This is a genomic window from Paraburkholderia sp. RL17-373-BIF-A (genome assembly GCF_046030175.1).
Lineage (GTDB): Bacteria > Pseudomonadota > Gammaproteobacteria > Burkholderiales > Burkholderiaceae > Paraburkholderia.
In genome coordinates this window covers 402410-460080 of the sequence record NZ_JARESO010000001.1, presented here as the reverse complement: position 1 = coordinate 460080, position 57671 = coordinate 402410, and the positions used below count along the sequence as shown (strand labels likewise).

Annotated in this window: 50 protein-coding genes and 3 tRNA genes (2 of these 53 running past the window's edge); 27 read left to right on the top strand and 26 right to left on the bottom strand. The window is 61.7% G+C overall.

What is annotated here, in order from left to right; translation table 11 throughout:
* Window positions 1-270 carry the 5' portion of a heme-degrading domain-containing protein gene (locus tag P0D80_RS01990; protein ID WP_408280645.1) on the bottom strand. 228 nt of this gene lie to the left of the window's left edge, so the window shows 270 of its 498 coding nt (coding positions 1-270); the start codon lies at window positions 268-270; its stop codon lies beyond the left edge, outside the window.
* 238 nt (window positions 271-508) lie between these two features.
* Here P0D80_RS01990 and P0D80_RS01985 point away from each other — a divergent pair.
* From P0D80_RS01985 to P0D80_RS01955, 7 genes are all read left to right on the top strand, one after another.
* Window positions 509-585: transfer RNA gene (locus tag P0D80_RS01985), tRNA-Met, on the top strand.
* 376 nt (window positions 586-961) lie between these two features.
* Entirely contained in the window at window positions 962-1507 is a 546-nt protein-coding gene (locus P0D80_RS01980) for an NUDIX hydrolase (RefSeq protein WP_132374874.1), read from the top strand.
* 9 nt (window positions 1508-1516) lie between these two features.
* Entirely contained in the window at window positions 1517-2254 is a 738-nt protein-coding gene (gene aat / locus P0D80_RS01975) for a leucyl/phenylalanyl-tRNA--protein transferase (RefSeq protein ID WP_408280642.1), read from the top strand.
* A 116-nt stretch (window positions 2255-2370) separates the two neighbouring features.
* Window positions 2371-3192: an arginyltransferase gene (locus tag P0D80_RS01970; RefSeq protein WP_408280640.1), complete on the top strand. Its 822-nt coding sequence runs from the start codon at window positions 2371-2373 to the stop codon at window positions 3190-3192.
* A 96-nt stretch (window positions 3193-3288) separates the two neighbouring features.
* The gene (locus P0D80_RS01965) at window positions 3289-4350 is read left to right on the top strand and encodes a quinone-dependent dihydroorotate dehydrogenase (RefSeq protein ID WP_408175648.1); all 1062 of its coding nucleotides are present in this window, start codon (window positions 3289-3291) and stop codon (window positions 4348-4350) included.
* A 132-nt stretch (window positions 4351-4482) separates the two neighbouring features.
* Complete coding sequence (locus P0D80_RS01960) at window positions 4483-5277, top strand: cystine ABC transporter substrate-binding protein (protein ID WP_134456289.1); 795 nt, start codon at window positions 4483-4485, stop codon at window positions 5275-5277.
* Between the two features lie 107 nt (window positions 5278-5384).
* Window positions 5385-6044: an amino acid ABC transporter permease gene (locus P0D80_RS01955; RefSeq protein WP_408175651.1), complete on the top strand. Its 660-nt coding sequence runs from the start codon at window positions 5385-5387 to the stop codon at window positions 6042-6044.
* 18 nt (window positions 6045-6062) lie between these two features.
* On the opposite strand, the gene lepB is transcribed toward P0D80_RS01955, so the two are convergent.
* The 7 genes from lepB to P0D80_RS01920 form a co-directional block, all read right to left on the bottom strand.
* Window positions 6063-6761 (bottom strand): signal peptidase I, encoded by a 699-nt coding sequence (gene lepB, locus P0D80_RS01950; protein ID WP_408175652.1) that lies wholly within the window; start codon window positions 6759-6761, stop codon window positions 6063-6065.
* Between the two features lie 195 nt (window positions 6762-6956).
* Window positions 6957-7955, bottom strand: a complete 999-nt coding sequence (locus P0D80_RS01945) for a Gfo/Idh/MocA family protein (protein ID WP_408175654.1) — start codon at window positions 7953-7955, stop codon at window positions 6957-6959.
* 145 nt (window positions 7956-8100) lie between these two features.
* Window positions 8101-8820 carry a FadR/GntR family transcriptional regulator gene (locus P0D80_RS01940; RefSeq protein WP_132374882.1) on the bottom strand — a complete coding sequence of 240 codons (720 nt, stop codon included), beginning with the start codon at window positions 8818-8820 and terminating at the stop codon, window positions 8101-8103.
* Between the two features lie 332 nt (window positions 8821-9152).
* Window positions 9153-9770 (bottom strand): flavin reductase family protein, encoded by a 618-nt coding sequence (locus P0D80_RS01935; RefSeq protein ID WP_408280634.1) that lies wholly within the window; start codon window positions 9768-9770, stop codon window positions 9153-9155.
* Window positions 9745-10959, bottom strand: a complete 1215-nt coding sequence (locus tag P0D80_RS01930; RefSeq protein WP_408280632.1) for a sugar phosphate nucleotidyltransferase — start codon at window positions 10957-10959, stop codon at window positions 9745-9747. Before P0D80_RS01930 ends, P0D80_RS01935 begins: the two co-directional genes overlap by 26 nt.
* 95 nt (window positions 10960-11054) lie before the next feature.
* Complete coding sequence (locus P0D80_RS01925; protein WP_408175659.1) at window positions 11055-11888, bottom strand: methyltransferase domain-containing protein; 834 nt, start codon at window positions 11886-11888, stop codon at window positions 11055-11057.
* 461 nt (window positions 11889-12349) lie between these two features.
* Entirely contained in the window at window positions 12350-12883 is a 534-nt protein-coding gene (locus tag P0D80_RS01920; RefSeq protein ID WP_408280630.1) for a GNAT family N-acetyltransferase, read from the bottom strand.
* Between the two features lie 348 nt (window positions 12884-13231).
* On the opposite strand from P0D80_RS01920, the gene P0D80_RS01915 reads away from it, so the two are divergent.
* From P0D80_RS01915 to P0D80_RS01880, 8 genes are all read left to right on the top strand, one after another.
* Complete coding sequence (locus P0D80_RS01915; protein WP_132374887.1) at window positions 13232-13483, top strand: acyl carrier protein; 252 nt, start codon at window positions 13232-13234, stop codon at window positions 13481-13483.
* Window positions 13480-14766 (top strand): acyl-CoA dehydrogenase family protein, encoded by a 1287-nt coding sequence (locus P0D80_RS01910; RefSeq protein WP_408280627.1) that lies wholly within the window; start codon window positions 13480-13482, stop codon window positions 14764-14766. Before P0D80_RS01915 ends, P0D80_RS01910 begins: the two co-directional genes overlap by 4 nt.
* 1 nt (window position 14767) lies before the next feature.
* A complete protein-coding gene (locus P0D80_RS01905; protein ID WP_408280624.1) occupies window positions 14768-15832 on the top strand; it encodes an amino acid--[acyl-carrier-protein] ligase in 1065 nt (354 codons plus the stop codon).
* The gene (locus tag P0D80_RS01900; RefSeq protein WP_132374890.1) at window positions 15829-16896 is read left to right on the top strand and encodes a DUF1839 family protein; all 1068 of its coding nucleotides are present in this window, start codon (window positions 15829-15831) and stop codon (window positions 16894-16896) included. Before P0D80_RS01905 ends, P0D80_RS01900 begins: the two co-directional genes overlap by 4 nt.
* A 40-nt stretch (window positions 16897-16936) precedes the next feature.
* Window positions 16937-19561 carry a glycosyl hydrolase 2 galactose-binding domain-containing protein gene (locus P0D80_RS01895; protein ID WP_408280621.1) on the top strand — a complete coding sequence of 875 codons (2625 nt, stop codon included), beginning with the start codon at window positions 16937-16939 and terminating at the stop codon, window positions 19559-19561.
* Window positions 19562-20189: 628 nt separating this feature from the next.
* The gene (locus P0D80_RS01890) at window positions 20190-20924 is read left to right on the top strand and encodes a Crp/Fnr family transcriptional regulator (protein WP_408280618.1); all 735 of its coding nucleotides are present in this window, start codon (window positions 20190-20192) and stop codon (window positions 20922-20924) included.
* Window positions 20925-20960: 36 nt separating this feature from the next.
* Window positions 20961-22346, top strand: coding sequence for an undecaprenyl-phosphate glucose phosphotransferase (locus tag P0D80_RS01885; protein WP_408280615.1), 1386 nt, complete (start codon window positions 20961-20963; stop codon window positions 22344-22346).
* A gap of 2 nt (window positions 22347-22348) precedes the next feature.
* Window positions 22349-23302 carry a glycosyltransferase family 2 protein gene (locus P0D80_RS01880; RefSeq protein ID WP_408280613.1) on the top strand — a complete coding sequence of 318 codons (954 nt, stop codon included), beginning with the start codon at window positions 22349-22351 and terminating at the stop codon, window positions 23300-23302.
* A 246-nt stretch (window positions 23303-23548) separates the two neighbouring features.
* Here the strand turns inward: P0D80_RS01880 and P0D80_RS01875 are convergent, their stop codons facing one another.
* The 3 genes from P0D80_RS01875 to P0D80_RS01865 all read right to left on the bottom strand — a co-directional run bounded on the left by P0D80_RS01875 (window position 23549) and on the right by P0D80_RS01865 (window position 25738).
* Window positions 23549-23971: a helix-turn-helix domain-containing protein gene (locus tag P0D80_RS01875; RefSeq protein ID WP_408280610.1), complete on the bottom strand. Its 423-nt coding sequence runs from the start codon at window positions 23969-23971 to the stop codon at window positions 23549-23551.
* Window positions 23968-24117, bottom strand: a complete 150-nt coding sequence (locus P0D80_RS01870) for a type II toxin-antitoxin system HigB family toxin (RefSeq protein WP_408280608.1) — start codon at window positions 24115-24117, stop codon at window positions 23968-23970. The genes P0D80_RS01875 and P0D80_RS01870 overlap by 4 nt, the downstream gene beginning before the upstream one ends.
* A gap of 412 nt (window positions 24118-24529) precedes the next feature.
* Window positions 24530-25738, bottom strand: a complete 1209-nt coding sequence (locus P0D80_RS01865; RefSeq protein WP_408280606.1) for a glycosyltransferase family 4 protein — start codon at window positions 25736-25738, stop codon at window positions 24530-24532.
* 245 nt (window positions 25739-25983) lie between these two features.
* Between P0D80_RS01865 and P0D80_RS01860 the strand changes: the two genes are divergently transcribed.
* Window positions 25984-26190, top strand: a complete 207-nt coding sequence (locus P0D80_RS01860; RefSeq protein ID WP_408280603.1) for a hypothetical protein — start codon at window positions 25984-25986, stop codon at window positions 26188-26190.
* A gap of 34 nt (window positions 26191-26224) precedes the next feature.
* Here P0D80_RS01860 and rpiA read toward each other — a convergent pair whose 3' ends face one another.
* From rpiA to rnr, 3 genes are all read right to left on the bottom strand, one after another.
* Window positions 26225-26920: a ribose-5-phosphate isomerase RpiA gene (gene rpiA / locus P0D80_RS01855; RefSeq protein ID WP_132374897.1), complete on the bottom strand. Its 696-nt coding sequence runs from the start codon at window positions 26918-26920 to the stop codon at window positions 26225-26227.
* 65 nt (window positions 26921-26985) lie between these two features.
* Window positions 26986-27729 (bottom strand): 23S rRNA (guanosine(2251)-2'-O)-methyltransferase RlmB, encoded by a 744-nt coding sequence (gene rlmB, locus P0D80_RS01850; RefSeq protein WP_007182197.1) that lies wholly within the window; start codon window positions 27727-27729, stop codon window positions 26986-26988.
* A 195-nt stretch (window positions 27730-27924) separates the two neighbouring features.
* Window positions 27925-30426 carry a ribonuclease R gene (gene rnr, locus P0D80_RS01845; protein ID WP_132374898.1) on the bottom strand — a complete coding sequence of 834 codons (2502 nt, stop codon included), beginning with the start codon at window positions 30424-30426 and terminating at the stop codon, window positions 27925-27927.
* Window positions 30427-30764: 338 nt separating this feature from the next.
* Between rnr and P0D80_RS01840 the strand changes: the two genes are divergently transcribed.
* Window positions 30765-30851 (top strand) — tRNA-Leu (locus P0D80_RS01840).
* A 241-nt stretch (window positions 30852-31092) separates the two neighbouring features.
* Window positions 31093-31179: transfer RNA gene (locus P0D80_RS01835), tRNA-Leu, on the top strand.
* Window positions 31180-31599: 420 nt separating this feature from the next.
* Here the strand turns inward: P0D80_RS01835 and P0D80_RS01830 are convergent.
* Complete coding sequence (locus P0D80_RS01830; protein WP_408175799.1) at window positions 31600-32541, bottom strand: LysR family transcriptional regulator; 942 nt, start codon at window positions 32539-32541, stop codon at window positions 31600-31602.
* A 486-nt stretch (window positions 32542-33027) separates the two neighbouring features.
* On the opposite strand from P0D80_RS01830, the gene P0D80_RS01825 reads away from it, so the two are divergent.
* The gene (locus P0D80_RS01825; protein WP_408280598.1) at window positions 33028-34989 is read left to right on the top strand and encodes an alpha-galactosidase; all 1962 of its coding nucleotides are present in this window, start codon (window positions 33028-33030) and stop codon (window positions 34987-34989) included.
* 45 nt (window positions 34990-35034) lie between these two features.
* Here the strand turns inward: P0D80_RS01825 and P0D80_RS01820 are convergent, their stop codons facing one another.
* Entirely contained in the window at window positions 35035-36999 is a 1965-nt protein-coding gene (locus P0D80_RS01820) for a beta-galactosidase (protein WP_408280595.1), read from the bottom strand.
* Between the two features lie 656 nt (window positions 37000-37655).
* Window positions 37656-38630, bottom strand: coding sequence for a LysR family transcriptional regulator (locus P0D80_RS01815; protein ID WP_408280592.1), 975 nt, complete (start codon window positions 38628-38630; stop codon window positions 37656-37658).
* Window positions 38631-38822: 192 nt separating this feature from the next.
* Between P0D80_RS01815 and P0D80_RS01810 the strand changes: the two genes are divergently transcribed.
* From P0D80_RS01810 to P0D80_RS01800, 3 genes are all read left to right on the top strand, one after another.
* Window positions 38823-40142: an MFS transporter gene (locus P0D80_RS01810; RefSeq protein WP_408280589.1), complete on the top strand. Its 1320-nt coding sequence runs from the start codon at window positions 38823-38825 to the stop codon at window positions 40140-40142.
* 32 nt (window positions 40143-40174) lie between these two features.
* Window positions 40175-41488 carry an NAD(P)/FAD-dependent oxidoreductase gene (locus P0D80_RS01805; protein ID WP_408280586.1) on the top strand — a complete coding sequence of 438 codons (1314 nt, stop codon included), beginning with the start codon at window positions 40175-40177 and terminating at the stop codon, window positions 41486-41488.
* 92 nt (window positions 41489-41580) lie between these two features.
* Window positions 41581-41985, top strand: coding sequence for a RidA family protein (locus P0D80_RS01800; protein WP_408280585.1), 405 nt, complete (start codon window positions 41581-41583; stop codon window positions 41983-41985).
* A gap of 75 nt (window positions 41986-42060) precedes the next feature.
* On the opposite strand, the gene P0D80_RS01795 is transcribed toward P0D80_RS01800, so the two are convergent.
* The 4 genes from P0D80_RS01795 to P0D80_RS01780 all read right to left on the bottom strand — a co-directional run bounded on the left by P0D80_RS01795 (window position 42061) and on the right by P0D80_RS01780 (window position 46068).
* Window positions 42061-42444 carry a nuclear transport factor 2 family protein gene (locus P0D80_RS01795; RefSeq protein ID WP_408175702.1) on the bottom strand — a complete coding sequence of 128 codons (384 nt, stop codon included), beginning with the start codon at window positions 42442-42444 and terminating at the stop codon, window positions 42061-42063.
* A 30-nt stretch (window positions 42445-42474) separates the two neighbouring features.
* On the bottom strand, window positions 42475-43416 hold the full coding sequence (locus P0D80_RS01790) for an aldo/keto reductase (protein ID WP_408280581.1): 942 nt from the start codon (window positions 43414-43416) through the stop codon (window positions 42475-42477).
* An 801-nt stretch (window positions 43417-44217) separates the two neighbouring features.
* Window positions 44218-44418: a copper chaperone gene (locus tag P0D80_RS01785; RefSeq protein WP_408280578.1), complete on the bottom strand. Its 201-nt coding sequence runs from the start codon at window positions 44416-44418 to the stop codon at window positions 44218-44220.
* A 324-nt stretch (window positions 44419-44742) separates the two neighbouring features.
* The gene (locus tag P0D80_RS01780) at window positions 44743-46068 is read right to left on the bottom strand and encodes an epoxide hydrolase family protein (RefSeq protein ID WP_408280575.1); all 1326 of its coding nucleotides are present in this window, start codon (window positions 46066-46068) and stop codon (window positions 44743-44745) included.
* A 517-nt stretch (window positions 46069-46585) separates the two neighbouring features.
* On the opposite strand from P0D80_RS01780, the gene P0D80_RS01775 reads away from it, so the two are divergent.
* Entirely contained in the window at window positions 46586-47542 is a 957-nt protein-coding gene (locus tag P0D80_RS01775; RefSeq protein WP_408280573.1) for an enoyl-CoA hydratase/isomerase family protein, read from the top strand.
* Between the two features lie 41 nt (window positions 47543-47583).
* On the opposite strand, the gene P0D80_RS01770 is transcribed toward P0D80_RS01775, so the two are convergent.
* Entirely contained in the window at window positions 47584-48258 is a 675-nt protein-coding gene (locus P0D80_RS01770; protein ID WP_408280570.1) for a VOC family protein, read from the bottom strand.
* Between the two features lie 479 nt (window positions 48259-48737).
* On the opposite strand from P0D80_RS01770, the gene P0D80_RS01765 reads away from it, so the two are divergent.
* On the top strand, window positions 48738-49448 hold the full coding sequence (locus P0D80_RS01765; protein WP_408175711.1) for an SDR family NAD(P)-dependent oxidoreductase: 711 nt from the start codon (window positions 48738-48740) through the stop codon (window positions 49446-49448).
* 208 nt (window positions 49449-49656) lie between these two features.
* On the opposite strand, the gene P0D80_RS01760 is transcribed toward P0D80_RS01765, so the two are convergent.
* From P0D80_RS01760 to P0D80_RS01750, 3 genes are all read right to left on the bottom strand, one after another.
* On the bottom strand, window positions 49657-50679 hold the full coding sequence (locus P0D80_RS01760; RefSeq protein WP_408175712.1) for a LysR family transcriptional regulator: 1023 nt from the start codon (window positions 50677-50679) through the stop codon (window positions 49657-49659).
* Window positions 50680-51015: 336 nt separating this feature from the next.
* The gene (locus P0D80_RS01755) at window positions 51016-51309 is read right to left on the bottom strand and encodes a DUF3331 domain-containing protein (RefSeq protein WP_408175713.1); all 294 of its coding nucleotides are present in this window, start codon (window positions 51307-51309) and stop codon (window positions 51016-51018) included.
* Between the two features lie 503 nt (window positions 51310-51812).
* The gene (locus tag P0D80_RS01750) at window positions 51813-52445 is read right to left on the bottom strand and encodes a DsbA family protein (protein WP_408175715.1); all 633 of its coding nucleotides are present in this window, start codon (window positions 52443-52445) and stop codon (window positions 51813-51815) included.
* Window positions 52446-52819: 374 nt separating this feature from the next.
* Here P0D80_RS01750 and P0D80_RS01745 point away from each other — a divergent pair, with 374 nt between their 5' ends.
* From P0D80_RS01745 to P0D80_RS01735, 3 genes are all read left to right on the top strand, one after another.
* Entirely contained in the window at window positions 52820-53278 is a 459-nt protein-coding gene (locus P0D80_RS01745) for a hypothetical protein (protein WP_408280564.1), read from the top strand.
* A 271-nt stretch (window positions 53279-53549) separates the two neighbouring features.
* Window positions 53550-54197 carry a response regulator transcription factor gene (locus tag P0D80_RS01740; RefSeq protein WP_132374911.1) on the top strand — a complete coding sequence of 216 codons (648 nt, stop codon included), beginning with the start codon at window positions 53550-53552 and terminating at the stop codon, window positions 54195-54197.
* A 220-nt stretch (window positions 54198-54417) separates the two neighbouring features.
* Window positions 54418-54759, top strand: coding sequence for a response regulator (locus P0D80_RS01735; protein WP_408175717.1), 342 nt, complete (start codon window positions 54418-54420; stop codon window positions 54757-54759).
* Window positions 54760-54803: 44 nt separating this feature from the next.
* Here P0D80_RS01735 and P0D80_RS01730 read toward each other — a convergent pair whose 3' ends face one another.
* Window positions 54804-57671: the 3' portion of a trifunctional serine/threonine-protein kinase/ATP-binding protein/sensor histidine kinase gene (locus P0D80_RS01730; protein ID WP_408280562.1), read on the bottom strand. The gene runs 2643 nt beyond the window's last position; only the last 2868 of its 5511 coding nucleotides appear in the window; its start codon lies off the right edge, out of view — the gene reads right to left on this strand; its stop codon occupies window positions 54804-54806.

The following is a 57671-nucleotide window of genomic DNA, read 5'->3' as shown; positions in this document are numbered from 1 at the left end:
GCCGATCGCGTACGAGCTGCGGCGGAAATGCGCAACCGTGTTGCTCTTGCGGCGCACCCAATCGACGTTGTCCGGCGTCGCGCCGTCGAGCAGACTGAAGAAGAGCGGCTGACCGAAGGTGCGCAGGTCGATCGCAACGGGGATACCGCGCGCCTTGGCGACCTCGTGCAGATAGGCGCCGACTTGCCACGCGCGGTCGGCATCGAATTGTGGGAACACCAGCGCGTGTTCCTGAGCGGCAATCACCTGCAGATCGTGAGCGATATCCATGGAGTTCAGAGCAAGGTAAGGGGTGGAGCGTGCGCCGCCGTGCGTGCATGGCGGCGTCGCGAGAGGAATCTGAATTCTAGCGCAGCGCCTTACGCAGGCCTTCCGGCATGCGACGTGAGCGATGCGTGCGGCGACCTTCAGAGCCCGCGCGCAGATTCATGGCCCGCGGATTGAAGCCGGTTCTTAAATAGCTATTGCACAGCTATCGGCTTTGTTCTATAATCTTTTCTTCGACGGACGCGGGGTGGAGCAGTCTGGCAGCTCGTCGGGCTCATAACCCGAAGGTCGTAGGTTCAAATCCTACCCCCGCAACCAAGTGCACCAAGCTGGTTGACTACGTCGAAAACAACATTGAAGGCTTGCCCAACCGGCAGGCCTTTTTTGTTTTCTTTCCAAATATTTCATAGCGCGTTGCGCATTCCCGGCTTTTCTCGTTTCCCCAGTCTGATTCCGGCAGCGGTTCTGACGGCAAATCGCCCCGCCCACGACGTCATCCACGCCCTCGGATCAAGCCTCGCGCGCAAGATACTCCGGATTCCGAACAAAATGATTGCGCCATTTGCGAGCAGTTTGGACGCCCCCCTCGGCACCGACTTCACTGGCCGCGGAATCCCGCGCGACGCTATTTTGCGGCCTGAGAAAAACCTCGTGCCAGTGATAAACTCCTATCACCCTTTCTCGTCCCCTTCCTATGAAATTCTGTTCTGTCTGCGGCCAGGGCGTCAGCCTGAGCATTCCGCCTGGCGACAACCGCGAGCGCTTCGTATGCGGCAGTTGCGGCACGGTGCACTATCAGAATCCGCGCAACGTGGTCGGCACCGTCCCGGTGTGGGACGAGAAAGTGCTGCTGTGCCGTCGCGCAATCGAACCGCGCTACGGCTACTGGACGCTGCCCGCCGGCTTCATGGAAATGGGCGAGACGACCGCCGAAGCGGCATCGCGCGAAACGCTGGAAGAAGCCGGCGCGCGCGTCGAAGTGCAAAACCTCTTCTCGCTGCTGAACGTGCCGCACGTGCATCAGGTGCATCTGTTCTATATGGCGCGCCTGCTCGACCTCGACATTGCAGCCGGCGAAGAAAGCCTCGAAGTGAAGCTCTTCGAAGAACACGAAATCCCCTGGGACGAGATTGCCTTTCCCACCGTCGGCCAGACCCTGCGTTTCTTTTTCGCCGACCGTGCCGCCGGCAGCTTCGGCCTGCACACGGGCGACATCTTCCGCTCGCTGCGCGAAGGTTGAGCGGCGCGCATGGTTCCCTGGCTCGGACCTGACGATCCGTTCCCGCCCGTCGAGCGCGCCCTCGGCGCGACCAGCGGCGCGCCGGGCCTGCTCGCGGCCAGCGGCGACCTGCTGCCGTCGCGGCTGATCGACGCCTACCGGCACGGCATCTTTCCGTGGTATTCGGACGGCCAGCCGGTGTTGTGGTGGAGCCCCGACCCGCGCATGGTCCTGCGCCCCGCCGACTTCAAAGTGGCGCCGTCGCTACGCAAAACGCTCAGGCGCGTGCTGCGCGAAGACGCGTGGGAAATCCGCGTCGACCATGATTTCGCCGCGGTGATGCGCGCCTGCGCGCAGGCGCCGCGACGTGGACAGCGCGGCACATGGATCACCGCGGATGTCGTCGAAGCGTACTCGTCGCTGCATCGTGTGGGCGACGCGCACAGCATCGAAACCTGGTTCGAAGGCAAGCGCGTGGGCGGTTTGTACGGCGTGTCGTTCGGCAAAATGTTCTTCGGCGAATCCATGTTCGCGGACGTCACGGATGCGTCGAAAATGGCGCTGGCTGCGCTTGTCGGACACTTACGCCGTCACGAAATAGAAATGATAGACTGCCAGCAGAACACGTCGCATCTGGCGTCGCTAGGCGGTCGCGAGATAGCGCGCAAGGCGTTCATCGCGCATGTTCGCGCGTCGGTCGAGGCGCCGCCGATTCCCTGGCGCTTCGACAAGACCGCGTTGCTCGAGGTCGTTGCGCCAGCGGCGTAGGAAGAATCAGGCCGAATCCGGATCCGCCGCCTACCGAGCCGCGGGTCACGAGCCGCGGGTCGTCCACCGCAAGGCGCCGGGTTTGCATTACCAGAGATGCTTCGAGAGCTGCCAACGTGACTCATCCCAACGAGCTGCCTCTTTCCCCGCTTTCGGCGCTGCAATTTTATGCAACAGCGCCCTATCCCTGCAGTTACCTGGACGGGCGCATCGCGCGCTCGCAAGTCGCCACCCCGAGTCACCTGATCAACTCCGACGTCTACACCGACCTCGTCAAGGCCGGCTTCCGGCGCTCGGGCGTGTTCACGTACCGGCCATATTGCGACGGCTGCCGCGCCTGTGTGCCGGTGCGCGTGCCGGTCGACCAGTTCGAGCCGAACCGCACGCAGCGCCGCGTCTGGAAGAAACACGGCGAACTGATCGCGACCGTCGCGCCGCTCCACTACGACGAAGAGCACTACGCGCTCTACATGCGCTATCAATCGGCGCGGCATGCGGGCGGCGGCATGGATCGCGACAGCCGCGACCAATATGAACAGTTCCTGTTGCAGAGCCGGATCAACTCGCGGCTGGTCGAATTCCGCGAGCCGCTGCGGGACCGGCCCGATGCGCCGGGCATTCTGCGCATGATCAGCATGATCGACATCCTCGGCGACGGGCTCTCCTCGGTGTACACGTTTTTCGAGCCGGGGCTGCCGAACACGAGCTTCGGCACCTACAACATCTATTGGCAGATCGAGCAGGCACGCAGCCTCAAGCTGCCCTACGTGTATCTCGGCTACTGGATTCGCGAGAGTCCGAAGATGGCGTACAAGGCGAATTTCCGGCCGCTCGAGGGTTTGATCGACGGCGCTTGGCGCGTGCTCGATCCCACGGGCGTGGACCTGCCGCCGGTCGACCCGGCGATGCAGGGCAAGCGCGCGCCGTTCAAGCCGTAGCAAAGCCATACATAGCAAGGCAGTAGCAGCAGCGGCCCGCTCGGGCCGCGACTCGATCCCGCCAGTCGGTCTCATTGAAGCCTCAAAGCCGGTAAAATGGCGGGTTCCCATTTTCCGGCCGCCCGGCTTCGTCCCGTGTTCAGTTCCCTCTACCCGCTTGTACGCGCCCAACTCTTTCGCATGGACGCGGAAGACGCTCACCACCTCACCTTGCGCATGCTCGGCGCCGCCGGCCGCACCGGCCTCGCCGGCGCGCTCGCGCCGCGCGTGCCGGATGCGCCGCGCACCGTGATGGGGCTGACGTTCCGCAACCCGGTGGGACTCGCCGCGGGCCTGGACAAGGACGGCGCCTGCATCGACGGCCTCGCCGCGCTCGGCTTCGGTTTCATCGAAGTGGGCACGGTCACACCGCGCGCGCAACCGGGCAATCCGCGGCCGCGCATGTTCCGCCTGCCGCAGGCGAACGCCGTGATCAACCGGATGGGCTTTAACAACGCGGGCGTCGACCAGTTCGTGAAGAACGTGCAGGCCGCGCGCTATCGCGGCATTCTCGGCCTGAATATCGGCAAGAACGCCGACACGCCGATCGAACGCGCCGCCGAAGACTATCTGTACTGTCTCGAGCGCGTGTACCCGTTCGCCAGCTACGTGACGGTCAATATCTCGTCGCCGAATACGAAGAATTTGCGCCAGTTGCAAGGCGCCGGCGAACTCGACGCGCTGCTCGCGGCGCTCAAAGAGAAGCAGCAGCGCTTGGCCGACATGCACGGCAAGCTCGTGCCGCTCGCGCTGAAGATCGCGCCGGACCTCGACGACGAACAGATCAAGTCGATCGCCGACACGCTGTTGCGCCATCAGTTCGAAGGCGTGATCGCCACCAACACCACGCTCTCGCGCACGGCCGTCGCCGGCATGCAATACGGCGACGAAGCTGGCGGCCTGTCGGGCAAGCCGGTGTTCGACGCGTCGAATGAAGTGATCCGCAAGCTGCGCGCGGAAGTCGGCGAAGCGGTGCCGATCATCGGCGTCGGCGGGATTTTTTCCGGCGACGACGCGCGCGCCAAGATCGCGGCCGGCGCGTCGCTGGTGCAGCTCTATACCGGCTTCATCTACCGCGGACCGGCGCTGATCGCCGAATGCGCTCAAGCGCTTCGCTAAGCGCGGGCTCAGTAAACGCGGCACGCTGAGCCGCGCCGGTATATAGACATAAACAAACGGTATTTTGGTTTCGATAGTCTGTTTTGTTATGCTTTCGTCTGTTAAAACGCCAGACGAACAAAAAGGAACTCGATGAAATTTGGCTTGCTGAAAAAGATTCTCGTCGCCGGTCTGATCGGCGCTTCGTTCACCGCCGTCGCCGCCCACGCCGACGACCTGCTCGATCAGGTCAAACAGCGCGGCACGCTGCGCATCGGCCTCGAAGGCACCTTCCCGCCGTTCAATTCGAAAGCGCCGTCGGGCGAACTGGTCGGCTACGACGTCGACATCGCCAAGGCCGTGGCCGCCAAGCTCGGCGTGAAGCCGGAATTCGTCACGACCGAATGGAGCGGCATCATCGCCGGTTTGCAGGCGAACAAGTTCGACGTAATCGTCAACCAGGTCGGCATCACCGACGCGCGCAAGCAGGCGCTGGACTTCTCGCCGGCCTACACGTATTCGGCCGCGCAACTGATCCAGCGTAAGGACGACACGCGCCAGTTCAAGTCGCTCGACGACCTGAAGGGCAAGAAGCTCGGCGTCGGTCTGGGCACGAACTACATGGACATGGCCAAGTCGGTGCCGGGCATCGACGTGAAGACGTATCCGGGCGCGCCTGAGTATCTGCGCGATCTGGCCGCCGGCCGTCTGGACGCGGCGCTCAACGACCGCCTGATGCTCGCGTACCTGATGAAGAACTCGCAGTTGCCGCTGCGCACCGGCGCCAACGTCGGCGCGGGCACGCCGTCTGGCATTCCGTTCAGAAAGGGCAATCCGAAGTTCGCCAAGGCGATCGACGACGCGATGACCCAGCTCGAAGCGGACGGCACGTTCTCGAAGATCTCGGACAAGTGGTTCGGCATCGACGTCAGCAAGCCGATCAAGTAAAGACGCGCTGACTGAAACGAAGGGCGGCATCGTCAGCGATGCCGCCCTTCGCGCTTTTGCAGCAAAGTTTATGATGTGCGCTTTTGCGCGCCAACCGACCACCGCTCATGTCCACCACTTCCCTGCTCGTCCAATCGCTTCCTGTGCTCGCGCAGGGCGCCGTCCTGACGGTCAAGTTCGCGGTTCTGTCGATGATCTTCGGCCTGCTTGCCGGCGCCGTGCTCGCGTTGATGGGCGTCAGCCACAACCGCGTGCTGAACTGGATCGCGCGCATTTACGTGAGCGTGATGCGCGGCACGCCGCTGCTGGTGCAGATTTTCGTGATCTATTACGGCTTGCCGAGTTTCGGCATTTCACTCGATCCGACGCCGGCCGGCGTGATCGCCTTGTCGGCGAATGTGGCGGCCTACCTGTCGGAGAGCATGCGCGGCGCGATCCTGGGCATCCACAAGGGCCAGTGGCTCGCCGCCTATAGTCTCGGACTCTCGCGCCGCCAGACGCTGCGCTACGTGATCGCGCCGCAAGCCTTGCGCATTGCCGTGCCGAGTCTGTCGAACAGCCTGATCAGCCTGATCAAGGACACCTCGCTGGTGTCGGTGATCACCGTGACCGAACTGCTGCGCAGCGCGCAGGAAATCATCGCCTCGACCTATCAGCCGCTGCCGCTGTATCTCGCCGCGGCCGCGATCTACTGGGTGCTGTGCCAGGTGCTCGAAAGCGTGCAACGCTGGTACGAACGGCGCCTTGCGCTGCCGTCGCGCCACTGAGACCCTGGGGCATCTGACTTAACGGCTGGCGACAGACGACGCCGCATCCAGCGGCGCGCCGAAGCGCTCGAAGCGCGGCGTGTAGTAATGATCCGGGTCGAGCGAAAACGCGACGTGACGCGTGCGGCCCATCAATTCCTTGCGCGGAAAGAAGCCGAAGTAACGCGAATCGGCGCTGTCGTCGCGATTGTCGCCGAGCATCAGATACTCGCCGGGCGGCACGATCACCGGCCCAAACGAGTCGCGCGGGCTCGGCGCTTGCGGCGCGAGCCGCACGGTATGCGCGACGCCGTCGAAGCGTTCGGTCAGATAATCGCCGGGCGACGCGGCGTCGCCGGGCAGCGGTTTGAACTTCAGCGGCTGGTAATCGGCGCGCACGCCGTTTACGTACAGCACGTTCTCGCGCATCGCCACGCTGTCGCCGGGCAGGCCGATCAGACGCTTGACCATCAACTCATGCGCCGCCGACGAATCGATCGTCACGATATCGCCGCGCTGCGGATCGTGCAAATGCGCGATCGCGATGTGCGTGAGCGGCACGCGCAGATCGTAGGCCATCTTGTCCACGAAGATGCGGTCGCCCTCGCGGATGGTCGGCAGCATCGAGCCGCTCGGCACGACGTTCCAGTCGGCCACGGCGCTGCGAAACAGCACCATCAAGAAGAGAAACGCGACGAGGCTCTTGTTGTCGCGCCACAGTTTTCCGAGCATGCGCATGGCAGGCGGCTCCATTGGAAGGAATTCGAAAGCAGCGGGCACGTGGAGTGTTTTTCTTTCCGCATGCCCGCGCAAATCCTACCACCGCTGCTGGGTGCAACGCGGCAACAGTGGCGGCGGAGCGCGATAGCGGGATCGCAAGATGGCATGGCGGCGGCACGGGCTCGCGCGCCTCGACGCACGCTCAATGCGCCCTCATTCGCCCGCGAACTTCAACCCGAGCGCCGCGCGCGCCGCGTCGGCCATCGCGATCATCTGCAGCGACTTGCTGTGCGGCATCACCGGGCTTTCCAGTTGCCCCATCCTGATCAGTTCGCAGAAGTGCGCGGTCTCGTAGTTCAGCCCGCCGCCTTCGAACGGCTCGTCGAGTTCGACCACGCGTCCATCGGCATAACGGATGGTCGCGCGCGACGGATTCCACCACGGCTCGTGAATCGTGACGTGACCCCCTTTGGCCATCAGCAGCGCATCACCCTTGCCGTGCAGATCGAGCCCGCAAAACAACTGGGCGATGCCGCCCTCGTGCTGGCTGTTCAGGCTCGCGAACGTATCGACGCCGGTCGCCCCGAGCCGCCCGAGCGTTTGCACCTCACGAGGCGCGCCCAGCCAGTCGACGGCGAGAAACATCTCGTAGATGCCGATGTCGAGCAGCGCGCCGCCCGCATGCTCGAACGACAGCGACGGGTGATCGTCCGGCACGCCCGGCACCGAGCAGCCGGCTCGCACCAGACCGACCGCGCCGATCGGATCGGCGTCTAGATGCGCGCGCAACTTTCTGTAGAGCGGATAAAAGGGCGGCTTCATGGCCTCCATGAACAGCCGTTGCGCGGCGCGCGCGGCATCGAGCACGCGCTCGAGCTGCGGCTGATTGATGGTGGCGGGTTTTTCGCACAGTACGTGCAGACCGGCTTGCAGCGCGGCGATTGCGTAGTCGGCGTGACTGTCCTGGACGGTGGCGATATAGAGCGCGTCGATCCCGCTGGCGAGCAGCGCGTCGAAACTCGCGCGGACTTCGCCGCCGAATTCACCGGCGAAAGCCGTGACCGGTTCCGCGCGGCGTGACCACAGCGCGGTCAGTTGCGCGTGCGGCACATGAGCGAGACCTTGTGCGAAGCGACGGGCAATGCGGCCCGTCCCGACGATTCCCCAACGGATCGTGCCGCCCGAGGGGATTTCCTGCGTTGCGATTGTCATCGTTCCTTCGAGTCCATGCAGTTCAGAACAGGCGCTATTGTCGCGCATGCCGCACGCTCTCGCGTGGACGTGAACTCGCGCCCTCTGCCACACAGTCTCACAAGGAAAATACCAAAGACCCAGCGTGCCGCCGCGGCGGCGACGCTCAGCCGAGTGCTGGCGGTTCCGCTGAAAAGTGGCCGCTGACTTCTTCCGCGGTGTAGTCGATCATGGCGAGCGAAGCGATCTCCGCTTCCTTCGGATCGCGCCGTTCAATCGCTTCGACCACGCGTTGATGGGAATTCACTGCGGTTTCCCACAGTCCGTCCCTGTCGGTGACGATGGGATTGACCGTCGATAGCGCGCCGCGAATGATCGCCGCCATCTGCTTGAAGAACTGATTGCCGCTCGCCACCACGATGCGGGTGTGGAACAGTTCGTCCGCTTCCTGATAGCCCGGCTCGCCCGGCCGGATCGTGCGGAACGCCTCGAACGCCTCGCGAATCGCGGCAATATCCGCCGCGCTGCCGCGCGCGGCCGCCTGCGCCGAAGCGCGCGGCTCGATCAGGATGCGAAACTCGATCACGTCGCGCAGAAACAGCGGATCGGGTTTCGCGCGAAAACGCCAGTTCACGACGTCTTCGTCGATCATGCGCCAATCGCTCATCGACCGGATGCGCGTGCCGATTTTCGGCCGCACGTCCAGCATGTCGCGCGCGAGCAGCATCGACAGCGCCTCGCGCATGACGGTGCGGCTGACGTCGAACTCCTTCGACAGCACATCCTGCGGTGGCAGTATGGCGCCGTATTTCTCTTCGACGATCCCCGTGACCAGTCCATCCATGACTTTGCTCACGAGCGATCGATCTTTGTTTGCCTGTTCCATGACACTCTCCCCGAAGCGGTGTTTGCCCCCGCGTAGCCTGTTGATCAAGCGGCCCTTATACGTCGTTCTATTGATGTCACTTAGTTCTTCTACGATACGTTGCTAGCTTCAAAACGGTTGCGCCAGTTGGGAAACTTCCTGACAGGGTTATCCCTCTGAAGAATTGTTTCTTCCTTGTAACGCCGCATATTTTGACGGGCCATAAGCTTGCATCTCAAGCGTGCCTGCATTGCAGAATTTGCATAGTGCGAAGACGCACGTTGCGAGACGATTTGTCTGATCCACGATGCCTCGGCGGATAGGCTGGCGGGAAACGACGAATGACGTGCGCATCAGCGGGTGCTCACGGCAATCGCTGGCGAGTCCTGCGTCGAAGCCGCCGTCGAACGCTGAATGGAACTCTGAGTGCAACCCGGCGCCGTCACCGACCCCGCCGTCACCGACCCATAGCGCCCGCCGAAAAAAATCAGGGGCGCGTGTTCATCGAGCGAGAACACCAGCACCTCGCCGACGAAGAGCGTATGGTCGCCGCACGGATGCCGGTCCACCACGCGCGCCGCGAAACGCGCCGCCGCGTGTTCGAGCAGCTCCACGTCGGGCAGCCCTTCGACCGCCGCGAAACGCGGCGCGAGCAAGCTCTGCGGTTCGCCGGCGAAGTGGCGGCTATGCGGCTCCTGCGCCTCGGACAACACGCTCACGCCGAACAGCGCGCTGTCCATCAGACGCTCGTGCATGCGCGCCCGGTGCCCGACCGAGACGACGATCAGCGGCGGCTTGAGCGAACCCGACATGAAGGCGTTGGCGGTCATCGCGTGCAAATTGTCGCCGCTGCCGGTCGAGATCACCACGACGCCGGTCGCGAAGCGTCCCAACGCGTGGCGAAAGCGCCGCTCGTCGAAAGCCGCCTGCGAGGCGCGCGGCGCCTCAGCGTGAAGTACCCTTGCCTGCATGGCTGGCCTCCTGTTCGCGACCGTACTGGTCGTCAAAGCGCACGATGTCGTCTTCGCCGAGATAGCGGCCTGATTGCACCTCGATCCTTTCAAGCGGCGTCCTGCCGGGATTCTCGAACCGGTTCGCGACGCCGAGCGGAATGCCCGTCGACTGGTTCTCCGTGAGCAGGAAGCATTCCTCGCCGCGCGTGACGTGGGCCGTGCCACGTGCCGCCGAATCCCAGGCGCCCACCTCCGACCAGCCCGCGGAGAACGGCACCGCGACGCCGACCAGCCGCGCGTCGGTGCCGACGCGCTCCATCACCGCGTAGTCGATCGAATCGGACGGACACAGGGCGAAGGCATCGCGCGCGAGATGCAGCGCGCCGCCGCCGTCGACCGTGGCACGCTCGAACGCAGCCGCGCAGGCCTCGGCAATCGCCGGCTGGCAGAGCTTGATCGCCGTGAGCCACACGGACGCGCGCACCACGAACATGCCGCTGTTCCACCAGTAATTGCCGCAAGCGAGATAGCGCTCGGCCAGTTCCGGATCGGGCTTCTCGACGAACCGTTCGATGGCGCGCGCGCCCCGCGTGCCGAGCGCCCCACCCGTGCGGATATAGCCGTAGCCGGTATCCGCGCGCTTCGGCGGCACGCCGAGCGTGACAATGGCGCCGCGTGCCGCGTGTTCGAGCGCCTCGGCGAGCGCCGAGCCGAACGCAATGTGATCGGCAATCAGGTGGTCCGCCGGCAACGCCACGACGAGCGGATCGTCGCCTTGCACAACCGACGCGCGCGCGGCGAGCGCGGCGACGGTCAACGTGGGCGCGGTATTGCGCGACATCGGTTCGAGCACCATGCGCACCGGCCGGGCCGATCGTTCGAGCCGCTCCAGACGCTCGAGCGTTTGTGGGTGCCGATCTTCGCACCGGACCACCAGCGGTGCTGCAATGGAATGCGTGCCGGATGCCGGCGTAGTGCGTTGCGCTGCGGCGAAAGACGCGTCGAGGCGGCTCAGCATGGTTTCGAGCAGCGACTCGTCGCCCACCAGGCCGATCGACTGCTTAGGACTGCGCTCGCGCGACAACGGCCGCAATCGCGTGCCCGAGCCGCCGGCGAGAATCACCGGCTGCACGCATAGACGCGTGGCTGTTTCGCCGACGCCCCCGGCCGAGGCAAGCGGATTGCCTGGTTCTACGATGCGATTCATGTGCAAGTCCCCTATCCGGTCAAACTGGTCCGGCGCATTGTTCTATTTGTCCTGCGTGCTACGTGTCAAGCCATGCCTTCGTTCAGTGGCCGCCGTCAGTCGAAGCGGCAAGCAGCGAGCGGTTTGTGCGCGATGAAGTGAAACCACCAGGCGTCGCTCGGTTCCACATCGTCGGTAATGAGATTGCCCACGGAACTGTCGAACACCGCGTCGCATTGCAAGCCGACCTGCGCCAGTTGCCGGCGCTGCTCGCGCAGCGTCGTGTAGACGATCACAATGCCGAAGTTGTGGGCCGCCGCGGTGTTGACCGCATAGCCGCCGTAGTCGTGATTCAACTTGGCGTTGCGCACATAGTTCAGCGTGCCGAGCTGGAAACGCCGCGCCGAGCGCAGCGTGCGCCAGCCGAGTTTGAGCGGATTGAACGTGAATTTCGGCAGCAGTTGCCAGATGTTTTCGCCGTAGCCGGGGCCACCGCGATTGTGCGACGAAAACAGCACATAGCCGCCGGGCCGCACCACGCGATACATCTCTTCGAGAATCTTCACGCGATCGTCGTAGTCGACGCAGTCGATGCCGTTCCAGCTGAATTGCGTGAGCCCGTAATGATCCGAAGGCAGCGCGGACATGTCACGCGCGTCCATGTGCCGAAGGTCGCGATCAGGAAAGCGTGCCTTCGCGAGATCGAGCAGCTTTTGTGTGTAGTCGACGCCGGTGTAGTCGTCGGAGATCGCCGTCATCAACGGAATCGTGCGGCCGGTGCCGATTCCGATGTCGAGCAAGGGCTCACCCGCGCAACGCTGTGCGAGCCAGGCAAAGGCAGCCCGTTCGCCGGGATCGGAATAGGTCTTGTCGAGCATGAAAACGCGCTCGGCGTCCGACGAATTCCATGCAACTCGGTTGATGCGGTCCAACTCGGATTGACTGTTCACTACGCGCTCCCCGTAAGCGTCTGTGCGCTGGACAATCCGTGCGCATGCATAACGCTTCCCCGAATAGACGGAACCCGCGCGCACGCTTTAAAAGCCATCGCGTGGCCTTTGGCTCGCCGGATGCCACCAGCCGAACCGGCCATCGAACACCACTGGCCTCACGCCACGCTCCTCACCAGGTCCCCGCTCTCAATCCATTACAACAAACGTTGCATGATTGATATGTACGTCCAGCCACATTGTCTTGGAGTCCGATTCAAGGGCGAATGCATGTCGTACGCGTCATTAGAAACAGACAGCGTAGTCCGTCGCCATGCGACGCGCGCAGCACGAACGTCGAGCGCGTGGCGAGCAGCACCTGATAGGAGAAGCGCGCGCGGCCGAGGCCACATCGCTCTCGCGTGGCGTCAGCTTCGCAAGTGCAACTTGTGCACTGGAAGGCGTGACGAGCACCCGCCCCATCACAACAACTCGAACGTGTTCACGAGCACCGCGCTGTCGCGCTCACGGCGCCGCCCGCCGAAAAGCGGCTGGCTGCCGCGCACCTGGCGCGTAAGGCCAATGAAGGGCACGCCGTGTTCGAGATAGGGCCCTTCCGTCTTGCGAAAGCCGAATTGTTCGTAGAAGCCGCGCAAACCGAGCGGCGCGCTGACACGCGCGGCATGGCCCGGCCAACGGCCGACGATCGCCTGCAGCACGCGTTCGATCAATAGTTCGGCGGTGCCGTCGCCGCGTCGCTGCGGGCTCGTCAGCACCCTGTCGATGGTGATCTCCGGATCTTCCGCGTCGCCGGGTTGCAGGCGCGCGTAGGCGAGGATCGGCATCGACCGCGCCATGTCCTCCACGGCGAACACATGCAACGCGTGTTCGTCGCGGCCATCCGCGTCAAGACAAACATGCGATTGTTCGACCACGAACACCGCGCTGCGCGCGCGCAAGATCAGATACAACTCGCGAGCCGAAAGCTGATCGAATTCCAGCGTTTTCCAGTTCATCACGTACCCCAGCGGTCAGTAAGTTCAATGAGGCCGGCATCGCGCGCCGGCTTCTACGACCTGGCTGTATAGGCCGGCCCGTTCTGATGACTACACGGTACGTCCACGAAACTCGTGTTTCCGTGCGCCATCGCACTGACGCTGGGCGTTGACAATTCTTAAATACGCAGACATCGGGGCGCGGCTTGCAGAAAACCGCCCGAAAGCGCACGCAGTCAATGTGAACGCGGCGCATGCCGGCATAGGGACTCCGCCGGCATGCGCCGTGGCAACGAACAGAAATAGCGATCACGTGCGCTGGATCGATGTCCGCAAATTCAAGACTGTTCAACAACAGGGGACCACACCATGAAAAACGCATTGCGACGCATCCTTTCCGAATCGGCTCGCCTGGATGTCCCGGCGGACACTCTGGCCGATGACGCCGACCTGTACGCCGCGGGCCTCTCCTCGCTCGCGACCGTGCATCTGATGCTGGCAATCGAAGATGAATTCGGGATTGAAATTCCGGACCGTCTGTTGACACGGCGCCTGTTCTCCAGCATCGATTCGATGGCCGCCGCAATCACCGAGCTGCAACAGGCGAAGGCGGCAGCATGAACGCCCCGCTGCTGGACGCGGCGGCGGCCGCCGCCGCTACGCAGGCGCACAATGCGGCCGAAAGCGCCGACGCGTCGGTCGTGCTGACCGCCGTCGAAACCGAACCCGGCTGGCGCGCGGCCGCGCAACGCTGTGCGGCGGTAGCCGCGCAGTTCGCCGACTCGGTGGATCGCGAGGCGCGCTTCCCGAGCGAAGCGTTCGACGCGCTCAAGCGCGAATGCCTGCTCTCGGCGATGGTGCCGGCCGCGTTCGGCGGCGCGGGCCTGTCGCTCGCGGACGTCGGCGCGATCTGCGAAACGCTCGCGCAAGGCTGCGCCTCCACCGCGATGGTGTATGCGATGCACCAGATCCAGGTGGCATGTATCGAGGCCCATGGCAGCGACGCGGCATGGCATCGACAGTTGCTCGTGCAACTGGTCAAGCAGCAGTGGCTGCTGGCATCGGCCACTTCCGAGGAAACCATCGGCGGCAATATGCGCACCAGCGCCTGCTCGGTCGAACTCGACGCTGCGCGCTTTCGCATCGAAAAGCTCGCACCGACGATTTCGTACGGCGCGCACGCCGACGGCATTCTCGTCACCGCGCGCCGCACCGCCGAGTCGGCAGCCGCCGACCAGGTGCTGATCGTCGCGTTGCGTGCCGACACGCAACTGGAAAAGCGCGGCGGCTGGGATTCGATGGGCATGCGCGGAACCTGCAGCGAGGGCTTCCGGCTCGTCGCCACGGGTCTGGCCGAACAGATTCTGCCGACGCCATTCGCCGAGATCGCCGATCAAACCATGCTGCCGGTCTCGCACACGCTGTGGGCCTCGGTTTGGACCGGCGTGGCCACCGACGCCGTGAATCGCGCGAAAGCGTTCTTCCGTGCACAGGCGCGTGCGAAGCCAGGTGTGGTGCCACCGGCCGGTTTGCGCCTCGCTGAAGCGGTCGGTCTGCTGCAGATGATGCAGGCGCGCCTCGCGGTCGCGCTGGAGGCGGCACGCGCCGCTCACCAGGCGCGCCACGGGGGCTCGCAAGCCGATGCGCCGCTCGCGGCCATGCTCGGATTCGCGTCCGACATGAACACGCTGAAGACGAGCATCTCCACCACCGCGCTGCAGGTCGTGCACGAAGTGCTGATGATCTGCGGCATGGCGGGCTACAAGAACGGCACACCGTACAGCGTCGGGCGCCATTTGCGCGACCTGCACTCCGCGCCGCTGATGATCAATAACGACCGTATTGCGCAGAACACCGCGAGCCTCTTGCTCGCGCAACGTCCTGCCGCCCCGGGGAGAGCCTGATATGAATACGATGACCGATACCGTCGCTCTTGCCGCAGCCGCGCAAGCAGCCGAAGCGCCGAGCTTTCGTGACGAACTGCTGGCCGCGGGCCTGTTGATCGACACCGGCGAAAACGGCCTGTATGGCCGCAGCCAGGTTTTCGAAGACGTGGTGGACCGCCTGAACGTAGCGATCACGCATCTGGGCGCGGACCAGCAGCCGGAAGTGCTGCGCTTTCCGCCCGCCATGCGCCGCACCGACTTCGAAGACAGCGAGTATCTGAAGAGCTTCCCGAATCTGGCGGGTACGATCCACTCGTTCTGCGGCAACGACATGGGCCACCGGCGCCTGTTGCACGCGCTCGACGACGCCATGACGGAAAGCGACGACGATCGCAGCGACGAGTGGATGGCGCAGCAGAAGCCGACCCGCGTGGTGCTCACGCCGGCTGCCTGCTATCCGATCTATCCGGTGATGGCGCGGCGCGGTCCGTTGCCCGCCGACGGCCGCACGATCGACGTGCTGTCGTATTGCTTCCGTCACGAACCGTCGCTCGATCCCGGCCGCATGCAGATGTTCCGCCAGCGCGAATACGTGCGTCTCGGCAGCGCCGAACAGGTGATGGCATTCCGGCAGATGTGGATCGAACGCGGCTCGCTGCTGGTCAATCTGCTGCAATTGCCGGTCGAAGTGGATCTCGCCAACGATCCGTTCTTCGGCCGCGGCGGCAAGATCGTCGCCGATAGCCAGCGTGCCCAGGCGCTCAAGTTCGAACTGCTGATTCCGGTGGCCGATCCGCGCGGCAAGACGGCTTGCCTGTCGTTCAACTATCACATGGAACACTTCGGCGCGATCTGGAAGATCGCGTGCGAAGACGGCGCGGTCGCGCATACGGGTTGTGTCGGTTTCGGCATGGAACGCATCACACTCGCGCTATTCCGTCATCATGGGCTCGACGTGAACGCGTGGCCGGACGATGTGCGCGCGCTGCTGTGGGGCGATGCCGAAGCGCGCGTGGCGCATGGGCTCGCAACCATGCAAGCGTCGTCCGCCGAAACGGCGCAAGGCACCGGAGAGTGCGTATGAATCCGTCGCTGACACCTGTACCGAACGGCGCGAACGGCGCTTTCCTGCTGACCCGGCGCGTCGATCTGCCCGCGGCGGGCGGCGTTGCCGCACCGGCGCCCGCCGCGCGTTTGCGCGAGCATGCGCCGCATGCGCTGCATCAGGGCGAGCGCGTATGGCAGGAGACCAACTGCTACGTCGATCTGTGGATCGAACTGCTGCACGGCTTCGGGCTCGATCCGCGCGCCGCGCTCGGCTTTACCGTCACGCAGGATTTCGAAGGCGACCAGTTCACGTTCTTCAAGTTTCCGCTCGAAGACCTCGACCGGCTCTACGGCACCCAGGTGCAGGAACTGGCCATCTACGATTCGCTCGAAACGCGCGTGCTCGCGCAGACCTTGCGCGGCCATACCGTGCTGGTGGAAGTGGACGGCTATTACCTGCCGAACACGCGCGCCACGTCGTACCGGCGTGAGCATCCGAAAACCACGGTGGGCATCGACTTCATCGATCCGGACGCGCGCCGTCTCGGCTATTTCCACAACACCGGCTATCACCTGCTCGACGGTGAAGACTACGACGGCGTGTTTCGCAAGCTGCCGCAGTTCCAGCAGCAGCCCGATCTGCTGTTTCCGTATGTGGAGTTCGCCAAGCAGGCGCGGCCCGCGCTCGAAGGCACCGCGCTGGCCGAAGCGTCGGCGGAACTGCTGTGCGCGCACCTTGGGCGCCGGCCGCTGACGAATCCCATTTCGCAATGGCGTGCCGCGTTTCCCGCGCATCTCGAGACGCTCTTCGAACGTGGCGAAAAGTTCTTCCACCCGTACTCGTTCAACCTGATGCGGCAGCTCGGCGCGAACTTCGAGTTTCTTTCGAAGTATCTGTTGTGGCTTTCCGCGCAAGGCTTCGAGGTGCCGGCAGCGATTCCGGCAGCGGCGCAGAGCATCGCGTCGGAGTCGATGGTGATGCAGTTCCGGCTCGTGCGGGCGATTGCCCGCGGCCGGCGCGATCTGTGCGAAGACTGCTTCGACGTGCTCGAAAGCGCTTACGAAAAGACGCTGCCACCGCTCGCCGCTCTGGTGCTGTGACGCGCCGTGCGCGGCTTCGCGGACTTCTCGGGGATTTGCCGTGGATGCACTGACGATAGGGCTGCTGCCCGATGAAGGCGGCGCGGGCGGCGTGCTCGCGCCCGCTCCTGACGAAGCCGCGCATGTCGATGTCGATGCGACTTCGGCGCAAGCATCGCAGACGCTCTGGCCGCGTCGCCTCGACATCGGCTGGCAGTGTGTGAGCACGCCCGCGGGCGCGTGCGCGACGCCCGCCGATTTACCCGCGCACGGCTGGCTGGCCGCGCAAGTGCCCGGCACGGTCGCGAGCGCGCGCCGTGCCGCAGGTCTCCTAAACATTGCGCATCCACCACCGCTTGCCTTCGACGACCACTGGTATCGCCTCGAACTCGAAGGCACCGGCCAACGCCGCTTGCGTCTGCATGGTCTCGCCACCATCGTCGAAGTCTGGCTCGACGGCGTCAAGCAACTCGACTCCGATTCGATGTTCGTCGCGCACGATCTCGATATCGAACTGAGCGGCAGCGCGACGCTCGCGCTGTGCTTCCGCTCTCTCGCTCCGGCGTTGACGGCGAAACGTTCGCGCGCGCGCTGGCGTCCACGGCTCGTGTCGCCACCCACCTTGCGCAACGTGCGCACCACCCTGCTCGGTCATATGCCCGGCTGGTGTCCTTCTGTGCAAGCGGTCGGTCCGTGGCGTCCGGTTGAACTTCTGAGCGACGCGCCCCATGCATTCGACACCGTCGACGTGTCGAGCCGACTCGATCACGACGACGGCCTTGTATCGCTCACGCTACGTTTCGTTCATCCGCACGATCACGCGACCTGCCGCGCCTCGCTTAAATGCGGGGATGCTGTTTCGTCTTTGCAATGGAGCGATGCATATACACTGACCGGCCGCGTACGCGTGCCGGGTGCCGAGCGCTGGTGGCCACACACCCACGGCGAGCCCACTTTATATCCATTGACGTTGCAGCTTGATGACGGGCACGCGACGTCGCATTCATTGGGTTCGGTCGGTTTCCGCAGTATTGAAGTGGACCACGGCGCGGACGGCATGGGCTTCGCGTTGCGCGTCAATGGCCTGCCGGTGTTCTGTCGCGGCGCGTGCTGGACCAGCGCGGACCTCGTCACGCTTGCGGGCAGCGAGGCGCAGTTGCGTCACGCTTTCACGCTGGCCCGCGATGCGGGCATGAACATGCTGCGCGTGGGCGGCACGATGCTGTACGAGTCCGACGCGTTTTATGCACTCGCCGACGAATACGGCCTGCTGATCTGGCAAGACTTCGCATTGGCGAATTTCGACTATCCGAACGATGCCGCATTCAGCGCTTCGATCGAGCGCGAAGCCACGCAGTTTCTGACGCGCACACGACGCTTCGCTTCGCTCGCGGTGCTGTGCGGCGGCAGCGAGGTCGACCAGCAGGCGGCCATGTTCGGCCTGCCGCCTTCGATGCGCGCGCAACCACTCTTTACGGAACAGTTGCCCGCCATCGTCGCGCGTGAACGGTCCGACGTGCCGTATGTCAGCAACTCGCCCTCGGGAGGCGCGTGGCCGTTTTCAACTAATGAGGGCATCACTCACTACTACGGCGTAGGCGCCTATCAGCGTCCGCTCGACGACGTGCGCCGATCGCAGGTGCGCTTCGCCGCCGAATGCCTCGCCTTCGCCAACGTGCCCGACGACGCCACCCTGCACGACGCGCTCGGCACGATTCATCTGCACGATCCGCGCTGGAAAGCGGCCGTGCCGCGCGACCCCGGCGCGGGCTGGGATTTCGACGACGTGCGCGACCACTATCTCCAGACGTTATATGGTGTCGATCCCGCGCGCTTGCGCTATGAAGACCCCGAGCGTTATCTGGACCTGTCGCGCGCGGTGGTCGCCGAACTGATGGGCGACGTGTTCGCCGAATGGCGCCGCGCCGGTTCCACCTGCGGCGGCGCGCTGGTCTGGCAGCTTCAGGATTTGCGCCCCGGCGCCGGCTGGGGCCTGATCGATGCCACAGGCCGGCCTAAAAGCGCCCTGCACGGCCTCGCGCAAGCACTGCAACCCATTCAGGTGGTCATGACCGACGAGGGCCTCAACGGCCTCGATATTCATCTGCTGAACGAACGTGCGCAGCCGTTGCGCGCGCAACTGGAACTGGTCTGCCTGCGTGACGGTAGCGTCAAGATCGCCTCCGCAAGCCGCGAGGTGGAACTGGCGCCGCACAGCGCGCAACGTCTCAGTGCGGCCGCGTGCCTTGGCCAGTTCTTCGATTTCACCCACGCGTACCGCTTCGGCCCGCGCGCGCACGACGTGACGATCGCCACACTGCGCGACCAGGCGAGCGGCCAGGTCGTTGCGGAAGCGTTTCATCTGCCGGAGCGGCGCGTGAGCGAGCGCCACGACCTGGGCTTGACGGTCACGGCCGAGCGCAACGGCGCCGGCTGGCAGCTCGTGATCGAAGCGAAGCGTTTTGTGCGCTTCGTTCATATCGTTGACACACACTACAGGGCCGCGCGCGACTGGTTTCATCTGCCGCCGAACCGGCCTTGCGTCGTGCCGCTCATCCCGCTCACGCCGCAGGAAAGATTCGTTGCTCACGCATCGAATGCCGTGTTTAAAGCTGATGCAACATACGCGGCGCCCGCGGGTGAAGTTCGCGCGGTCAATGCGATATCCGCCATCTTCTACGGCTGAAGGTCTCCTTGATCTAATCACCCTTTCGCAAGGCGCGTAAAACCTCGCGCCGCGCGTATCCACCTGTCTGGTCTGCGGAATCACTGTTGGTTTTTCTCAGACTTTTGGCTCGCCAAAAACATCATCCGTACGGCACCGAACCAAGCGTGTTGAACACATCTGAATCATTTCCGGCACATCCCGGACGCGGCGTGACAACGTGCATGGAAGGGCTGATTCAACGTTGAGACAAGTACGGTCAAGCCCCTCCCAGCACCCGCCAACCCAATTCCATCAAGGATTTGAGCCGAACAGGATGCGCCTGGCGGGCGAGCGCCGGTCGTCAGGACGTTGTGCAGATTTGAAACAAAAAGTCACGTTTGTCTTCGCGCGGCGCTAAGCCTTGGTGCGTTACCCCGCACCAGCGCTCGCTTTCCCTGCCGCTGGCACGCTCCTCGCTAATAGAAGAGCGCAACACCGCGTCACCGCAGAGACATCGACAACAACGGCGGCGGCGCATCAGGCCAATACGGGGCCGGTCCTGTTCATCCTTCGCTGCTCACCAGGCAGCACGTCGTTAAAAGGGATGCAGGCATCGGATCAAAAACAGAAAGTCACGCAGAGCGCGACTTTCACGCGAGGACCGATCATGTTGACACTTCAATCCGATCTGCACGGAAACCATTTGCTCGGCGCATTGCCGTCCCATGAATGGCAGGCGCTGGCTCCCTATCTCGAACTGGTTCATCTGCGCACCGAGCAATTGCTGTGCGACTCCGGTCAGCGCATTCATCACGTCTACTTCCCGACCACCGCGATCATCTCGATGCTCTCGACGATGGAAGACGGCAGCTCGGTCGAAATCGCCGCGGTCGGCCGCGAAGGCATGACCGGCGTGCCAGTGCTCACGGGCGGCGAAACCATGCCGAACCGCGTGCAAGTGCAATGCGCCGGCTTCGCTTACCGCATGAGCGCACAGGCACTCAAGCAACAGTTTGCCCGCTCCGACTTCCTGCGCCGCCTGATGCTGTTGTATATGCACGCCCTGCTCACGCAAGTCGCGCAAACCGCTGCCTGCAACCGCCACCACGCGCTGAACAAGCAACTGTGCCGCTGGCTGCTGATCGAAGTGGACCGCGTGGCGTCGAACGATCTGACCGTGACCCAGCAACTGATCGCCGACATGCTCGGCGTGCGCCGCGAAGGCATTACGGAAGCGGCCGGCAAGTTGCACGACGAAGGCCTGATCCATCATAGCCGCGGCCACATCAAGGTGCTCGATCGTAAAGGACTCGAAGCACGCGCCTGCGAATGCTATGGCCTCGTCAAGCGCGAATTCGACCGCCTTCTGCCGCGTCTGCGCCAGGCTGAAACCGTCGAGTAAAGCGCTGGTTTGTCTGACTAATGAATAGAGTCAAATATGTTCAGGAATACTGCGCGATTCCTCGACGTACTCTTCGTGATTGCGGGAGGGCTGCTCGCTCATTCGATGCGGTTCTCGACGCCGATTGCATTGTCGGACACCGAACGTCTTCTGATCGCGTTTAACTGCGTGCTCCTCCTGTTGCTGTTTCCCGGCTTCGGGGTCTATGAAACCTGGCGCGGCAAACCGCTGCCCTCCATGCTGGCGAGGGTTGCCGCCGCGTGGATGGTCGTGGTGTTCACCGCGCTCGTGCTGGCGTTCACGCTGCATCGCATGGATGCGGTGTCGCGCTTGTGGTTCGGTTACTCGACGCTGATCTCCGGCGCGCTGATCATCGTCACCAAGTGCCTCGTGCATGTGGCGCTGCGCATCGTGCGGAGCCGCGGGATGAACTACCGCACCGTCGCGATCGTCGGCGCACCGGGTTTCGCGCGCACGCTGCTCGCCCATCTCGAACATGCGCCGCAAGCCGGCTTCAAACCGGTCTGCGTATTCGATACGAGCATTGAAGCGGCCGAGACGTACGGCGCGCGTCTGAACCGCCTGCCGGTCCTGACCGATCTGGACGCATTCGCCGCCAAGGTGCGCGAGGACCACGTGAACGAAGTGTGGCTCGCGTTGCCGCTTTCCGAAGAACATACGATCTACCGGTTCACGCGCATGTTCCGGCATGACTTCGTAAATCTGCGCTTCATCCCCGATGTACGCAGCCTCTCTCTATTCAATCAAGCGCTGGTCGATGTCGTCGGCTTACCGACGCTCAATCTCAGCGCGACGCCCTTCTCGTCGCCGCAGATGTGGCCCAAGCTGATCTTCGACCGCCTGTTCGCGGCGGCCGCGCTGCTCGCGCTCGCGCCGGTGTTCGCGGTGCTCGCGATCGGCATCAAGCTCGGCTCGCCGGGTCCGGTGTTCTTTCGCCAGACGCGCAAGGGCGTGGACGGGCAGCCGTTCGCGATCTACAAGTTCCGCTCGATGACCGTGCATCACGAAGCCCAGGGCCAGCTCACCCAGGCCTCGCGCAACGACGCCCGTGTCACGAAGCTCGGCGGCTTCATGCGCCGCACCAGTCTCGACGAACTGCCGCAATTTCTCAACGTGCTGCTCGGCCAGATGTCGGTGGTCGGCCCGCGTCCGCATGCGGTCGAACACGACGATCTCTACAAGGATCAGGTGTACGGCTACATGCACCGCTACCGGATCAAGCCCGGCATCACCGGCTGGGCGCAAGTCAACGGCTATCGCGGCGCCACCACCAAGGTGGAAAAGATGGAAGCGCGCGTCAAGTTCGATCTCTTCTACATCCATAACTGGTCGTTCTGGTTCGACATGAAGATCGTGTTCATTACGATCTTCAAGGGCTTTGTCAACCGCAACGCATTCTGACCATGCCAATTCGGAAACCGTTCGTGAAAGTCTCCGTGATCGTGCCAACCTACCGACGCACCGCCGATCTGGCGCGCTGCCTCGCGGCACTCGATTCGCAGGAGCGCCGCGCCGACGAAGTGATCGTGATCGCGCGTCACGACGATTACGCCACGCTCGACTGGCTGCGCACCCGCGAGGCCAACCGGCCCGACCCGCGCCGCGCGGTCGTGCTGGTGCGCAAACCCGGCGTGGTCGCCGCATACAACCTCGGCATCGAGAGCGCGAGCGGCGACGTGCTGTGCTTCACCGACGATGACGCCGCGCCGCATTCCGACTGGGTCGGGCGGATCGCGCGCGCCTTCGAACGCGATGCGACGCTCGGCGGCCTCGGCGGACGCGACATCGTGCATGAACGCAACGGCATCCTGCAGGGGCAGAAGCCGCGCGTGGGCATCGTGCGCTGGTATGGGCGAAGCATCGGCAATCACCATGTCGGCCACGGCAAGGCGCGCGAAGTCCAGGTGCTCAAGGGCGTGAACATGTCGTTTCGCCGCGAGGCGATCGGCGCGCTGCGCTTCGACGGCCGCTTGCGCGGCACCGGCGAGCAAGTTCACTGCGAGATGGCCTTCAGTCTCGACGTGCAACGGCGTGGCTGGAAGCTGATCTACGACCCGGCGCTGCTGGTGGAGCACTTCCCCGCCCTGCGCAGCGATGAAGACCAGCGTTTCACTTTCAACGACGCGGCGTTCTATAACGCGTCATTCAATCTCCGGCTCATCATGTGCGAATACCTGACGCCGCCTGGCCGATGGGCGTTCGTCATCTATTCGACGCTGATCGGCGATCGCGCGGACCCTGGGTTCCTGCGCGCCTTGTCGTTGGCATTCGAGCGCGGCGGCGTAGCACTTGCGCTTCGCAAATGGCGAGTCGGTTTACGCGCAATGCGCGGGGCATGGCAGGAAGCGATGCGCTGACCGATCGACGCACCGGTCTGCTCCGCCGACGCGCTGCCGCAGGTCGACGCGCAAAGCAAGAACGCGCGAACTTCGAACGCGTGATTCGAGCGGCAGAAACAGGAGCGACGCCAAAGCGGCAAGCACCGACGCCGACGGCTTGGAACATGCCGTCGGCGCGGTATGGAAAGGACGAGGTAAGCGACGAGAAAACTTGTCGGTCAGCACAACGGCACGGCGCGGCCCGAGGCCGGCGCCGCGCGGCTGTTATAGAAACGCGCTGACGTCCGTATGAAAACGCACGGCTAGCGCCTTGGCCACCTTCTTACTGATGGCGCGGCGGCCCGCGAGAATATCGCTCACCACGGTAGGCGACGCGATACCTATCAGGTCCTTCTGCCTGAGTCCATGCGTTTCCAGCAGATGCCGCAACACCTCTCGCGGCTCCGCTTTTGGAATCGTCACGTTATGCGCTTCCCAGCTTTCGATCAGATCGGTCACGATCGCGAACAGATCGGAGAGCGGATCTTCCTCGTTGCCGTTCAGATGATCGGCGAGCGAGCTAGCGAGCCGTACCATGGTCTGGTAGTCCTGCTCGTTGCGAATCGGCGTGATCGGCAACTGCGTTTGCAGCGCGGCCCAGGTTTGAGCGATGTCGGGAAAAGCTCCCGGAAGGCGATCGGCATTCATGAGTTTAAATTCTTCCTCGTCCAAAGGTCGTATTCCGCATGCGTCAGTACATGACGAACGAATAACGACTGCCTGTTGTAGTGAATCGCCGCAACGATCCGGAACCGGTTGCCGCCTACATCGAAAACGATGGATTGAGGCGGCACCTAGTCCACGCCGGCGAACGTCTGCTTCAGGTCGTTATGGCCATACGCGAGGCATGCCTGCGCCAGTGAATACCACGCCAATAGCGCACTGCGCGCCCCCGGATGTCTCTTTATAAAGTCCAGCAACGCTTTCTTTGAAACGACCCGCATCGGATGTCCTCGCGCATGTTCGCGCGCTGAACACGCGCGCTTCCTCTGCAAGGCTAAACGGAGCGAATCGACACCGGTAGCCGGCCGGACGGCATAGTCCGAACAGCTATTTACAGCCTACTGCGGTACGACGACACCATTTTGTTCGCGTATTGCGAAGTCCCCGATACGCGAACAATAAGACGACTTGCCGCTTTCCTGCGACGTCGCGCCAACCCACGCAGGCCGGCTGACGTCATCACGTTCGAGCACGTCAGCGGCCTCAACTGCTCTTCTGCGCCGGCTCGCCGGGCCAGCGGAAATCCGGTTTGGCGAGATCCGGTTCGATCCGCCCCACTGTTTCAATCCGATTACGCCGTCCCGCCGCCGCGATCGTCCGCGTGACTTCGGCCATGAACGCGCGCCGGAATACCGCCGCCGAAAAACGTTCCGCGTTCGCGCGGCATGCCGCCGGCGTGATCCGATCGCGCTGACGCTCGAAGCAATCGATCGCGTCGAGTATCGACACCACGCTCTGGCGGCTGAAATACACGCCGGTGGGGTGCGCCTCGCCGATCGGCACCACGGTTTCGAGCGCGCCGCCCTTGCCGAACGCAATCACCGGCGTGCCGCATGCCTGCGCTTGCAGCGCGACGATGCCGAAGTCCTCTTCGGCGGCGGACACGAAAGCTCGCGCGCGTTGCAGATGGTCCTTCAACACCTCGAACGGCTGATCGCCGAGGATCGTCACATTCGGACGGGCCTTGGCGCGAAGCGCCGTCATCTGCGGCCCGTCGCCGATCACGACCAATTTGCGGTGCGGCGTGGCATTGAAGGTTTCGACAATCAGATCGATGCGCTTGTACGGCACCATCCGCGAAGCAGTCAAATAAAAATCTTCCTTGCGCGTGCACAGTTCGAATTCATGCACGTCGACGGGCGGCGGAATCACGGCCGCATCGCGCCGGTAGGTTTTCATCACGTGACGTGCAACGAAATGCGAGTTCGCGATCAAACGGTCGACGCCGTTCGCCGAGTGCGAATCCCTGCCGCGCAGATAGTGGAGCAAGGCGCGCGCCGCCCACGACTTCGGGCCACGCGTCAGATTCGCTTCGCGTAAGTACTGATGTTGCAGATCCCACGCGAAGCGCATCGGCGAATGCACATAGCTCACATGCGTCTGATCTGGTCCGACCAATACGCCCTTGGCCAGCGCATGAGAACTCGTAATAATGAGGTCGTAGCCCGACAGATCGAATTGCCCGACGGCAAGCGGCATCAACGGCAAATAAGCTCGATAGCGGCGTCGCGCGAATGGCAGGCGCTGAATGAATGAAGTCGTCACGGGCTTGCCGCCTGGCGGCTGACGGTCTTCGAGGAAATCGACAAGACTGAAAAGATCGGCGTCGGGAAAGCATTCGAAGATCTGCTCGAGCACCTTCTCCGCTCCGCCCGGCGCGACCAGCCAGTCGTGCACGATCGCCACTTTCATGATCCCCTCGTTTTTTAATTGACGCCTCTTAGGCTTAGGATCGAGTGTATGTGGCGCTTCGTCTGCTGTGCGTGCGCGTGCCCACATTCGACGCGCGACAGCTCGCGAATAATTAAACGTCGCGGTTCGCCTAGTGCGAACCCGAGCGTCCCATTACGTCGCCTTTCGATCGCCCGACTATGTGATCGGGATCGTGCGGCACGGGCGCAACGGCTGGCTGGTGAAACCGGGGGATGTCACGGGCATTGGCTGACGCGATCGGCACGTTGCGTGCCGATCCGCTATTGGCGCAGCGTCTCACAAAACAGGCGCTGGCCGATGCACAAACGGAATTATCAGTGGAGCGGTATTTGCAGCGGATGACGCAGGAGATCAGGCAAACCGCGCGCCAATTATGGCGGTGCGGCATGTCGATGCGAACTCCGCGTTCGATGCCCGCGCGAGCCGGTTGACCCAAACTCGCGCGCGATGCGTGGCCGGCGTTGCTCAGCCCTTGCTGTATTCGATCGTCTCGACGCCGGTGTCCGTGCCGAGCAGGCACAGATTCGCGCCACGGCCGGCGAACAGGCCCACCGTCACCACGCCCGGCCATGCGTTGATGTGCATTTCCAGCGTGCGTGGGTCACTGATACGCAAGCCCTTGACGTCGATGATTTCGTTACCGTTGTCGGTAATGAACGGCACGCCTTCTTTCGTGACGCGTACCACCGGCACGCCGCCGAGCGCCGTGACGCGGCGGCCGATCGCGGTACGCGCCATCGGCACCACTTCGATCGGCAGCGGGAAATTGCCGAGCGTCTCGACCAGCTTGCTGGCGTCCGCGATACACACGAACACGTCCGACACCGACGCGACGATCTTCTCGCGCGTCAGCGCGCCGCCGCCGCCTTTGATCATCGCGCCGCTGTGGTCGATCTCGTCGGCGCCGTCCACGTACACGGGCAGTGAATCGATTTCGTTGAGGTCGAGCACCTTGAAGCCGTGCGATTGCAGCCGCGCGGTGGTGGCAAGCGAACTCGACACCGCGCCGCGATAGCGCGCCTTGTTGGCGGCGAGCGCGTCGATGAAACAGTTCGCGGTGGAGCCGGTGCCGACGCCGATCACCAGGCCTTCGGGCACGGTGGCGTTCACGTAGTCGGCGGCGGCCTGGCCGACCAGTTGCTTGAGTTCGTCTTGAGTCATGGGAAAGGCAGGCGAGCAGTAAAAAAAGCTAGTTTACCGGAGTGACGGGCTGGCGCCGGGCGGGATTACTTCTTCACCGCCCGTTGACGCACCGCTTCGAACAGACACACGCCGCTCGCCACCGAAACGTTCAGGCTTTCCACCGTGCCCGCCATCGGAATCTGCATGACCACGTCGCAGGTGTCGCGCGTGAGACGGCGCATGCCCTCGCCTTCGGCGCCCATTACCAGCGCCACCGGACCGTCCAGCTCCGTGTCGTAGAGGCTCTTGGTGGCCTCGCCGGCCGTGCCGACGACCCACACCCCCGCGTCCTTCAGCTCACGCAGCGCGCGCGCCAGATTCGTCACGGTGATGTACGGCACGGTGTCGGCCGCGCCGCTCGCTACCTTCGCGGCCGTCGCGTTCAAACCCACCGCGCGGTCGCGCGGCGCGATCACCGCGTGCGCGCCGGCGGCATCGGCCACGCGCAAGCAAGCGCCGAGATTGTGCGGATCGGTCACGCCGTCGAGCACGAGAATCAGCGGCGAACCGTTGATGCCGTCGAGCAGCTCGGCCAGGTTCTGGGCGAGCGGCATGTCGCCCGCGCGCGCCACCACGCCCTGGTGACGCTCGGTGTGCGCGAGGCCCCACAGACGCGTTTCGTCGGCGGCGATCAGACGCACGCCGGCTTCTTTCGCCGCGTGCAGGAATTCGGTCATGCGACGGTCTTTGCGCGTCGCGTCGTAGTAGACATCTTCGACTGTCGACGCATCGTGCCGGATACGCGCGGTCACTGCGTGGAAACCGTATAAAACCTTAAGACGTGCCATGACTGATACAACCTTTGATTGAGCGCGCGTTCGACGCGCGCTGCTGTGATGAATACGAACCTGCGTGCTTTGCGTGCTTATATGTCAGCACTGCGGCTGCTGTGTTCGAATGCTTGATGACGATGAAACGCAGACCGCGCGCAACCGGCACGTTGGTACGTGCCCGATGCGCGCGGTTTAAACAGGCAGGCGGCTTCAGCGCTTCTTGCGTGCCTGCGGTTTCGACACCGATTTGGTCGCGGCGCCGTGCTTCTTCGCCGCGCCACGCGCGGCGCGTGCTTCCTTGACCGCCGCGGTTTGCGCGGGCGCAGCCTTCTTGCGACGCGCGCCCGGCGCTGCCGCGCCGCCTTCCACCGGCGGCAACACGCGCACGCGTGCCCCACCGTTTTCACCGGACGACTTGTCGGCCGACGGCCCGCGCACCAGAGGCGGCTTGATCGGCGTGTCGCGCACGAGCCGGAAGTCGATCTTGCGCGCATCGAGATCGACGCGGCTCACCTGCACCCGCACGCGATCCGACAGACGATAACGAATGCCGGTGCGCTCGCCGCGCAGTTCGTTCTTGATCTCGTCGTACTGGAAGTAGTCCGAGCCGAGTTCGGTGACGTGCACGAGGCCTTCGATAAAGAGCGAATCGAGCTGCACGAAAATCCCGAACGACGTCACGCCGTTGACCATGCCGCCGTACTCTTCGCCGAGCTTGTCGCGCATGAAGTAGCACTTCAGCCAGGCTTCGACGTCGCGCGAGGCTTCGTCGGCGCGGCGTTCGTTGGCCGAGCAATGCAGGCCGAGCTCTTCCCAGATCGCCACGTTGTTCGAGCGTTGACGGCCGCGCTTTTCGTCGTCGGCCTGCTGCATGGCGCGAGCGCGCGGCGAGAGCGCCGTATTCAGCTCGACGCCTTGCGGCGGCTCGGGCTGATACTTGCGGCCTTGCAAAATCGCGTAGATCGCGCGGTGCGTGAGCAGGTCGGGATAACGGCGAATCGGGCTCGTGAAGTGCGCATACGCTTCATACGCGAGACCGAAGTGGCCGATGTTGTCCGGGCTGTAGACCGCCTGCTGCATCGAGCGCAACAGCATGGTTTGCAGCATCTGCGCGTCGGGCCGGTCGCGGATCTGCGCCATCAAGGCGGCGTAGTCGCTCGCGTGCGGTTTGTCGCCGCCGGCCAGCGTGAGGCCCATGCCGCGCAGGAAGGTGCGCAGATTCTCGAGCTTTTCGGCGGTCGGTCCGGCGTGCACGCGGAACAGCCCCGGATGTTTGTTGCGCTTGAGGAAGTCGGCCGCGCAGACGTTCGCGGCCAGCATGCATTCCTCGATCAGCTTGTGCGCGTCGTTGCGGGTGCGCGGAATGATCTGTTCGATCTTGCCCTGCGCATTGCAGACGATATACGTCTCGGTCGTATCGAAGTCGATCGCGCCGCGTTTCTGGCGCGCGGCGAACAGCGACTTGTACACGCCGTACAGATTCTGCAGTTGCGGCAGCAAGGCGGCGCGGCGCGTGGCCTCCGGACCCTTGGTGTTCTTCAGGACCGCGGCGACTTCCGTATAGGTCAGACGCGCGGCCGAGTGCATCACGCCGGGATAGAACTGATACGCCTTCACTTCGCCGCGCGCGGTGACGATCATGTCGCACACCAGCACGCATCGGTCGACGTGCGGGTTCAGCGAGCACAAACCGTTCGACAGCTTCTCCGGCAGCATGGGGATCACGCGGCGCGGGAAATACACCGAGGTGCTGCGCTCGATCGCGTCGGCGTCGAGCCCGCTCTTCGGATGCACATAGTGCGAGACGTCCGCGATCGCGACGATCAGGCGGAAGCCCTCGCCACGGCCAACCTGAACCGGCTCGCAGTACACGGCGTCGTCGAAGTCGCGGGCGTCTTCGCCGTCGATCGTGACGAGCGGCACGTCGCGCAGATCGATGCGATGACGCGCGTCGACCGGGCGCACTTCGTCGGGCAGGCGCGAGGCTTCGTCGAGCGCGGCCTGGCTGAATTCGTGCGGCACGCCGTACTTGCGCACCGCGATTTCGATTTCCATGCCGGGGTCGTCGATATCGCCGAGCACTTCCACCACGCGGCCGAGCGGCTGCGAATGACGGCTGGGGAAATCGGTCAGCTCGACCACCACCACCTGGCCGACCTTGGCCTTCTTGGTGTTCTGCTGGATCAGAATATCGTGGCCGATGCGCTTGTCTTCAGGTGCAACGATCAGCGCACCGTTCTCATTGAGCAGGCGACCGATCACGCGCTTGTTGGCGCGATCCGTGACCTCGACGATATGCCCTTCCGGACGGCCGCGCCGGTCATAGCCGACGATGCGCGCGAGCACGCGGTCGTTGTGCATGACTTTCTGCATTTCCGCGGTGGGCAGGAACAGATCGTCCTGGCCGTCGTCGCGAATCAGGAAGCCGAAGCCGTCACGATGGCCTTGCACACGGCCCGCGACGAAGTTCGACGGATGAGTCAGTTGGTAGAGATTGCGCTGATCGAGCCGGATCTGGCCGTCGCGCTCCATCGCGCCGAGGCGCTTGAAAAAACCTTCGCGCTCCTGGCGTTTGATCGACAGGGCTTCGGCGATGTCGTTCGCTGCAAGCGGCGCTTCACTCGTGCGCAGGACGCCCAGAATTTCTTCGCGGCTTGGAATCGGATACGGAAATTTGCTCAAGGGCTTGTCGATGATTTTTTCTCGTTGCATGGACGTCGGTCGGCGATGTGGCTCGGCTTAGGAAGCGTTTGCTTAGCGCTTCAGTTACGCTTCAGTTGCGCTTGAATTGCACCTGCAAATGCACAGAAAAGACTGCTCGGGTCCGGCTCGTTCAAGGCTGAGTCCGACGGGCGTGTGCACCGTGCCAACGAACTACTGCGAGGCATTCTAACACCCGTCTTGCGCGCCAAGCGGCCCGTCAAGAGTCGCTGCGCGGTTGCCCGTGACGCACGCGCACGCTCGTCGACGCGATGTTTAAGCGAGTTTTGAGAAACGCTTGACAGGTTCTAATCTGTCGCTATAATGGCGTTCTTTGCTGTTCATCACCTGCCCAGGTGGCGAAATTGGTAGACGCACTAGGTTCAGGTCCTAGCGGTGGCAACACTGTGGAGGTTCGAGTCCTCTCTTGGGCACCAGATTCAAAAGTAAAGCCGCTTACGAGCGGCTTTACTTTTTGTGTGAAGCCGGGTGATCCGATTCTGTTTATCAGCGTGGATTACGTGGCGCAATGAGTAGTTGGCAGGACGGCTGTCGAGCGGTGAAGCATCCCTTCATTGCACGCGATATCCGGGCGGTTGGTTGGAGCGAAGTTAGTTTGCATGTGGGGATTGACACGCTACATCATCACGCTAAAATAGCGGTCTAGCTTGAAGACGTGCCCAGGTGGCGGAATTGGTAGACGCACTAGGTTCAGGTCCTAGCGGTGGCAACACCGTGGAGGTTCGAGTCCTCTCCTGGGCACCAACGGTTGTTCCGGCGTAAGCCGAAGAAGTTCGAGAAACCCCGTAAGATCAAAGTCTTACGGGGTTTTTTGTTGTCTGCGGATCCCTTGCGTTCCGCGGACGTCGACGGTTTTTGCGTTTACCGGATTCGCGGGCAACCCTAGCCCAGACACGGCGAACCGAAGGCGGAACCAGTGTTCCGCGCCGCCAAAGCGTGCGGCCCCGTCCCCACCTTCTTGCGGACGGAAACGGGTTCGCATGGACTCATTGCAGCCGAGGACGCTCCCCGTCTGCTACGCCATCAAGAGGAATGCGTGTGCCCTATATCAGCAGGCCGGCACGATGTCGCGTCGAAGGACTGCTGGCACATTTTTGTGGGCCTTGAAGGTGTTGTCGCCGTTGGTGAACGCGTGCGGATATGAAAAGCCAAAAGAGGCACGACTCACGTTTGGACACGCGCTGATAGTGCCGACAGGTCGGCCTCTAGAGCCCGCGAAACGAATTCCCGGAGGAACTCGACGAAGGTTCTAATCTTCGCGTCGAGGTACTGCCTCGACGCGTACAGCACGTAGGCGGTTAGCTTCTGCAACTGATATTCGGGCAGCACGCGAATCAGCGCGCCGCTGCGCAGCGCCGGCAACGCGCTCGCGATGGGAAGCGCCCCGATTCCGATGCCGTCTCGCAATGCAACGCTCAGTGCTTCGATGACATTCACCCTGAAATCCGCCGGTGGTAGTTCGAACGTTTCCAGCCCGTTGGGGCCATCCAGATGCCAGCGGTCACGCGGAAAAACCGACGAGACGATTTGCAGGCAAGCATGCCCGTTGAGCTCTTCTACGGTAAGCGGCATACCGTGTTCCTTCAGATAAGCGGGTGCGGCGCATAGCACGCTGTGGACATCGCCAAGCCGATGCGAGACGAGGCCTGAATCGGGCAGGTGCGTCATACTCAACTGAAGCGAAACGTCGTACCCCTCATCGAGCAGATCGGGGACGTGCTGCGACAACGTCAGATCCACAGCGACCGAAGGATTCTGTTCCCGATAGCGCAACACGGCCGGCAAGACGTACGTCTGACCGAAGGCTGATGTCGCGTGTACCTGCAATTTTCCAGACGGCTTGACCTGAGCGTCCGCAGCTTCGGCCTCGGCTTCGTCGACGTAGGCGAGAATCCGCTCGCACCGCTCCAGATAGCGTTGACCGGCCTCAGTCAGCGCGACGCGGCGCGTGCTGCGATTGAGCAGGCGCGTCCGCAGATGTGCCTCGAGTTGCGCAATAGAACGTGAAGCATTGGCATTGGTGATATTCAGGCGCTGGGCTGCCTCCGTGAAGCTGCCCTCCTCTGCGATGCGAACGAATATCCGCATCATATGTAGCGTGTCCATTATCTTTTTCCCACTGGTGAGGTTACCCCTCAACTCGTTACGTGCCCGATTTACCTCATCCCCTGGCGAGACGACAGGAAAACAAACTGCGAAAGCTTTGCGAGTGCTGGCAACCGATGGCACGAGGATTTTCTCGTCGCTACCCGGGCGAGCAGCCCCGTGCCTGCGCCTATTTTCAACCAGGGTTCGGCAGAAAGTCTAACGACGCCCCAATTTTCCAGGTCGACCGGTTTCGCGTCGGAAAAACGCAGAACTGTTTGTAGCACGCCGCCGGCACCAACGATCACCAAGCCTGCGGACCTCGCCCCGCTCGTTCTCGCTATCGATCCCCACAAGTCGCTCATTGCCCGTGCCGGCTTCAGCCTCACCATGGTGACCGCCCTTCGACTCGGCGTGGTTGCCGCCGTGCGGTGGGACGAGAGCACCCGCTGAGTCCGCCCGAAGTATTCTATGGATCAGGCACCCACCTCATCCTGGGCTTCTTCCATGCACGCCAAAGAAACCGTGTCCACGCATCCGGGCATGCCCGCGTCCCAGACGGACGGCGACTGTCATTCCTTCGGTAACGCGGCGATCGCCTTGAACTGGACCGTCAGGCACCAGCATCTGGCCGAATTCGCCCTGACCGACCGCCTGCACGAGCGCACGCTGCCGGTCACCGCGCCGTTCGCGCTATCGCTGGCCGACGGTCGCACGCTGGGCATGGCCGACCTGAAGCTGCTTGCGCCACTGCGCGAAGAAATGCTGACGGCAAATCCCAAGGCGTCTCGACTGGCCGAACGAATCGCGGGTAGACGCGTGCGTGCCATCCTCGGTGACGAACAGGATCGCCTGCGGGTGGAGTGGAGCGTGGAGCAACGCGAAGACTCGCAGTACTTGCGCTTGCAAGTGGCAATTACCGCGATCGGCAAGGACGAGCACGTTGCCACCGTTTCGCTGCTGGAGACGCGGACGTCCGGTGCGCAAACCAGCGGTGAGTTCAAGGGAACCCCTGTGATCGCGGGCGACGTCTACCTCGGATTCGAGCTTCCGTTGTCGGAAAGCCAGGTTCGCGACGACACCGTCAGGTTCATCCTGCCGCGGGCCTTGCCGCTGGAAAAGGGCAAGACCTGGGTCTTCTCGGCGGTGGCGGGTGTGGCTCGAGACGGCCAGCTACGCCGCGATTTCGCAGCCTATCTCGAACGCGAACGAGCCCATCCATACCGCCCGTTCCTACACTACAACTGCTGGTACGACATCGGGTACCTCACGCCGTACACGCAGCAGCAAGCGCTCGAACGCATCGGCGACATCGGCCGCGAGTTGCACGACAGGCGCGGCGTACGACTCGACTCCTTCCTGTTCGATGACGGCTGGGACGACTACAGCGGCAGCTGGCATTTCGGCAAGGATTTTCCGCATGGATTCGTGCCGCTGCGCGACGCCGCCGCCCGGTACGGCGCGGCGCCGGGCGTGTGGCTGTCGCCGTGGGGTGGCTACGGCTCGACGCGGCAGGAACGCGTGACACGAGGCCAAGCCGCCGGCTACGAGATCATCGATGACCGCTTCGTGCTGTCCGGACCGAAATACTATCGACGCTTCCATGAGGCCGTGATGGAGCTGCTCACGCGGCACGGCATCAATCAATTCAAGTTTGACGGCACCGGCAATGCTGACACGGTGGTCCCCGGCAGCCGCTTCAGCAGCGACTGGGACGCGGCGATCCAGCTAATCGAGGACATCCGCGAGGCCAGCCCCGAAGCCTTCATCAACCTCACCGTCGGCACCTATCCATCGCCGTTCTGGCTACGCTACGCTGATTCGATCTGGCGCGGCGGCAAGGATGACGACCTGGCCGGCGTAGGTAGCAATCGCGAACGCTGGATTACCTACCGCGACGCACAGACCTACCGCAACGTCGTAGTCAGAAGTCCGCTGTTTCCGCTTAACTCACTGATGCTCCACGGCATCATCTACGCGCAGTTCAACGATCGGTTGAATACCGCTCAAGGCCAGGCCTTCGCAAACGAAGTGCATTCGTACTTCGGCAGCGGTGCACAACTGCAGGAGTTGTACATCACGCCGTCGCTGCTGAGCGACGGCGACTGGGACGTTCTCGCCGAGTCCGCCCGATGGGCCCGAGCAAATGCCGAGGTGCTGCGCGACAGCCACTGGATTGGCGGCGCGCCTGATGAGCGCGAGGTGTACGGCTGGGCTGCATGGTCGCCGGTCAAGGCGATCATCACCCTGCGCAATCCCGACAGCGGGGCGAACAGCTTCCTGCTCGAACTGCGGCGGCAATTGGAGTTGCCGGCCGGCGCGGCGGGACGATTCCTGACGCGCAGTGTGTGGCGCGGCCATGCCTCGGATATTCCGCCGGTGCTGGATGCGGACCGGCCGCACGATATCTCGCTCGCGCCTTTCGAAGTACTCACTTTGGAACTGGTATCGGCCGGCGGCGAAGGGTAATGGAGGTGGTCGCGAATTTCCCGGTGTGCGCTTCCAGAGACCCCCTTACGATAGCGTGCGCGCCAATTCAACCGGTCTCGCTTCAATCTGATGCAGATCGAAGATGATGATCTCGTTGTCACCCTGTCTCAGCGAGGGAGCAGGACAATACAGCCGCTCTTGCGGACCGATATTCCAGTAGCGCCCCAGATTGTGCCCGTTGACCCAGACCATACCTTTGGTCCAGTTACGCATGTCGAGATACGTATCGCCGACTGTATCCAGCGGCAGAATCGCCTTGAAAAACAGTCCGGCCTTACGAGGGTTCGCACAGACGGCGCGCAAGTTCGCGATAAACGCGGTATCCATCGGCAACAGGAAGACTTCCCAGCCGGTGAGCGTGGCGCTCGAGCCTCCCGCATCCTGCAGCGTGACCGGTTCGAGAATGCCTTTGCGGTCGATCATCGCGTGGCCATAGTTGACGCGCCCCATGCCTTCGACGAGGATATCCAATGATACGTCGCTGCCCGGCGACGACGACACAAACGGAACCGTAAGCGGCGCGTGCTGCGTGACATTCCACTGCCGCGCGCGGTGCTCCGGCATGACAGTTCTCGACACGCCGCCTACGTATTGCTCGCCGACGAAAACGGTCGCGTAATCGTGAACATCCTTGAGATCCAGCACACCGCCGCGGTAACCCTGCAGCTTCTTGCGATACAGCGCGAAACCGAACGCCTGGCCGTACACCTCGAACGGCCCTGGGTGGACAGTTTGTGCCGCCGGGAGCGCGGCAGGCAGATTGTCCCAAATGGAAGCGTAAAGTTCCGGCATCAAGGCCTGACCTCCTTTGCGGCTGATAGTCGGAACGGGTTCGGGTATATCGGGCAGCGGCGTCGAGAGATAGCGGGCGATCACGCCGCGGTACTTCATGTACTTCGACGTCGCCAGGCCTTGCTCGCTGATGGGTGCGGCGTAATCGTAGCTGGTAATGTCGGGTTGATATTCGCCTGAATCGGCATCCACGTTTGCGCCGGCATAGAAGCCGAAGCTGGTGCCGCCGTGGATGACATAGAGGTTGAACGACAGCTTCCGTTGCATGAGCGCGTCTAGCGTGCCGGAGATATCGACGGCCGTACCTTTGAGCGTCTCATCGCCCCAATGGGTGAGCCACCCTGGATACACTTCGCCGGCCATCGCCGGAACGGCCGGAAATTCCCGCCGGACGGCCGCGATTTGCTCCGCATCGCCATTGCTCAACGCAATCGCGCCGCCGGCGACGTTCGTGCGATTCTGTTCAAGCTGCCTGATGCCATCTTCGGTATAGAACGGTCCCTGTATCCCTTCCTGAAGCCAGAGCTGCCGTATCTCTTCGAGGTAAGCCGGGTTGCTGGCGTACGAGCCGAATTCATTCTCGATCTGAATCATCAGGATCGGTCCACCGTTACTCACCAGTAGTGGTTCGATGCGCTGGCTCAACTCCCTGATGTAGCGGGCCACCGCCGACATGTAGCGAGGATCGTTAGCGGAGTCGGTCCTAAGCAGGATGTCCGGATGACTCAGCAGATACGACGGAATACCGCCCAGATCCCACTCGCCGCAGATATAGGGACCCGGCCGCAGCAACACCCACATCTCCTCCTGCTGGCACAGTCGAATAAATGCTTCGACGTTGTGGTTGCCTGTGCGGAAATCGAAAACGCCTGGACTCGTTTCGTGGTAATTCCACATGACGTAGAGGGCGATGCAGTTCATCCCCATCGCCTTGGCCATCAGGATGCGATGCTGCCAGTATTCGGCGGGGATGCGGGCGGGATGCATCTCCCCGCTGCGGATCTGGAAAGGCTCGCCGTCGAGCAGGAAGCTTTCGCCGTCCTGGCTGAAAGAAAAAGTATGTCCGCTTCTGACCGTTGGGGTTGGGATGTCGACTGCGGAAGGTCCGGTTCGACTGCTGTTCGGGTCATGGCCAATATCGTGCGCCAACCTGATTGGTAGGAGCGCGGTGAATGCTGAGGATTCTCTCGTGTCCATTGATTGCATTTCCCAGGATGCTATCGAGACGTGGCACAGCGGAATGCGCGAACGACGGCGAAGCACGGGTCGCCCACGGTGGTCCGTCCGTGACGGAAACAACTGTAGCCTCCGTTCGCCGTCATGTCGACGACCAGTTTGTCATGCTATGCCGACGCCAACGCCAGCGGCCCGGCACGCCCGGACGTTGCAGGCTCGGCACATCGTTGATCGCAAGTCTGGCGATAAAACGATCGTGCCGCCAATTTCCGCAGATGGGCGACGCTCGTTTTACCTGCTCACACAGCGGAACAGCGCGCAGCCGATGATCCGAACCCGCACTAACTTGACGGCATGGCCCCCTTCGGCGAGCGGGATTTCGCCGAACTGCCGCTTCCCGATCAACTGCACGCGGACGGGCCCACGCATCAGCGAGCGGTTCGCGAGTTTCGTCTTTTCCCGCGATCGCCTTTTTTCCTGTCGAGCGCTCAAGACGATGCGAATCTGGTGCACTTCGTACTTGAGTCAGTGCAAGCGACAGACGCTCTAGCTGTCCAGGCCCCAGGTCGTCGACCGGCCGCTCCTTCCCCAGATGGATAGACACCGCCCTCCCTTCATCGCGGCCATTGACAGCAGCAAATTCAAGCGCTTCAGCGCAATGAGCGATCCAGCCCTCGTCAGGATCCACGTCGAGCTGACGGAGTGGCCGAAGCGCGGGGGCGGCCGGCGGTCTTCTCGTCGGCCATCGTGGCCTGCAGTGCGTCGGCCACGATCTGACTGGCGGGCGACAGGGTGCGTCCTGCCAGTTTGACGATGCCCCAATCGCCGTAGACTTGGGCCAGATTGAGAATCGGCAAGCGTACGAGCGTGCCCTTGGCGACCTCGTCGCGCACCAGCCGATCAGCGCAGGTCAACACGATATCTGTATCGGGGATCAATTGCTTGAGCAGCGTGATGTCGTCGCATTCGACATGCACCGGCAGAACGGCCCCGTCCGGCAATCCAAGCGACGCGGCAAGCTCATGCCTCGCGATTGGGGGGATGCGCACCGATGCCAGCGGATAGGCCAGCAGCGCGTCCGTCGACACCATCGCGCGGCGCCGGCTACGGGGCGGCTGCAGCAGCGGGTGATGGCGGCAGCAAAAGAAACCGATTGGCAGAGCGCCGAGCGACGTGACATCGATATGCTCATCGGGCGGCAGCGCACGGGTATCGGCGATGAAGAAATCGATCTGCTCTTCGTTCAACATCCGCAGCAATTGCAGCCAGTTGTTGACCTCCACGCGGATGGCGATCTTCGGGTAGCGGTTATGGAACGCGCGCAGCACGGGCGCGACGATCGCGGCAGCGGAAAACGGCCCGGCACCGAAGATCACTTCACCCAATTCGGCATCCCGCAAGAGCTTGAGGTCATGGGACAGACTGCGCGCATCCAGCAATAGGCGCCGTGCGCGCTGCACTACCTGTTTGCCGACCGAGGTCAGTTCGACCGAGCCTCCATGGCGATCGAAAATGCGCAAGCCGCACGTCTGCTCGAACGCGGCGATGCTGCGGCTGAACGCCGGCTGGCTCAAGTGAACGCGTTCGGCCGCCCGGTGGAAATTCAGCGTCTCGGCAAGGGCCACCACGTGCTGGAGGTGCTTGAGGTTCATGATGCAATCAATGCATTGAATATTGACTAATAATGCATTAGACATGCGACCAGCGCAATCCCATACTCAAAACAACCAGAACAAACCCGGGAGCGTCACTGCATTCCGGCGGCTACTGGGCATGCGTGCCCGCGCGTGACGGCGTGCTTTCGCCGGCGCGTATCTCGCCATCATCGACCAGGAGGAGACTTCATGTTGGATAACGCATTCGGCGTCAGCGGCGTCACTCATGTACCGGATTCGTCGCCGCTATCGAGGCGGCGAATCATCGCGGCCACCACGATCGGCAATGCACTCGAATTCTATGATTTCCTGATCTACAGTTTTTTTGCGGCCCAAATCGGCCGCGCATTCTTTCCGGTCGGTAACGACGTCGGCTCGATGCTGGCGTCGCTGGCGACGTTTGGCGTGGGTTTCCTGTTTCGGCCATTGGGCAGTATCGTGCTGGGGGCGTATGCCGATCGCCGTGGACGCAAAGCAGCGATGTTGCTGACCTTGTCACTGATGGCACTGGGCACCGCGATCATCGCTTTCACGCCAACCTATGCGCAGATCGGCGTGTTCGCGCCAGCGCTGATTGTTCTGGGCCGAATCCTTCAAGGATTTTCCACTGGCGGTGAAGTAGGCGCGGCGACCTCGATGCTGGCTGAAGCCGCCCCGAACCATCAGCGCGGCTACTACATCAGTTGGCAAATGGCGAGCCAGGGCCTAGCGGTCCTGGCGGCTGCGCTGATTTCGTTCACGTTGACGCAAACGCTGGACAAGGCGGCGCTAGCATCGTGGGGATGGCGCTTGCCGTTTGTCGTTGGCATGCTGATTGCGCCGATGGGCATGTATATCCGGCGCCGGCTCAAGGAAACCTATGCTCGCGAGATGGTGCCGGACGCGCAGCGGCATCCGGAAAGCGCACTCACTGAGCTGGCGGCCAGCCACCGGAATATGTTGGTGATGTCCACGTTGATTCAGGCCGGCTCGCAGATTACTTCGTACATCTTCATTATCTATTTGCCGACCTACGCCATCGTGCAATTGCACATGCCGGCGCATCTCGCCTTGGCGGCGGTGATCGTCAGTGGCATCGTGACCTTCGTGGCCAGTCCGCTGCTCGGCATATTGAGCGACCGGATCGGCCGAAAGCCTCTGGCGTGGGGCTCGCGCATTCTGTCGATCGCGGTGGCGATACCGTGTTTCCATGCGATGAACCTGCAGCCGCCGATGTGGGCGTTGGTGCTGATGCTCGGTGGCCTGGCCATCCTGGCTGCCATGTGCGCGGTGGGTAACTACACGCTGGTGACGGAGAATTTCCCCGCCAAGGTACGGGCCAGCGGCATGGGTATTGCGCAGGCCATCGGCGCGGCGATCTTCGGCGGCTTCGCGCAATTCACGGCGACCTGGTTGATTCGCGTGACAGGCGACTCGCTCGCGCCGGCCTATCTCGTGATCGCCTGCTGCGCGATATCGATGATCCCGCTGTTCTTTCTGCGCGAGACGCGCAACGTCCAGTTGACGTGAACCCCTTTCTTTCGACGCCGAATCTCCGAGTCATGCGAAGCACTTATCCCCGTTACGCCCGGCCCAGTGGCTGGAACCAGTTGCTGCCGCCGCGGCGGACACCCGCAGCCGGGCTCGAAGGCGAACACCGCGTGCGCTTTGCCGTAATCGGCGCGGGCTATGCCGGCATCGCCGCCGCGCGGCAATTGGCCGAATCGGTTCCCGGCGAACCGATCGTGCTGCTCGAGAGCGGTACGGTCGGCGATGGCGCTGCCGGCCGGAACTCCGGTTTCATGATCAACCTGCCGTACGCGAAGATCCAGGGCAGCCGCAATGCGGCCGAAGCCGAGTGGCAGAAGACACTGCTGCAGACCGGGCATGCATGGCTCGAAGCATTAGTAGCCCAGCACCATATCGATTGCAGCTGGCGTACCTGTGGCAACTACAAGGGGGCAACGACGGTCCGGGGAGAAGCCGAACTGCGGCAACTGGCAACGCAACTGACTTCGCTAGGCGTACCGTTCAAGGCGCTGACGCGAGAGGAGCTAACGCAAACGCTAGGCACGTCATTTTATCGCCATGCCCTCTGGATGCCGAGCTGTACCCTGGTGCAGCCGGCCGCACTGGTACGAGGGCTGGCCGATGCGCTGCCCGAGCAAGTGATGCTGGCTGAGCATACGCCGGTGCTCGACGTGCGGCACGGCCGCCCACACAGGCTGAAGACACCAAGCGCGCGTATCGATGCCGACGTGGTGGTGTTTGCCAATAACGCGTTTCTCGGTCGCTTCGGTCTGGCGCGCAGTCGCCAGATTACGGTGTACACCTATGCCGCGCTGACCCCCGCGTTGCCGGATGATGAAGCGGCCCACCTGGGCAGCGCGAGCGCCTGGGGCATGGTGCCGGCCGAGCGCATGGGCGCGACGACGCGCAAGGTCGACGGCAACCGGTATATGATCCGCACCGGTTTTTCGTACGACCGCGAACAGGACAATGCAGAGATCGAGGCAATGTTGCAGCAGGCGTATCGGATGCGCTACCCGCAGATGCGGCGGCATGATCTCGAGTACGTCTGGGGCGGTGCGGTGAGCCTGACGCGCAATGGCGCGCCCTTCTTCGGCCAGGTGGCACCGGGAATGTATGGTGTCTCGGGTTGCAATGGCTCGGGCATCATCAAGATGTCGCTGTTAGGCCGGTTGCTGGCCGAACAGATTGCCGGCCAGAGCAGTTCGTTGCTGGAACGCTGCATGGCGTGGGCCACACCCACGTGGATTCCACCCGAGCCGCTGCGTCGAATCGCCGTGTCGATGTCCATGCGCAAGTATCAACGGCAAATGCGCGACGGCGCGTCGGATGTCGCGGCTGCGTAGCTTGATCTATCGCACGCCGAGCGTGTCGCGGCGCCCCCGGTCCGGGGGCAAGTCCAGCACTTTCAGCGCGAACTCACTACCGGAGCACGAAATTGATCACTTCTGCAAACAGGCTGCAGCTGGTCAAATCGAACATCGTCAATCCACCTTCCGCCCCTATCAGCAACGCACTCGTCGCGGACGATGTGATCTATACCGTGCAGGTGCCACGTCATCCGCAGACCTTCGCGCCAAGCGGAGAAGGCAACATCGAGATGCAGGCCGCACGCGTATTCGACCAGTTGAAGCATGTGCTCGAATGCGCAGGATCGAGCCTCGCGCATGTCGCGCAGATGACCATCTATCTGGTCGACAAGGCCGACGCGCCGGAAATGAACCGCGTCTACGCGCGCTATTTCACGGCGCCGCCTTACCCGAATCGGGCGACGGTGGTCGTCAAGGAACTGCTTGGCGAGAATTGTCTGATCGAAATTGTCGTGCATGCAATCAAGGCCTGACGCGAGACGATCACGGAGGACTCGATCGAGCGTTACCGCGCGCTATATCGCGCCGCAACGCGACGTCACGCGATGTCACGCGATCTGCTGAACCCATTGACTCCGCCAACCCGGTGCCTCGAAGGGATCGGAAAAATACTGGGTCTCGTGAATGACCTTGCCGTCGCAGAACTCCATGATGCTTACCGTGTACGCCGCTCGCCCCTCATAGGCGATGGTGTATTCCGTGACCCAGAGATTACCCTCTCCTTGAATCCGCCTGACATTGAAGCCTGATGGCTTATCTGGATGATGGCTCCGCAGTGCCTGCAAATTGCTTCGCCCGATAATTCGCTCACCTGATTGGGGATAGTCACAAACGGCATCATCATCGTAAATATCATGCTCCGCGTCGAGATCGCCCGCCGCGGACGCGCTCCAGTGCGCGTCCAGAGCTTCACGTATCTTGTCTTCCTGCATGGCGTGCCTCCGGATAACGTTCACATCTATCTATTGCGTATGCCGCGGAATGAACCCGGGGCTGCCCGTCTTAACGACTTCGTTGTACCTCTGCCTCGTCTCAATCTGGTTGATCTCGTCGAATGCATCTGCTGGCAGCGCGGAGATTTCGAAATTCTCTCGCGCACGGGTCGCCGTTTTAGGGGTGGTGAGCAAAGCTCCGCCGCGCTGGATCGCCCAGGCAAGCAGTACCTGGGCTGGCGTCTTTCCAGTTCGTGCTGCAATCCGCGAGATGACCGGGTCCTCAAGCGGCCCCGGCCTGATTCCGTGACCCAATGGCGCAAAGGCCAAAAACACGATCTCTCTCTCCTTGCAGAATTCCAGAAGTTCCGTTTCCGGAAGATACGGATGGGCTTCGACCTGCACCGCAGCCGGCTTGATTCGTGCAGATTCATAGAGAGGCCGCAGGTCGTTCAGGCCAATATCGGACAGTCCGATGGCCCGGCATCTTCCGCGGTCGACGAGATCTTCCATCGCCCTCCACGTGTCCAGCAAAGTCACGCCTTTATCGTAGATGACATCGCCGTTTGCATCGCGTGGATCCTGCTCATCCCCCGCTTGAAATGCGAACGGCGTGTGTATCAGATAGAGATCGAGATAGTCGAGCCCGAGTCTTTCAAGACTTGCCTCGAAAGCCGGTTCGACACGCTCGCGCCGATGATTGGAGTTCCACAATTTTGTAGTCACGAAGATGTCTTCGCGCGCAATTCCTCCGGCGGCAAGCCCTATCCGCAGCGCTTCGCCCACTTCGCGCTCGTTACGGTATCGCTCGGCACAATCGAAGTGCCGATAGCCGGCCTCCAGCGCGTCTCTGGTAGCGCTGATAGTCGTAGCTGAATCGGGAATCAGCGTGCCGAATCCGAGCGCGGGCATCCGGCCGCCCCCGTGATTCAGCACTAACTTTTTGCTCCGGAAATCGGAAGACTCAATCATGTCGACATCTCCACACTATTTCATGCCCTGCAACGAAGGACCGACGCATGGGTCCGCAATTGCGGCGCCAGGTCCATGAACGGAAAAAACCTCAACGTACTCGAGTCGGACAACCGCTTCGTAGCGATTCCTGGCCGACGAATTCGTGAACTGCTTACACCGTGTCTCTTTACTTAAGGGTATGTGAAGTGCCGCTTTATTGTCAGGCTCGACGTCGTAGCTTTGGCAGAGAAGTCGGCGTCGCTCGACAACCCGAGCGAGCAGACGGTGACCCTGAAGCCCTTCTCTTTCTCAGGTCGGATTGATGTTGAACGTGCAGAAGTTGAAGCCGGTAAATCGGGGCGCGCCGATTCGCAACTCAGCCGCCGCCGTCAGAGTTAACGGAGCGCCAAACAGGTCTGCTTCCTGGTCAAGTGTAGCAAATGAATCACTGCGCGGCAGCGGACGGTTCCGGAAAAGTACACCATGTAGTTGGTGTGAATGCAGTCCATGCAACAAAGCGTCCGTACTGTTCACTGCTGGCCAACTGTTGCGTGATCAGCGTGGCGCGCTTGCACCGCGATCCTGTTCACGTCCCCATCTCCGCGTCGAGTAAGATTGACAGCTTTTTCCGGTCAGCCGCCTCGACTTTGCAAATACCAGGATTCTGCAAATTTAGCGGTGGCCGAGCGTCCAAAAGAAAAGCGCCGCTGGCCCGGAACAGCCAATTGGATTCGAACCACGCGTGACCGCGTGACCACCACCATGAAACGCCCCACGCCCCCCTACAGCCGCTGTGATTGAATTCAGTCTCACACGTGTCTACGCTTCGACAATGGTGACTTCATAGTTCTCGTCTTCGAAAGCGATGAGAAACTCTTCGGGCATCAGCCATGAATCGACGCTCACCATCTTGGTGTCAATGTCGACGTTGACTTTCGCGTCGGCGTCGACAGTCTTCATCGCATGCTCAATCGTTGACACATCGTCTGAACGGATTTCGTTTTTCATCGAGAATTTCATTTGTCACTTCTCCAGTCAACAACGCTTGAATAAAGCAGGACCTATCGATTCATCAGCGTCAGTGGGTCCGCATATTGATTGTACCCACTACACATTCGACGGTCGACGAAGCGCTGCGCCAGTTGTTGATACAGGCATGTTGCAACGTATGCCGGACAAGACAGTGCGCATTGAACCGGCGTCTTGTTGCGTGCGACAAGATGTGTGTGGCGCGCGTCTTCCCGTCGTCGGCTTCCAGTAAGTAAGAGGTCGGCGAACGAGCGCTTCCAGGACCCGTCAGCCGTTTCAGCAACGGCCGGGACGACGTCACCCGCACCTTTGCGCTCAACGCAGCGACCGGAAGCTCACGCGAATCTCTTCCGAGAATACTTGCGGCTGCTCCCAGGCTGCAAAATGTCCGCCTTTTGGAAGGCGGTTATAGTGAATCAGCTTGGGATATGCCTTCGCTGTCCAGCTTTGCGGGGCAGCGTAGATCTCATCGGGAAATACGCTGACGGCAACCGGAATGGCGACGTGCTTGGGAGCAAAGAAGTTGAGCTTGTTTTCCCAATACAACCGCGCCGAAGAAATTCCCGTGTTCGTGAGCCAATAGAGCGTCACGTTCTCGAGAACGTCGTCTCGCGTCAGCCCCTCGGACTGACCGTCAAATACGCGCGCGATAAGTGCCTGGCTGGCGGCGTCGTGGTCGAGCATCCACGCGGCGAGGCCGACAGGCGAGTCTTCAATTCCGTACAACGTCTGCGGGCGGTTCGTCATCTCCTGGGCGTAGCCAAGACCGTGCTTGTAGAAAAAGTCGAGCTGGTCGTAAGCGTGCCGCTCGTCGGCTGAGAGGTCGGCCGGCGGCGGGTTGCCGTACTTGAGCGCCTCTGCAATATTGTCCGGTACGGTGGCCGGCATGTTGGTGTGAATGGCGAGCAGTTCCGGTGGCGCAAGCAGGGCCATCTGCTCCGTGACAGCATTTCCCCAATCGCCGCCTTGCGCCACATATCGCGTGTACCCGAGCCGCTTCATCAGTACGACCCACGCACGCGCAATGCGAGCAGGGTCCCAGCCGGTCGCGCTCGGTTTGCCTGAGAACCCGTAACCCGGGAGCGACGGAATCACGATATCGAATGCGTCCGACGCCATCCCGCCATGAGCGGTCGGATTGGTCAGCGGACCGATGATCTTCAACTGCTCGATGATCGAACCGGGCCACCCGTGCGTGACGATAACCGGCAACGCGTTGGCGTCTTTCGAACGAACGTGGATGAAATGAATGTCGAGCCCATCGATTTCGGTGACGAACTGCGGCAACGCGTTCAGCCTCGCTTCGACTTTGCGCCAGTCATAGTCGGTCGCCCAATACCGTGCGAGCTTCTGCATTGTCGCGAGCTGCACGCCTTGTGACGCATCAGTCACGGTCTCCCGCTCAGGCCACCTGGTCGCCTTGATACGCCTCTTCAAATCGATGAGTTGCGATTCCGGCGCGTGTACACGGAGTCGACGAATAGCGGTCTTGTCACCGCCGCTCGACTTCGTGACTTCAGTGATGGTTTGATTCGTATCCGCGAAAGCAAGTCGGCTCAATGAGCCCGCAATTGCGGCCGCCGCCGCCACGCCGATAAAGCGACGGCGCGATGGGGTTTGGGGAAGGATATCGTCAGCCATACAAGCTCCTGTTGGCAATGAATCAGATGAGGTGGAGCGATGGGCGCGGCGGCAACGCAATATCCTGGGCAAACACGTTCACGATTGTCCAATTGAGTCGTCTATAGAGGCAGCCAGTTGGCAAGCCTCGCATCGTTATCGCTTCAACCGACCGCAAACCGCCGTTCGCAGTAGTTGTAGCGATTGTGTGGAAGCAAGCCCTCCGGGTAAATGGCCAAGTTAGAACAACAGTTGTGTCGATCGCGAACAAATCCGTTGCGCCAGGCTTTTTTGGCCATTGTCGTGTGGACACGATGCGCGAAAAGACGCTGGCGAGTTTTATGCGGCGGCGACCGTATCGGTTACACAATCCGGCATTGCTTCACACCGCTCAATATGGTGTCCTGATTCTTGATTGACCGATGCAGTCATGCTCATTGGTATCTGCCGAGTGGGTGCCTACACTAATTCCTGTGGACCGAATGCCCCGCGCGTTCTTTCTTCCGCGAATTTCTTCAGCATCATAAAGGAAGCAAACATGAAACTGACCCACTTGGTGGTGGCAATGGCCGCAGGCGCACTGTTTCACAACGGCAGCGCGATAGCACAGAACGACCAGGCAAGCACCGCCGCGAATCAAAGCGCGCAACCGGAAACTGGCGCGAAGCAGGAGTTTAAGATCAAACGCGTGACGCCGGCATACTGGCGCGTCACCATCGACCATCCGCCATTCAATATCTTCGGTCCGGAATCCATACCGCAGTTGAACAGCGTGATCACCCAGATAGAGAACGATCCCGAACTGAAGGTCGTGGTGTTCGACAGCTCAGTACCCGGTTTTTTCCTGACTCACTATGACTTTGTGCCGCCCCTCGAAGTCACGACGCGCATGCCCCCCGGCCCGACAGGCATGCCGCCGCTACCCGATATGCTGACTCGCCTGAGCCGCTCTTCCGTGGTGTCGATCGTGTCGATCCGGGGCCGGGCTACGGGCGTTGGCAGTGAGTTGTCCCTTGCGTCCGACATGCGCTTCGCCAGCCGCGAAAAAGCCGTGCTTTCCCAATTCGAAGTAGGCGCCGGTTTCGTTCCCGGCGGCGGACCGATGTCCCGTCTTCCCCGTCTGATGGGGCGAGGCCGCGCACTGGAAATTCTGCTGAGCGGCAACGATATCAACGGCGAACTTGCCGAACGATATGGCTATGTCAACCGCTCACTTCCGGATGCCGAACTGGATAAGTTCGTCGACACCCTGGCTCGCCGCATTGCATCCTTCGACAAGCAGACCATCGGGGAGATCAAGCACTTCGTCAACATCTCCACTCTCCCTCCCGATAGCGAGGTTGGGCCACAGTGGGACGCTTTCATTACCTCCGTACAACGTCCAGCGGCGCAGCAGGATATCAAGAAGCTGATGGAACTTGGGTTGCAGAAAAAGCCTGACGTGGAAATTCATCTCGACCGGTACACCGGCAAAGTCAATCAACCGGACAAGTAATCCACGCGCTTCGCAGTTGGCCGAGCTATCAGCCGCCAGACTTACGTCGGCAACTGCGTGCCGGCCTGCTCGGCGACGATATAGTTGGCGTACCAGTCCGGCCAGTTTTCGTCATGCTGTCCGGAGAGTTTCTCATGCTCGCCATGCGCGGCCGCGGCGCGCCGTAGCGCCCCTGCGAGTTCTATTGCCGAAGCGAATGTCGTGACCTGCGCGTCCACCCTTCCAGGGAGTCGAGTGGTCACTTCCTGGAAGACCCAGCCATTTCCGTCAGGATCGCTGAACGAGGCAAAGGAGCCGTAGCTGCGCCGTTCCGGTTGCGGGCCGCTCACGCGTCCTTCCTCGCCCGCACGGTGGAAAAGGCCGCCGGCGTCATGGAAGACTTCGCTCACGTCGATGCCTCGCTCGACAAGCTCTGCCTGCGCCCTGTCTATATCGGACACAATGAGATGAAGTCCCTGCACCGAACCCGGTTCTTCAGTCGTGACGCCCTTGCCGAAGAGGACCGAGCATTGCGAGCCTGGGGGCGTGAAATGGACAACTCGAAACTGCTCGTCCTTCGCGATATCGACGTCGAGCCTCCAACCTAACCTGGCATAGAACTCCTTCGCGCGATCGACGTCGGAGACTGGGATGACAACAATCTCGAGCTTCATGTCGACCATCCGCGCTGTACCGGCAGCCGTGTCGGCTTGGTTGGTTGTTTGCGCATCGCTCATGTCAGGCTCCTCGTGTTTCGGTGATTCAAGGGGTGACTCATACGTTTGCGATCTCGGCGACTAGCCTTCCTGATCTGGAATATCCAATTCCAGTTTTCGGCCTGATCGGATTGTTGTATCCGATGACTTACCAAAGGGCCGGTCGCTAATGTGAGAAGTCTCCGGGAAACCTCCGTGCCAATAAAGATTAAAGGAGGAAAATCAAAAATGAACAACTCTCACGAGTGCCGGGAGAGCAAATGCCTTGCGAAGTACTAGCCGGTGTGACGCTGCAGACAACTTACCGTCTGTGCGGAAACCGCCATCGTGGCCGCACACCTTCAACCCGTGCCCGTCGCGCCTGACTTGTTCCTCACACGCAAGTCTGTTTGTCGCTGGAGGGTATTCGAACCCAGCGCCAAAGCGCCTAGATTAGCCCCTTATCGGAGCCGTGGACCCGATCGGCAACAGAGCCCACTCAATGGATTTGGAGGTTCTCTATGAGCACGTCACAAAAGGTCGTCGTCGTTACCGGCGCGTCGCAAGGCATCGGCGCAGAAGTCGTCAAGGCGTTCCGCAAGCTCGACTATCGCGTGGTCGCCACCGCGCGCAGCATCAAGCCCTCGGAGGATCCGAATATCCTGACCGTGGCCGGCGACATCGCCGACCCCGAAACCGCCCGCCGCGTGATCGGCGAAGCCGTGACGCGCTTCGGCCGCATCGATACGCTCGTGAACAACGCCGGCATCTTCGTCGCCAAGCCTTTTACCAGCTATACCGCCGAAGACTATGCAGCGGTCACAGGTGTGAACCTGAATGGCTTCTTCTACATCACGCAGCTCGCCATCGCTGATATGGAGAAGCATGCCAGCGGCCACGTCGTTAGCATCAGCACCACCCTGGCCGACCACGCGATCGACGGCGTGCCTGCCGTACTCGCCGCGCTCACCAAGGGCGGCCTGAACGCGGCAACCCGCTCCCTCGCGATCGAATACGCCAAACGCGGCATTCGTGCCAACGCGGTTTCGCCGGGCATCATCAGGTCGCCGATGCATCCGGCGGAAACGCATGCGGCGCTCGGCGCGCTCCATCCGATGGGTCATATGGGCGAAATGAGCGATGTCGTGAACGCGATCCTTTATCTGGATTCCGCCCCTTTCGTCACCGGCGAGATCCTGCACGTCGACGGCGGCCAGAGCGCTGGCCACTAAGCGCGACCGTGCAATAGCAGGCTCCGGTCCGCACGACCGGACGCCGCTAGCCTGCAACCGGTTTGTCGAACAGGATCAAGGAGAACATCACGCCAATCGCCACGACGGTCTATGAACCCGGCGGCATCAGACTCGAATTCGATTTCGACCCGCACAGATGACGATCCAGCTTTGCCTGGCGAGGGACCTCATTGCGACGATGCCAGCGTCACCGACCCACCTGTTCGAACGGCGAAGGCCGCGCATACCGCGCCTCAACCGGCCGCCAACCGTAATCTTCCCGATAGTCCTTCAACGGCAAAACCGTCTCTACCTCCTTGACGTCATGTCGAGCCGACGATCTGAAAAACTGGGTGCAATAATCGACGAATGTCCTGAGCCTCGCCGGAAGCAGTTCCCGGTGCGAGTAGAAGAGACAGATCTCAACCTTGTTGTCGGATGTCGTGCACAGCGGCAAGATATGCGTAAGGCGCCTGGCTTCGATATCCTCACGCACCATGGTTTCAGGCAATGCGGCAATACCGGTCCCCATCAGTGCCGCTGCCCTAAGCAATATCTCGTTCCCGTCCATCGACGACATGGGAGACACGCTCACCCGCGCTTCGCTCTCCAACAGATCGACAACATCCACGCCCTTTTTCCGTGAATCCGTGTCCAGCAGAAGAAAGTGATGGGTCAACTCGGCGGCGGTTTTAGGAATACCGTACTGCTCAAGATAAGCGGGCGCTGCAACAAAGATGCGCTGCGACCTCGACAATGTGCGGCGAATCACGGCAGACTGCTCGACAAGGTGCGGCGGAAGAATCGCCATGTCGAATCGGCCGTCATACAGGTTTGCGGCCCCCTCCTGAACGGAAACGATCAGATTCACATTAGGGGCAATGGCGTGATAGCCCCGCACCAGGCGTGCAAAGGTTTCGCTCATCAGCATCGGATGCACGATCAGCCGCAACTTGCCACTGTCGACTTCACGCGAGCGCGTAATGCGACGGTTCGCTTCGTCGAGTTCTTCGAGCAAACGGCAGCAACTCAGATAGTAGGGCTGTGCCGCTTCAGTCAAAGAAACGGACCTTGTTGTTCTAAGCAAGACCCTCGTCTGGATGCACCCTTCGAGCTTGGCGATCGCCTTCGATACCGACCCTGTGGTCACATTCAGCGATTCCGCAGCCTTGCTGAAGCTTTGATACCGCGCGGCAGCAACGAATGCACGCAACATGTAAAGCTGGTCCATCTCGCACCTCACTGGTCGATGTAAAGATGTAGAGCAGAGTATTCAGGTGCCGTGGATCGTCACTGGCGACGCAATCCAAACAACCGGGAAACGAATGCAGGGTAAGCGCGATCGCCGCGTGGCGCCATCGTCCGATATGGTGTAGCGCATCGTGCGCTCGCGTGCTCGACTAATACGTTCGGATGCGCGCACCAATCCAGTCCGAATGCTCCTTCGGCAACTTCCGCTTGATCTCAGGACGCGGCTATCGCACCGCTTGATGTGCTAGCGAAGCTTCGTGGCACTTCGCGAGGGCGGGAATACAGGAAGAAAATCAGCTGGCGAAAAGGAGGACACCTAGACCTGGCTCGCCTGCAACGGTTCGATCGCATTGAGGGCCGATTCGAGGATCATCGCGCGGGCATTGACCGGTGCGGGTTTCGAGCGCTGCGGATGAAATATGCGGTCCCCGCGCCTGATCCGTTGCCCGCTCAACACGCATGTCCCTGATACCTTGGCGTTCGCGACCCGCCAGACCTGGGCGCCGTAGAAGCAGCTCGTCGGGTCCCGCCACGCAATGGTCACGGTGAGCGAGGTGGTCCGCTCAATCAGACTCACCTTCAGGTGAGGCAAGCCGCTAGTACCTGGCATCGCCTCGAAACCATAGGATGATCCGCGTTTTGGCACGGGCGTCGTATCAACGCCCGCATTCGGGCATCGTAATCCCGATGACAACAGTCGTATCGTCTGAACCCACGGGTCGACTTGGCTAACCAGCATGGCCGCGCTCCTTACGAATCGAAACGTAACGTTTAATTCTCACTGAACGGGACGCCGCGCCGGTAACAACGCATTAAGCGCACCGAACAGACGCCCAATGACTCAAGCGCCTTGGGTACGGTTGCCGCTGCGTCTCTCTCCCTGGCCATGCTCGATGTGGCGGCTCGTCAATCTATCGGCCCGTGCGTCCGCGTATTTGCTCCGAAGCCATGATATGGCGATTGAGGTGTGGACAGAATGCACGTTTTAGGAAAAGGGCTTTTTCCGCGGCAACATTTCTGGCATGAGCCCGATTGCTTCCGTGTCTGCGCCCAACGACCGGCACAACCGCATTCTTGCGCGACGTGCCTACGGTCTGCGCCCAGTTGGTTCGCTCATGCGGCGAGGCGCATGAGCGTCTGTTGAACGCTGGCCGCCGTAGCGTAGCCCGAACTGAGCTGCCCAATCTTTCCGTTCAGATCAACAAACAACGATGGGAAGCCCGACACGCCCAGACGCCGGGTCAGTGCGAAATCTGCACGAGTTGCCTGTATCGCTTCGTCCGAGGACCAGACGGTGAGGAACGCATCGGCGTCGACGTCGAACCCCGCCGCCTTCAACGCCGACGCGCCGATCTCCGCGAGAATCCGACCGTCCGTGGTATCAAGTCCATCAACATAGAATGCCCGCTGAAACGCGCCGAAGACCGTCAATAGATTGACCGTAGGCTTGATCAGACGGGCCGTTACCACGGCGCGGCAGACCGGCTCAGTGTCATAGACAAAGTTCTTCCTAGCAAGCAACGCGTCGCGATTGAATTGCGCGCCGCTCAGTTGCTCGACGCGGGCCCAGTGCGTCAGGCGAAACTGCTTGCCCGCGTCATCCAGAACTTGCGTGGAACCTGCGGCCAGGCCACCCACCACAACCTGTACTTCAAGGTCGGGCATCGCCTCTACGAGGGTTGTCATCTCTTTGTGGAAGCCATAACACCAGGAGCACATTGGGTCGCCTACAAATATGAGTTTCATAGCTGATTCCGTTAAATTTCTCTGTTGCGCAGGCCCGTTGCGCCGATCTTGAGGAGCACGGTGATACGCCGCCGGGCGACGTCTGTCGAAAAGGATCATAGAACCGAACCGTGGTGCCACGAACCAGGCTAGCCTCAATTCACTTTTTACACCGTGTAACCAGGAGCTCATTACTCGCCGATAGTTGGTCTACTCGCATCGACATCCTCGAGACCGGATTTCGCTCCTATTGGATATACGGCCGTATGAGTTCCACACGCTTTTTCAGAGGCCATGCCACCCGTTCGTACAATGTCTTTCAGCGGCTGGGCCGTGTACCTTGATCTCATGGCGAGTGCGAGCGTCTCGCGCGCCACCGATCAGGAGGGCGAGTCGTGAATGCAAGGGAAACAGCAGATCCGGTGATCAGTCTGCACGGCGACGCGCTCCCGTCAAAACCGCGCTGGATTCAGAGCGACGCCGACACAGTAAATGCACGCTCCGAGCGGATATTCAAAACACTCGTACTTGTCGTCTGCGGGTGGTCGTTGATTGAGGCGCCGCTAGAGTTGGGTGTATCCGACGTACACGCGGGGTTGGTCGCCCTGCTCCTGTCGAAGCTCGTGGTGCTCGGCACAGGTCTCGCTGCCGTTGCCAAAGCACGCTTTGCTCGCGAAACTTTTGCGTTTCTCTGCGGCGCGAGCGTGTTGGCGATCGCACCCGCACTACCGATGGAATTCAACCATTCCTTCGCGATAGCAATCTTCTCGTCGATCGAATGCTTCAGCAAGGCCGCGTGCGTGATCGCACTCGGGGTCGCATCGTCGCGAGAAAAGCAGTCGCGCCAGCAATAGCCACATCGAGTCTTCAGGACTCACCTATCCCAAAGTATGAATCGATCTTCGGATACGCAGGATACGACTTCCGTCATGCCGACCGCTCGATTCGTCAGAAGAAACGGAATCCTTGCTTTATTGCCTTCGAGCTACCGGGCAACGGTATGAGTTGCCGCTCAATGACATCAGCAAAGACCATGCGCAACGGGTAGCGATAAGCGCGAGCATTGCTTACTATACGAAAAGTATCGGCGTCACTTAGCGTAACGAACTTTTCGAAGATCGAGCGATGAAACATGACAACGTTGGGGCGGGAAGTGAATCATTGCCGGACTCGCTTGTGTATGTGGTCGACGACGACGAGTCCATTCGAGGCGCCCTAACCTCTCTACTCATGTCAGTCGGCATTCACGTGCGGGCGTTCGAATCGGCCGACGATTTTCTGGCCACGGACATGCCGGACGTGCCGAGCTGTCTCATTCTCGACGTTCGTCTGCGCGGCACGAGCGGCTTGACCCTGCAGCAGGAGCCCTTTAAAGAGAGTGTTCGATTCCCGGTCATATTTCTGACCGGGCACGGCGACATCGAGATGTCCGTCAAGGCCATGAAGGCGGGCGCCTTCGATTTCATGACAAAGCCGTTCAAGGATCAGGATCTGATCGATACGATCGCCGCTGCCTTGAAAAGGGATATTGAATTAAAGCGTCAGGAAAGGATCGTTGCGGGCATCCGTCAAACATACGATTCGCTGACAGCGCGCGAGCGGGAAGTCATCAGGCTGGTCGCCGACGGGCTGTTGAACAAGCAGATCGCCGACCTCCTGTGCCTGAGCGAGGTAACGGTCAAGATCCATCGGGCCCAAGCGATGCATAAGCTGCAGGCGCGCTCAGTGCCTGATGTCGTCAGGAAGTTACAGCAGGTGCTGCCTCTGCACTAAGTGCGAGTCAGCCATTTCTGTATTCGCTGCACTCTCGCCGCCATCTTCGGCCGGGATCGATCCCGGCTAATACGAACTGTCACTAAAATCATTCTAAGGTCTTATTGTCGCCTCGTCCGTAGGCCTGTAATTTGCCTAAAGGATTCAGCCTTTCTGAATCCTTTCGATGCCGTACGGACTCGAGATGAGAACAAAGCGCTCTCCTGCAGTTATCGGGGTAGTGGACGACGACGAATTCGTCCGGATGGCGACATCCAGTTTGCTTCGTTCGGCAAACTGGAGAGTCATTGTCTATGAGTCCGCCAACCATCTTCTGGGTGATACGCGCCGATCGGAACTGAAGCTTGTTGTCGCGGACATTCACATGCCGGGCGTGGACGGTTTCGCGCTGCTTGAATCGATCAAGCTATGGAAGCAGCCTGTTCCTGTCATTTTCATTACTGCCTATGCGACGCAGGAGCTTCTCGAGCGAGCCGAAGCCGGCGGAGCCGCCGGTTTCTTCTCAAAGCCAGTGGACGACGCACGACTGCTCGCGCTGATTGGCGCGATATTGCAGAAGTAACCTGGCCGAAGGTCCGTCCGTTTGTCAGCGTGTAGCGCGATCGCCTAAACGTTGCCCGGATGCGAGACGTTGCCTGGCGCAGGCAACGTGAACTGAAAAGTGGCGCCCCCGGCGGAGTTCGACGTCACCCATAATCGTCCGCCGTGACTTTCCACAATCGAACGGCAGATCGGCAGTCCCATTCCCAGGCCGTTGGGTTTGGTCGTAAAAAATGCCTCGAAGACGCCTTCCAGATGTTCGGCGTCCAGACCTGGTCCAGAATCCTCCACGCTAATGCAGAGTTCGTTTGCACCGGACTGGCCGGTTCGGATCAAAAGCGTTCGCTCGCCGACGTCCATTGCACTCATCGCTTCAAGGGCGTTGATCATGAGATTGAGCATCACCTGTTGCAGTTGTACCCGATCGCCCTGGATCTGCGGCAATCCATCAACCAGCTGAACGACGAGCTCGACGCCGTGCTTGCTGGCTTCACTTCGCATGAACGCGATCAACTCGAGAATCGCTTCGTTGATGTCCAAGCCGTCTTTTCGCTGCGGCTCCTTTTTAAAGAAAGCGCGGGTGCGGTCGACGATGTTATTGGCGCGGCCGCCATCCGCGACAATCCGGTTGAGCGCCTGACGCACTTCGTCGAGATTGGGCGGGCGCGCCGCCAGCCAGCGTAAGGCCGCACTGGCGTAGGCAACCGTTGCGGTGATGGGTTGCTTCACTTCGTGGGCAATCGATGCCGATAACTGCCCCATCGTCGCCACGCGGTTTGAATGCGCCAGTTCCATCTGGAGTCCGAGATATCGCCGTTCGCTATCGCGCACGTCCTGTTGCGCCCGCTTCTGATCGGTCAGGTCGAGTATGAAAGCGACGCCCTGCCCTTCACGATCGCCGAACGCCGCCGCGCCGACCAGCACGGGCACCCGGCTGCCATCCTTGCAAAAGTACTCTTTCTCGAACGGTTTAGCGCTTCCGGCGGCCGTCAATTCCGCTCTCACCAATTCGTCGAGGTCACGCCACTCGGGCGGAGTCAAATCGGGCCACCGTATACGCCCTGAGAGCAGATCTTCCCGGCTGTAACCCACAATGCGCAGAAAAGCGTCGTTGGCTTCGACGACGTTGCCCTCAAAGTCCCAAATGTGGATCCCAATGATGTTCGAGTCCACCAGGCGCCGAACCTTTGCCTCGCGTTCCTGAAGGTCGGCATACAGACGGGTGTTCTCGAGTGAAATGGCGGCCTGTGATGCCAGCAAATCGAGCAGCGACGAGCGGCGCGCCGTAAAAACATGCGAAGTGGCCGTGTTCTCGAGATACAGCAGGCCGCCGAGTTTGCCCTGTCTGACCAGAGGCAGGCAGAATACGGACCGAGTGGCGCCGCTCGCCAGGTAGCTGTCCTGGGAGAACATGTTGGGTATCAACGCATCGTCGATGATGACGCTCTTTTGCGTGTGGATCACGTAACGCAGAATGGCGGCAGGGACGGCAGAATTGCCAGGCGGCTCCCGGTTCAACTCGATCCCGTTTCCATTGATGCGCGCCTCTGCCTCGATCCGGTAGCCGTTCGGCTGCTGCAGGACAACTAACAGGCCCCGATCGGCGCCCGCGGTCTGCAGCGCTATCGTCATCAGCCGCTCGATCAGACCTGTCAATTCGATCTCGCTGGAAAGGGCTTGAGAGGCCTTGAGCAGGGTCGCGGCGTCGAACTGCCGCCAATCGAAGCTGAGTGTCGACGTAGCATTGCTCCCGTCCTGATTGGCGAGGCGCGGGAATTGCCCGTCGAGTTGCGCGACTTTGCCGTCCGCGCCCCAAAAGGCGAAGCAATGACGCGCGTTGCGCAAATACGCATCGGCGCTCGTCCTCAGACCGCTGCTTAGATAGAAGCGGCCGGCAAGTTCGTTGGCGATGCCTTCGTGGTGTAGAAAGCCATTTTCATGAGCGGAGTGGACCGCCTGTTCGTAAAGGCGCATAGCGTCGAGATCCCGGCCCTCCAGACGCGCAAGCTCCGCGCAAACCAGCGCGTAGCGGTTCTGATAGTTCTCCGGGCAGTGCTCAGCCCACGTTGCGAGCTTCTTGAGTTTCGCCGCAAGCATGCGCCCATAGACTTGCTGCTGTTCCTCGGATGCCTGCGGATAAAGCGCCGTCAACGTGAGCGCATGAAAGAAGTGATAGGTCGGTTCGATCGCCAGTGCCATGACAGAACTGAGGACCGCCTCCGCCCGGTCCGCGGCCTCCAGCGCGTCGGCATACCGGCCGTCGAGGAAGGCAAGCATCACCTTGATGATGCGATAGACGCCGATAGCGCAGCCGAAATTCGATCTGATGATGGCCTCGAAGCAGGCTGCTTCGTCGAACGTCTCGTCGTTCAGATTCAACGGTTCGGTCGTCTTGCCGCGCAGACTGATGACGAATTGCCGCTCGACCCGGATCAACTCGTACACCGCGTCGTTGTGGCTCTCCCGCGCGAGCGCCGCGTACTTTTCCGAGAGCGTTTGCACGTCCTCGAGGGCGGCGCCTTTCTCGATGGTCTGCCAAACCGCGTTGAATGCGACGTTGCCTGCAAAAACGAGGTCGCCCACTTCCAGGCACGCAGCGGTCGCCCGTTCGAGAACCGGCAGATTCGCGGCAATGTGGCAGCGCCAGAAATTGACGTGGGCGCCGTACAGGTGAAGCAGCTTTCCATTCAGGCGCCGATTGCCGAACTTCTCGTTCAGCTTGAGCGACATCTCTGAAAATTGCACCGCGGTGGGGATATCTCCGATCAGAGACACCAGCATCAGCGCGTAATTGCCGTAAGCAAAACTGGAGTTCTCGGTATTGCCGTGCTGCAGGGAGAGATTGACCGCCTTGAGGGTGATGAGCGGGTAAAACGCCGGCCGCGCGGCAAAAGCGCAGTTCATCGCCTGAAGGAGAAGGTTGACGATTGCACG

Coding starts and splice junctions, on each gene's coding strand:
- P0D80_RS01980 (WP_132374874.1), top strand. CDS start 962: ATGAAATTCTGTTCTGTCTGCGGCCAGGGCGTCAGCCTGAGCATTCCG.
- aat (WP_408280642.1), top strand. CDS start 1,517: ATGGTTCCCTGGCTCGGACCTGACGATCCGTTCCCGCCCGTCGAGCGC.
- P0D80_RS01965 (WP_408175648.1), top strand. CDS start 3,289: ATGGCGGGTTCCCATTTTCCGGCCGCCCGGCTTCGTCCCGTGTTCAGT.
- P0D80_RS01960 (WP_134456289.1), top strand. CDS start 4,483: ATGAAATTTGGCTTGCTGAAAAAGATTCTCGTCGCCGGTCTGATCGGC.
- P0D80_RS01955 (WP_408175651.1), top strand. CDS start 5,385: ATGTCCACCACTTCCCTGCTCGTCCAATCGCTTCCTGTGCTCGCGCAG.
- lepB (WP_408175652.1), bottom strand. CDS start 6,761: ATGCGCATGCTCGGAAAACTGTGGCGCGACAACAAGAGCCTCGTCGCG.
- P0D80_RS01945 (WP_408175654.1), bottom strand. CDS start 7,955: ATGACAATCGCAACGCAGGAAATCCCCTCGGGCGGCACGATCCGTTGG.
- P0D80_RS01940 (WP_132374882.1), bottom strand. CDS start 8,820: ATGGAACAGGCAAACAAAGATCGATCGCTCGTGAGCAAAGTCATGGAT.
- P0D80_RS01935 (WP_408280634.1), bottom strand. CDS start 9,770: ATGCAGGCAAGGGTACTTCACGCTGAGGCGCCGCGCGCCTCGCAGGCG.
- P0D80_RS01930 (WP_408280632.1), bottom strand. CDS start 10,959: ATGAATCGCATCGTAGAACCAGGCAATCCGCTTGCCTCGGCCGGGGGC.
- P0D80_RS01920 (WP_408280630.1), bottom strand. CDS start 12,883: ATGAACTGGAAAACGCTGGAATTCGATCAGCTTTCGGCTCGCGAGTTG.
- P0D80_RS01915 (WP_132374887.1), top strand. CDS start 13,232: ATGAAAAACGCATTGCGACGCATCCTTTCCGAATCGGCTCGCCTGGAT.
- P0D80_RS01910 (WP_408280627.1), top strand. CDS start 13,480: ATGAACGCCCCGCTGCTGGACGCGGCGGCGGCCGCCGCCGCTACGCAG.
- P0D80_RS01905 (WP_408280624.1), top strand. CDS start 14,768: ATGAATACGATGACCGATACCGTCGCTCTTGCCGCAGCCGCGCAAGCA.
- P0D80_RS01900 (WP_132374890.1), top strand. CDS start 15,829: ATGAATCCGTCGCTGACACCTGTACCGAACGGCGCGAACGGCGCTTTC.
- P0D80_RS01890 (WP_408280618.1), top strand. CDS start 20,190: ATGTTGACACTTCAATCCGATCTGCACGGAAACCATTTGCTCGGCGCA.
- P0D80_RS01885 (WP_408280615.1), top strand. CDS start 20,961: ATGTTCAGGAATACTGCGCGATTCCTCGACGTACTCTTCGTGATTGCG.
- P0D80_RS01880 (WP_408280613.1), top strand. CDS start 22,349: ATGCCAATTCGGAAACCGTTCGTGAAAGTCTCCGTGATCGTGCCAACC.
- P0D80_RS01875 (WP_408280610.1), bottom strand. CDS start 23,971: ATGAATGCCGATCGCCTTCCGGGAGCTTTTCCCGACATCGCTCAAACC.
- P0D80_RS01865 (WP_408280606.1), bottom strand. CDS start 25,738: ATGAAAGTGGCGATCGTGCACGACTGGCTGGTCGCGCCGGGCGGAGCG.
- rpiA (WP_132374897.1), bottom strand. CDS start 26,920: ATGACTCAAGACGAACTCAAGCAACTGGTCGGCCAGGCCGCCGCCGAC.
- rlmB (WP_007182197.1), bottom strand. CDS start 27,729: ATGGCACGTCTTAAGGTTTTATACGGTTTCCACGCAGTGACCGCGCGT.
- rnr (WP_132374898.1), bottom strand. CDS start 30,426: ATGCAACGAGAAAAAATCATCGACAAGCCCTTGAGCAAATTTCCGTAT.
- P0D80_RS01830 (WP_408175799.1), bottom strand. CDS start 32,541: ATGGACACGCTACATATGATGCGGATATTCGTTCGCATCGCAGAGGAG.
- P0D80_RS01825 (WP_408280598.1), top strand. CDS start 33,028: ATGCACGCCAAAGAAACCGTGTCCACGCATCCGGGCATGCCCGCGTCC.
- P0D80_RS01820 (WP_408280595.1), bottom strand. CDS start 36,999: ATGGACACGAGAGAATCCTCAGCATTCACCGCGCTCCTACCAATCAGG.
- P0D80_RS01815 (WP_408280592.1), bottom strand. CDS start 38,630: ATGAACCTCAAGCACCTCCAGCACGTGGTGGCCCTTGCCGAGACGCTG.
- P0D80_RS01810 (WP_408280589.1), top strand. CDS start 38,823: ATGTTGGATAACGCATTCGGCGTCAGCGGCGTCACTCATGTACCGGAT.
- P0D80_RS01805 (WP_408280586.1), top strand. CDS start 40,175: ATGCGAAGCACTTATCCCCGTTACGCCCGGCCCAGTGGCTGGAACCAG.
- P0D80_RS01795 (WP_408175702.1), bottom strand. CDS start 42,444: ATGCAGGAAGACAAGATACGTGAAGCTCTGGACGCGCACTGGAGCGCG.
- P0D80_RS01790 (WP_408280581.1), bottom strand. CDS start 43,416: ATGATTGAGTCTTCCGATTTCCGGAGCAAAAAGTTAGTGCTGAATCAC.
- P0D80_RS01785 (WP_408280578.1), bottom strand. CDS start 44,418: ATGAAATTCTCGATGAAAAACGAAATCCGTTCAGACGATGTGTCAACG.
- P0D80_RS01780 (WP_408280575.1), bottom strand. CDS start 46,068: ATGGCTGACGATATCCTTCCCCAAACCCCATCGCGCCGTCGCTTTATC.
- P0D80_RS01775 (WP_408280573.1), top strand. CDS start 46,586: ATGAAACTGACCCACTTGGTGGTGGCAATGGCCGCAGGCGCACTGTTT.
- P0D80_RS01770 (WP_408280570.1), bottom strand. CDS start 48,258: ATGAGCGATGCGCAAACAACCAACCAAGCCGACACGGCTGCCGGTACA.
- P0D80_RS01765 (WP_408175711.1), top strand. CDS start 48,738: ATGAGCACGTCACAAAAGGTCGTCGTCGTTACCGGCGCGTCGCAAGGC.
- P0D80_RS01760 (WP_408175712.1), bottom strand. CDS start 50,679: ATGGACCAGCTTTACATGTTGCGTGCATTCGTTGCTGCCGCGCGGTAT.
- P0D80_RS01755 (WP_408175713.1), bottom strand. CDS start 51,309: ATGCCAGGTACTAGCGGCTTGCCTCACCTGAAGGTGAGTCTGATTGAG.
- P0D80_RS01750 (WP_408175715.1), bottom strand. CDS start 52,445: ATGAAACTCATATTTGTAGGCGACCCAATGTGCTCCTGGTGTTATGGC.
- P0D80_RS01740 (WP_132374911.1), top strand. CDS start 53,550: ATGAAACATGACAACGTTGGGGCGGGAAGTGAATCATTGCCGGACTCG.